Origin of the sequence: Streptomyces sp. CC224B (assembly GCF_030010595.1) — a bacterium.
Lineage (GTDB): Bacteria > Actinomycetota > Actinomycetes > Streptomycetales > Streptomycetaceae > Streptomyces > Streptomyces longispororuber.
This window is the reverse complement of record NZ_JASCXL010000041.1, coordinates 1-57671: the sequence shown is the minus strand read 5'-3', so window position 1 is coordinate 57671 and position 57671 is coordinate 1. Positions and strand designations below refer to the sequence as shown.

Here is a 57671-nt window from a genome sequence, read left to right as displayed (position 1 = left end):
GTACCGCGGCTTCGTCGTGGCCGCGCGCCGGTCGCGCAACGGCCTGCTGCTCTCGCCGCAGGGCTCCGCCGACGGCGAGATGTTCAACATCCGCCTGTCGTCGAACAGCGGCGGGGGCGGGCCGACCGGCCGCGGACTGTTCGTCCGCGGCGGGGAGGCCGTGCCCGCGCAGGCCGTCCTTCCGGATCCGGGCGGCGCCTGAGCCGCACGGCGGAGGGGCCGGGCAGCGTGAGTGCTGCCCGGCCCCTCCGCCGTGCGTGCGCGCGGACCGTGCCGCCGGACCGGTGCCGCCGGACACCGGCCGGTCCGTCCGGCCTGCGGGCGGCCGCGGCTAGTCGTTGATGCGGTCGTTGGCGTCGGCCGCGTCGCTGGTCTCCTTGCGCGCGTTCTCCAGCGAGGTGAGGAAGTTGGTGAGCTGCGGCTTCAGCTTCTCCCACTCGTCACGGAAGCGGTTGGCGCGCGGGCCCTTCCAGAACTCCTCGCTGTTGCTCGTCCCCGAGGAGATGGCACGGATCAGGGAGTCCAGGTTCCCGTGCTGGGTCTTGAACGTGGTGGAAAGAGTCCGGAGTCGAGTGGTGTCTGCGCCCTTGAGCGACATGACGAGCCTCCCCGTGTGTCGAAAGCCAGACGAACCTTTCGTTCGCCGCGGTCGATGCTATCGCAATGCCTTGAAGGCCGAAACCCGAAGTGGCGTATTTATTGCGGTGGTTGGGAATTCCGCAGCAAAAAAACCGGAAGTGCCGCACGGCGCGGTGCGGCGGCCGTGCGGGAGAAAAAGCGGAGGTGCCGTTATGCCGGGCGGCGCACGACGCGCAGCCCGACCGCGTCCTGCTGCTGTACGTCGCTGTCGGAGGCGACGTGCAGCGGGACGGCGACCACCGCCCAGTAGAAGCCGAAGACCCAGCGGCCGGTCAGCCGGGCGAGGCCGGGCCAGCCGCCGTCGGCCGCGCGGACCACGCGCAGCCCGGTGAGCAGCTTGCCGAGGCTCGCCCGGCATGCGGCGGTCAGCAGGACGTGGTTGACCAGGGAGAACGCGACGGCACCGGCGAGCGCCGCCGCCCCGGTGGCGGGGGCGAGGCGCAGCTCCGCCACGCCGTCGACGACCTTGATCCCCACGGCCGCCCCGGCCGCCGCCCCGCACACCAGGGCGAGCAGCGCGTCGATGACGGCGCCGGTGATCCGGCGCGGCGCGGACGGGGCCGGGCCGGGCGGCGGCGCGGCGGGGGCCTGGCCGGGAAGTGCCCGGGCGGCGGTGGACGCGGGCGTCGGCTGCTGTTTCGTCATGGCGCTGGAACCCCTACTTGTCCTTCCCTTCCTTCTTCTTTTCGGCCTCCTCGCGCTCCACCCGCTTCAACGCGTTGTCGATCGCAGTTCGCGCATTTGCGAGTGCGTCTTTGATCTGCTTCTTGTGGGTGCCGAATTCGCTGCGGAAGCGGTCGCTCTTGGGGCCTTTCCAGGTGTCGGTGCCGCTGAGCGTCTGGACGTTGTCCACCGAGCGCTCCAGCTCGTCCGCGTACCGCTTGAGTTTGCGTACGTCTTCCCGGCACTCGCTCTCTCGTGACATGGGTCGCCCCTCAGCTCGGCAGGATCAACTGGGTGATCATCTTGCGCAGCGTGTTCGTCCCGACGGCGCGGGCCGTGATGCCGGAGGCCGCCTGCGGCTTCTCGACGTACACCGTCCACACCGCCTCGCCGGTGGCGTACGTCGTCAGGAGCGGGCCCGGCGCGTCGGCCAGGACCACCAGCTGGCCCACCACCAGGGCGCCGTTGATCGCTTCGTTGAGCGGGCGGCCCACGTTCTGCGCGGCGATCTGCTCGGAGGTGAGCTGCTGGGGGCGGCCGTCCTGGTCGGCGACCTCGAACGGGTCGACGAAGAGCCGCACCACCTCGGCCGCGTCGGCGGCGGAGCTCGCCAGGCTGAACATGTGCAGCCCGCCGGCGGTGATCCGCTCCACCAGGAGCAGGTCGGCGGAGTGCGCGTACACCAGGGTGTGGGCGACGCCCCCGGACGTGTGCTGCTCGACCGCCAGCGCCCGGTCGGCGCTGCGCCGCAGGGTCAGGGCCAGGCTGACCTCCGGCGCGATCCGCATGTCGACGTCGACACCGGAGGGCTGCCCGGCCGTCTCGGGGTCGGCGTCGGCCGTGCGCAGCAGGGCGTCGAGCTCGTCGATGTTGCCGATCTCCACGGCCTCGCGGGACACCAGCGAGCGCAGGGCCGTGGCGTACGCCCACGCGCGCTCCTGCTCGCTCAACCGGCCGAGCCGGGGGGTGGGGGCGACGCAGTCGGTCAGCGAGTCGGGGTCGAGGACGGCTATCTCCTCGTCGGTGAGCCGCAGCAGGCGCTGCGAGCCGCCCTCCGCGAGGGCTTCGCCCAGGATTCCGCGGAACTCCTGGAGGTCCATGTCTATGTCGAGGTTCTGCATCTTCGGCGTCCGATGTTCGCGTGGCTCGCTTACCAAAACTTGTATTTCCTGACGGCGTTGGGCACGAGGTTCGTGACCGCGCTCTTGGCGCCGTCGACGATCTCCTTGCCCTTGTCCTTGACGTCCCCGGCCCACTCCTTGGTGTTCTTCCAGGCCGTCTTCGCCCCGGACTTGATGTCGTCGCCCCACTTGTCCCAGGCCCAGCTGCCGAGGAAGTAGGCGCCGGTGACACCGAGCGCGACCCAGCCGACGACCGGGACGGCCGCGGCGACGGTGGCGGAGGCGCCGAGGGCGGTGGCCATGCCCGCGCCGCCGAGCACGGCGCCCGCGCCCGCCGCCTGGAGGCCGCCCATGCCCCGGTCCACCCAGCCCTGGGCGCCGTCGTGGGTCGGGAAGACCATCTCCTTGACGCCGGAGACGATGTTCAGCGGCAGCAGCACGCGGGAGGCGAACTTGCCCATGCCCGGCGCGTTCTGGAACAGCTTCGACGCGCCGGGGATCCTGAGCCGCTCGGCGGTTCTGCGCACCGCCTGCTGCCACTTCCAGGGCTCCTTGTACCAGTTGCGGATCTTCTGGTCCTTGAGCAGCTCCCGCAGCAGCTCGCCGCGCTTGGCCTTGAGGCGGTCCGCCTCCACGCCGAAGTACTTGTTCAGCTCGTAGACGGCGCGGGCGCCGGCCACGTTCTGCCCCTGGGCCCAGCGGTTGTAGAGGTGGATGGACGCCTCGATGGCCGTGGGGATCGTCAGGATCTTCAGCGGCGTCTTGATGTCCTTGAGGGTGCCCTCCTTGAACTCCTTCCAGGTCTCCAGGGCGCCCGCGAGGCTCGCGAAGGTGAGCACCGCCTCGGGGTCGTCCTTGATGCCGAGCCGGCGCCGGATGTCCTTGGCCTCGTCCGTCGCCCAGCTCGCCTTCTTGGGGAAGTCGGAGACGCCCTCGGCCTTGGCCTCCCATTTCGCGAGGATTCCGCTGATCAGTCCGCCCTGGACGGAGAGCGTGCCGCTCATGACGTCGACGGCGGCCGCCAGTTTGGGCGCCTGAACGGGGTCCATCCCCTTGAAGCCCACGGTCATGCTCCTTGTTGGTGGTTCCGCGGCGCGATCCTCCCGCGCCTCACGCGTGTACGGGCGTACTGAGGGCCTTGCGGGACAAGGCCTCCCCGGGCGGCCGACGGTAGCCGCGGGGTAGTTGTTTCCGCCACCGAAGAAAACAGGACAACCCGCCAGGTCCCGGCAGCCTGTTGCGGGGTCGTGACGGACCTGTCGCACAGCGGCCGTAACCCCGCCCCCGGCGGGGATCCGCCACGCCACGCCCCCGGACTCATCGGTTGACGGCCTGGATCTCCTCGACGCGTACCGGCTGCTCAGCGCCGAACTCCCCGTCCGGGAGCCTGTCCCCGTCGGTGCCCGTGCCGTCCCAGGAGACGTTCCAGGTGACGGTGGCCCTGAGGTCGTACGTGCCCTCGCCGGAGGAGCGCAGGTAGGTCAGGCCGCACGGCGGTGTCCGGTCGCCCTTGCCCTTGGCGTACGGCTCGCCGACGGAGCCGTCGGCGTTCTTCGCGCAGGCGCCCGACGCGGGGTGCGTCCGCGCGTCCTCCGTGCCGGGGTCGAGCCGGAGGGAGCCGGGGCGCGCCGTGGTGGTGGCCGACAGGTTCAGGCCGGGCAGGTCGACCGAGGCGGTGGCCGACAGGGGCTTGAACCGGGCCTTGTCCAGCCACGCCCAGGTCGGCAGGTTCACCTTGGTGGTGCCCTCGGGGGCCAGCGAGACCTCGGTGTCGGGCAGCCTCAAGCGGGCGTAGGCGAGGTGGGCGAGGAGTTCGGGGGACAGGGCGTTCTCGACGGGGGGCCGGTCGCCGTTCTCGACCCAGAACGGCTCCTTGTCGCAGGCCTGCGCGGCGTCCTCGAACTGCCGGTCGGGGTCCCGGACGGCGACCCACCAGGCGCCCTTGTCCTTCTCCTTCAGGTTGTAGTCCTTGTACTCGCCGTCCTTGTACTTGTCGCGGAACATGCCCACGGCCCGCTTGGCGTAGCTGTGCTGCCCGGGCGTGTTCACGGTCTCCTCGTAGCTCCGCTCGACCTGGTCGCGGAACTGCTCGGCCGTGCGCGGCTCGTACCAGCAGGCGGGCGGCGTCCAGTCGCCGACGGGCTGCATCGCGCCGCCGCCCTTGCCGCCCTTGCCGCCGGCGATCGCGCCCGAGTAGCGGATGACGGAGGTGATCTCCTGGCCCTGCCGGCCGCCGCCGGCGGAGACGCTGCCCTGGGAGCCGGCCCCGGGGGACTTGTCCGCGTGCGCGGGGCCGGGTATCAGCAGCAGCGTGGCGGCGGCGGTGGCTCCGGCCGCGGCCCACGACCTGCGTGTGATCATGGCGTGCACTTCGCGTTCCCTCTCTCCGAGCTAAGCATGCTGGTCTGCCAGACGCCGTGCTTGTTCCTGTCGAGACGGGCGTTGTAGAGGACGTAGGAGTTGTCGGTGACAGGCGTCTTGTCGGGCTTTCCGGTCTTTCGGTTCTTGGTGTACGCCTTGCTTTCGTCCGCGCAGTAGAGAATGCCGACGGACGTCTTGCCGTGCTGGGTGACACGGGGCGCGTAATAGCGCGTCGTACCCGTGACGGACAGGTTCTGCTTGGTGAACAGGGAGATCCATCTGGCGGCGCCGGTGAGGGCTTCTCCCTTGTAGTAGAAGGGAATCACCTCCGATTCCCGCGCCGTCCTCGTGATGGCCGCGTCGGTCGCCTCGATACGCCGCCGCGCGTCGGCCAGCGCCGCGTCCTTGAGCGGGTCACCGGTCTTCCAGCTCTCGAAGACGTTCTTGACGTCGGCGGGCAGCTCCACCTCGGGGCGGTCGGCGGATTCCCCCGGTGCGGAGGTCGGCGCCGGGGAATTCCGCTCCTTGCCGTCCTTTCCGGCGCCCTGTTCGGCACCGTCGATCTTGTCGTTCCCGGTGTTCGCGGTGTTCCCGTCGTTCCCGCCGCCGCAGGCCGTCAGGAGAAGAGCCGCGGTCGCGGCGAATGCGGCGGCAACGGGCACGGTACGGCGCTTCACGGTCGACTCCCGGAATGAGACTGGGGTGCGGTCAAGGGGCATGACGCTAACGGCGGGGTGCGTGGTTTCGCCAGAGTGAACTGCGGTGCGGCCGGGCTGAATGAGGGGAAAAGGGGCGGAATTGCAGCTTCCCTCGGTGTATTCACGCCGTACGCCTCTCCGCCCCGGCGGCCCTCGCGGTGGCGGCGCCCACCGGCGCGCGGACGACTTCCGGCCGCGCCCGCACGGCGCCGGGCCCGGTGCGTGTCCGTGCTCTGGTGGGGGCGGTGGCGCCTCGGCATGATGGGGCGATGCCGAGTGATGACGGTCACACAGATGTCAGGGTCGATCCGCCCGGCGTGGCGGACGAGCGCACGCTGCTCAACGCCTTCCTCGACGCCCAGCGCGCGACGCTCGCGCGCAAGTGCGCGGGCCTGACGCCGAACCAGCTCCGGCGGTGGGCGGTGCCGCCCTCCTCGCTGAGCCTGCTGGGGCTCGTGCGGCACCTCGCCGAGGTCGAGCGTGGCTGGTTCCGGTGCGTCCTGCTCGGGGAGCCGGACAAGCCCCACTGGGTGGGGCGCCAGGGCGACGGGTCGGCGCAGTGGGACGTCGACGACGCCGACGTGGAGGAGGCGTTCCGCGTGTGGCGCGCCGAGTGCGAGCGCTCGCGCGCAGCGGTGGCCGCCGCCCGCGACCTCGACGTCACGGGCTCCCACGACGGCACCACGTACTCCCTGCGGCACATCCTCACGCACCTGATCGAGGAGTACGCCCGGCACAACGGCCACGCGGACCTGCTCCGGGAGCGGATCGACGGCGCCACGGGGGAGTGACGGGCCGCGGCGCCGCCTTGCGACCCGGCCTGGCCGTCACCTCGCTCTGGGACTTGGGCTTCGCCCCTCGGGGCCGGGTGCCTTGTGCTCGGCGTCCGGCATTGGGTCTGCGGCGCCCGGCCCTTGGCGCGCGGTGCCCGGCCCTTGGCGGAACAAGCGGGCCCGTGCCGGGAAGCGGCCGGGCCCGCCGTTCGCCGACGCGCGCCGAATGACAGGCCACGCCTGCCTGCCGGGCCGGGCGCCAAGCCCCGGCCCCGCCGGCGTCAGCCGCGTGCCAGTGCCCGCTTCACCCGCTTCGCCCCGGCCGAGTCCCCCAGCGTCTTCCACAGCTTCGCCGAGCTCGCCGACACGTAGACGCCGGGCGCGCCCTGGCCGCCGCAGCCCTCGCCGTACGAGACGACGCCGATCTGGAGGGGCGCCCCGCGGCCGGGCACGGTACGGAAGATGGGGCCGCCGCTGTCGCCCTGGCAGGAGTCCCTGTTCTCCACGCCCGCGCAGAAGTTGACCTTGGAGTCGTACTCGCCGTAGCTCGTCCGGCACTCGTCGTGGGACAGGATCGGCACGCGCACCTGGCGCAGCCGGTCGGGGAAGTGCTCCAGGTCGGTGTCCGTGTTGCCCCAGCCCGCCACCGTGGCCTTCTGGCCCGGGCGCAGCAGGGCGTCGGTGCCCTGGGTGGGCAGCTTGACCGGGCTGATGCCCCGCACCGGCCTGCTCAGTTGGATGAACGCCACGTCGTACGCGTCCTGCCCCTTGAGGTAGCGCGGGTGGACGACGATGCCGCCCCGGGCGACGTCGCGTATCTGGCCCTGCCCGGCGCGGGACAGGACCGTGCGGCCGACGGCCGTCTGGACGTGCTTCGGCTTCAGCGGCTCGCGGGCGTCGTCGACCAGGCAGTGCGCCGCCGTCATCACGGTGTCCGGCGCGACCAGGCTGCCGCCGCAGAACTGGCGGTCCTTGACGCTGCCGGGGCCCTTCTGGAGGACGGCCACCATGAACGGGTACGCGTCGTTGGGCACCTCGGTGCCGCCGATGACGGCCTGGGCCGCGGGCGCGCCGGTGGCGACCACCGCCAGGGCGGCGGCCCCGGCCAGGCCCGCGGCCGCCGCCCGCAGGCCGCGGCGGGAGGGGGCGGTGCGACGGGAGGGGGGAAGGAGGCGAAGGGGGGTGAGTCTCATGGGGGGTTTCTCTCTCGTGGAACTCTCGCTGGGCCGCTGGTCCTTGCACGGGCGTCCGGGCCCCGGGCCCAGCGGATCCGGGGGCCCGTCACCGGGCTGTGAGATGACGTAACGGATGCACGGGTTCCGCCCGGCTCCCGGCGTGGCCGCCGTCAACTGGACGTACAAGCGCGGCACTTCCGGCAAAGAGGGCAGGGGTGCGGTGGCGCCTCTTCCGGCACGCCGTCCCGCATCTGTGTGGGTTCTGCGAAGGAGCCGCGCCCATTCCGGGTGGCGGGTGCCGGGAAGTCGCCCCAGGGGGCGCGCATAAGCCCGCAAAGCGCGCGCAACACCACGCGTCCGCCGCGGGAACCGCCGCCCCGTCCGTCTGCGTCCCCTGGGGGGCCGACGGTTCGCGGGCCGACCGCCCGTTGGCGTGAACTCGCCGTTCCGCGTGGGCGGTTTTGGTTCGCATATGCACATTCGAGGCGTGCGTGATATCCGGCTCCAGCGCCTGGAACCGCGCGCCTCGTCCTGTGCGTGAAGACGGGTGGGACGCCTGAGGTTCGCTATCCGTAACGCACCTTGAGGGGCTTATGTGCTGCTGATACGGTGCGATGGCTTGACACAGCGCCTGGGGTTGACGGGCCGAGGGAGCCCCGGCCGAGGCCGGGAGCGACGCCTCAGAGGTGTCTCACATGACGGTTTTTTCTTGGGTGTACGGGGAGCGGTTGCGTGAAGATCCAAGAGCGTACGGGGGCGGGCGGAAACCGTTCCGGCACGGCGGTTCAGCCCGTGGCCGGTGAGCGACTTCCCACGGCTCCTCGCGAGCGCAAACCGGCGCTGGCCGCGCTGGCGGTGCTGCTGATCCTCGTGGGCGCGCTGGGCGCCACGGTGCTCGTCCTGCGGGCGGGCGACCGTATCGAGGTCGTGAAGGTCAAGGACGGCGCCTCGATCGCCGCGGGGGAGAGCATCACCCGCAGCAAGGTCGAGCCGGTGATGGTCGCCTCCGACACCTCCGTGAAGTACGTGAAGTGGAAGCAGCTCAAGGCGCTGCAGGAGCTCAAGGCGAAGAGCGCCATCCCCGGCGGCGCCGTCGTCGTCGGCCAGATGTTCGCGGCCAGGACCGGTCTGCCCGCCGGCAAGGCGTCCGTCGGCCTGTCCCTGAAGGAGGGCCAGTACCCGGCGGGGCTGAAGCAGGGCGACACCGTGGCCGCGTACCGCGTCGCCGCCAACGGCTCCGGCTCCGGCCGGGACAAGGACTCCGGCGGCGCGGGCGGCAGCACGCCCCTCGTCGCCGACGCCCGGGTCGACGCGATCGTGACCAAGGACGACTCCACCATCAGCACGGGCAACCGGAGCGTCACCCTGCTCGTCGACTCCGACGACGCCGCGGCCCTCACGAGCGCCGCGTCGGCCGGTGAAGTGGCGGTCGTCCTGGTGCCCGGCTCCGGCGACTAGAGGGCGAGGACACCAGCCATGGCCCTCATCGCCCTCGCCGCCGACAAGGGATCGCCCGGCGTCACCACCGCCGCCGTCGCGCTCGCCGCCGTCTGGCCGCGGCGCGTGCTCGTCGCGGAGACCGACCCCGCGGGCGGCGACCTGGTCTACCGCGGCGCCGCCGCGCACGGCGGCCCGCTCAACCCGAACACCGGCATGCTGTCGATCGCCGCGACCGCCCGCCGCGGCCTCGTACCGGACCAGCTCTGGGACCACGCCCAGCCGCTGTCCGGCGGCCTCGACGCGCTCGTCGGGCTCGGGATCGCCGAGCAGGCCGCCGGGCTCGCCGGGATCTGGCCGACGCTCGGCCGGGCCTTCGCGCGGCTCGCCGACTCCCCGCACGCGCCCGCCGACGTCATCGCCGACTGCGGCCGGATCGCCGGGGACAGCGCGGTGGTCGAGATGTTCCCGCAGGCCGCCCTGGTGCTGCTGGTGGCGCGCACCGAGCCCGAGTCCCTCGCGCGCGTCCGCGACCGCGCCGCCGCCCTGACGGCGAAGCTCCACGGCGGGCCGCGCGGCGCCGCCGCCCTCGCGACCCCGCTCATCGGCGTCGTGCTCGTCGCCGACCCCGCCCACTCCGCCAAACTCGCCCAGCAGGTCGACGAGATGCTCACGGCCGCGCGGACCGGCGCCCGCGTCGTGGGCACCCTCGCCGACGACCCCGCGGGCGCCGCGCAGCTCGCCGGACGCAAGCGCGGTCGGCTCGACAAGTCCCTGCTGATCCGCTCCGCCCGCAAGGTGGCGGCCGACCTGTACCAGAGCTACGGCGCCGCCTGGTCGGGACCGGCCGCCGGAGCCGTGGGCCACGCCGGGAGCGCGGGGGCCGGACGATGAGCGCCGTCGACCACCAGCTGGTCAAGCGGTTCCGGCAGGACGCCGGCGACCGCATCGCCGAGCAGCGGCGCCTGGACCAGATATCCGGCGTCACACCGATGACGAGCGAGGACGAGCGCCAGTACGCCCGCGCCGTCATCGCCCAGATCCTGGAGGAGTACGCCCGCCAGGAGATCAACGCCGGGCGCACCCCGCTGGACGCGGAGACCGAGGAGCAGTACGCCGCCGCCGTGCACGCCGCGCTCTTCGGCGTCGGCCGGCTCCAGCCGCTGCTCGACGACCCCGAGGTCGAGAACATCGACATCAACGGCTGCGACCAGGTCTTCATCGGCTACGCCGACGGCCGCGAGGTCCGCGGCGAGCCGGTCGCCGAGACCGACGAGGAGCTGATCGAGCTCATCCAGGTGCTCGGCGCCTACTCGGGCCTCTCCTCGCGCCCCTTCGACTCCGCCAACCCGCAGCTCGACCTGCGGCTCCCGGACGGGTCGCGGCTCTCGGCCGTCATGGACGTGGCCCGGCGCCCGGCCCTGTCCATCCGCCGCGCCCGCATGGGCAAGGTGTTCCTGACCGACCTCGTCGGCAACGGCACCCTCACGCCCGAGGTCGCGCACTTCCTCGCCTGCGCGGTCCGCGCCCGCAAGAACATCATGATCGCGGGTGCCACCAACGCCGGGAAGACGACGCTGCTGCGCGCCCTCGCCAACGAGATCCCGCCGCACGAGCGCCTCATCACCGTCGAACGCGCCCTGGAGCTGGGCCTCGACACCTTCCCCGACCTGCACCCGAACGTCGTGGCGTTCGAGGAGCGGCTGCCCAACTCCGAGGGGCAGGGCGCCATCGGCATGGCCGAGCTGGTGCGGCGCTCGCTGCGCATGAACCCCTCGCGCGTCATCGTCGGCGAGGTCCTCGGCGACGAGATCGTCACCATGCTCAACGCCATGTCGCAGGGGAACGACGGCTCGCTGTCCACGATCCACGCCAACAGCTCCAGCGAGGTCTTCAACAGGATCTCCACGTACGCGCTCCAGGCCGCCGAGCGGCTGCCGATCGAGGCGAGCCAGATGCTCGTCGCGGGCGCGGTGAACTTCGTCGTCTTCATCCAGCGGCGCAACGACTACCAGTCCGGCGGCAGGCTCCAGCGCGTGGTGACCTCCGTCCGCGAGGTCAACGGCGTCGACGGCCGCGTCCTGTCCAGCGAGGTCTTCGCGCAGACCCCGGACGGGCGCGTCGTCCCGCACGCCCCGGTCGCGTGCCTGGACGACCTGGTCGCCCACGGCTACCGGCCCGCCGGACAGTGGGGGTGAGCACATGAACGCGCTCGGATCCATGGGCGGTCTGTTCTCGCTGACCGTCCTCTACGCGCTGGGCTGCGGCGTGGCCGTCGGCGGCGGGCTCGCCCTGTTCGCCGTCGCGCTGCGCGGCCTGCCCGCCAAGCCCGAGCACGAGAAGCGGGCGGCCGGGGAGCGGATGAGTGAGCTGGTCCGGTTCGTCGGGCGGCGCGGCTCGCTCGCCATCGGCGTCGGCCTCGTCGTCCTGCTCCTGACGCGGTGGGCGGTGGCGGGCATCGCCTCCGGCGTCCTCGTCTTCTTCTGGGACAAGCTGTTCGGCGGGGCCGCCGAGGAGCGGGCGCAGATGAAACGGGTCGAGGCGCTCGCCGCCTGGACCGAGTCGCTGCGCGACACCATCGCGGGCGCGGTCGGCCTGGAGCAGGCCATCCCGGCCTCCGCGCGGGCCGCGGCGCCGGTGCTCAGGCCGCACCTGGACGCGCTGGTGGACCGGTTGCGCGCGCGGACGCCGCTGCCCGACGCCCTGCAGACGCTCGCCGACGAGATCGACGACGCCTCCGCCGACATCATCGTCGCGGCGCTGATCCTCAACGCCCGGCTGCGCGGCCCGGGGCTCCGCCAGGTCCTCGGCGCGCTCGCCAAGTCGGCGCGAGAGGAGGTCGACATGCGCCAGCGCGTGATGGCGCAGCGCGCCTCCACGCGCCGCTCCGTCCAGATCGTCGTGGCCGTCTCGGTCGCCTTCGTGCTCGGCCTGTCCGTCTTCAACCGCGAGTTCGTGTCGCCGTACGGAACCCCCGTCGGCCAGCTCGTCCTCGCCTGCGTCTGCGGCCTGTTCGCCCTCGGCTTCTGGTGGCTGCGCAAGCTGTCGACGGTCGAGACGCCGGACCGTTTCCTCGTACGGGACGAGCCGGGGGTGCGGTTCGTACGGCCGCGGGGCGCGGGCCTGGGTCCGGGCGCGGGCGTGGGTACCGGTCCGGGCGCCGGCGCGGCCGGGGGCGTGGGCACCGGCGCGGGTGCGGGCGCGAGCGCCGGTGCGGGGGCGCCCGGTGAGGGCGCCGGGCGCCCCGGGCAGCCGCTGCCGCCGTATACGAACCCGTCCTCCGAGGGGGTACGCCGATGAGCCTGACCCTGCCGATCCTCATCGGCGCCACGCTCGGCCTCGGCATCTACGCCCTGGTCCGCGCGGTGGTGCCGACCAGGCGCAGCGCCGTCGCCACCGTCGCCCGGATCGACGCGATGCGGGCGCGCGGCGCGGCGTACGAGTCCGCGCACCGGGCACCGGACACCACCGGCTCGGGGCGCTTCGGGGCGCTCCGTGCGCGGGTGGGCGCCCGCGTCGCCGAGTTCTACCTCCAGCAGGGCTGGGAACAGCGGTCCCTGCGGGCCGACCTGGCGGTGCTCGACCGCAGCTGGGAGAAGTTCCTCGCGACGAAGGTGCTGCTCGGGGTCGCGGGCGTGTTCTTCGGCCCGTTCCTGTTCGCCGTCGTCTGGACGATGGGCTTCGGCCGCAGCCCGGTCGTGCCGGTCTGGCTCGCCCTGATGTTCGGCGTGCTCTTCTTCTTCCTGCCGGACCTGGAGGCGCGGCGGGACGCGCAGGAGAAGCGGCGCGACCTGCGCCGGGTCATCGGCGCCTATCTGGACCTGGTCTCCATGAGCCTCGCGGGCGGCCGCGGTCTGCCCGAGGCGCTCATGGCGGCGGCGGAGGTCTCCGACGGCTGGGCGACGCAGCGCATCAGGAACGCCCTGGCGGACGCCCGCATCACCGGCGTCAGCCAGTGGCAGGCGCTCGGCTCCCTGGGCGAGGAACTGGGCGTCGAGGAGCTGAAGGACCTCTCCGCCTCCCTGGCGCTCGTCGCGGACGACGGCGCCAAGGTGCGCGAGTCGCTCGCCTCGCGCGCCGAGACGATGCGGCACCGCGAACTCGCCGAGATCGAGGGCAGCGCGGGCGAGAAGTCGCAGTCGATGCTCGTGGCCCAGCTCCTGCTGTGCGCGGGGTTCCTGGTCTTCCTCATCTTCCCGGCGGCGATGCGCGTGTTCCAGGTCTGACCCCCGCCCGCCCTCCGCGCGCCGGTGGCGCACACGTCCGCGCATGCGTCCACGCGTCGTCCGCGTACCGGCTTCGCACCCACCAAGCACCGACCGCGTACCGACCGCGTACCGACCGCACACCGCGCCTGTGTCCCACCCGTCCCATCGTCCGCTTCATCCGTTCCCTACGACCTCACGGGCCCCACGGGTCCCCCCACCATCCTGCTTTTCGAGAGGACAACGCACCATGAACCGACGGAACGTCAGCACCGGCATCCCGGCGATCGACTTTCTCGTGACCTTCCTGCGGGGCCGGGTCCAGCGCGCCCGCTCCGGCGAGCTCGACCGCGGCGCGTCCGCGGTCGAGTGGGTGATCATCTCGGCGGTCGTCGTGGCGATCGTCGGCGTGGTCGCCGCGATCATCAACAGCGCCCTCAAGGGCGGCGCCGACAAGGTCGGCGACTGCATCGAGGGCGCCGACGCGGGCAAGACCTGCTGAGCGTCGGGCCACTGACGAGCATGCGGAGCGACGGGGGCCGGAGAGTCGGGAACCGGGGCGACCGGGGCCGGAGCGACGGTGGCCGGGGCGACCGGGGCCGGGGTGACGGTGGCCGGGGCGCGGCCGCACCGAGCCGTGACCGGATGCCGGGGTTCGTCCGCCGACGCGTGGAGGCCGTCTCCGCCCGCGGCGAGTCCGGCATGACCGCGATCGAGTTCGTGCTGCTCACCCCGGTGCTGTTCTTCATGATCTTCGCGACGGTGCAGTTCGCGCTGTACTTCTTCGCCGACCACGTGGCGCAGGCCGCGGCCCAGGCGGGCGCGCGCAAGGCACGTGCCACGGCCGACGAGAACCCGGGCGGCTGGCGCGGCGAGGCGGGTGACGTGGTGGACGCGTACATCCGCCAGCTCGGCCCCGAGCTGGTGCTCGGCCCGGACGTGAAGACGATCCAGCCCGAGCGGAACACCGTCGGCGTGGAGATCACGGCCAAGGTGCCGTCGGTCTTCCCCGGCCTGGACCTGACGGTGCACGCGCGGTCGGCGGGGCCGGTGGAGCGGTTCGTGGAGGAGGGCGGATGAGACACGGGGAGGCGCGGCGCCACCGGTTCGGCCGGTTCGGGGCCGGGGCGGGCCGGTTCGGGCGGCGTACGGCAGGCGCGGTCCGGTCCTGGCGGCGTACGGCAGGCGCGGCGGACCAGGGTCTTTCGACCGTCGAGGTCGTCATCCTCGCGCCCGTGATGATCCTGTTCATCCTGGTTTTGGTGGCCTTCGGGCAGCTCGTGGACGGCCGCGGCGCGATCGACGGCGCGGCCAGGGACGCGGCCCGCGCGGGCTCCATCCAGAAGGACCAGGGCACGGCGATGATCGAGGCCCGCAAGGCGGCGCGGGCGAACCTGGAGGACGTCTGCTCGGGCCCCGTGGAGGTCCGGCAGACGAGCCCGGGCTTCGCTCCCGACACCCTCTACACCGTCGAGGTGAGCTGCCAGGTCAGGGGCCTGGCGATGCTGGGCCTGGACGTCCCGACGACCCTGAAGGCCAGCTTCAGCTCGCCGCTCGACCCGTACCGGAGGTCGGCGTGAGACGAGTCCGGCAGGCGGTACGCGGCTTCGTCGCGGCCCGCCGCGCGCGCCTGGACGACCGGGGCTCGGGCGCGGGCGCCGTCATCGTCTTCGCGCTCGTGTTCCTGACGCTCGCCGCCTTCGTGATCGACGGCGGCCTGTCCATCTCCAAGCGCGAACGCGCCGCGGACATCGCGGAGCAGGCCGCCCGCTACGCCGCCCAGGACCTCGACACGGAGGGCCTGTACGAGGGCCAGGAGGCACCCATCAACTACGAGAACTGCGGCGCCCGGGTGCGGAAGTTCGCCCGCGAGATGGGCCTGAGCGGCCCCGACGTCGCGGCCACGCACTGCGTGTCGGCCAACGCCCAGCAGGTCGAGGTGGAGGTGCGCATGACGTACAGCCTCGTCTTCACCGGGATGGTCTTCGGCGGCGACGTGACGGTACGCGGGCGCGCGGTGGCGGAGAACCAGGTGGGGTGAGAGGGCGTGTACGAGTCGGGAGGGGTGTTGGCCGAGAGGGACGGGGTGCAGGTGTGAACGCAGCGGGAGAGGCGCGGGCCAGATCGCGCAGGGGCGCGAACGAGACGGTCGAACCACCGAGTTGTCCACAGGCCCGGGTTTGTCCACAGCCTCGGACCGGGCTCCGGCCGCCTCCGTAACATCGCAATCACCCGCCCGCAACAAGCCGCAAGCCACAGACCGCAGACCGCAAGCCACACGACCAGGACCAGGACACCCGCCATGGCGCGACGCAACACCCGCTCCCCGAACGGCCCGTCGGGCACCCCGGCGGTGCCGCGGAACCGGACGCCGCAGCCGTTGCCGACGCGGCGGCGCTCGGCCGGGGACTTCGTCAAGGCGTTCCTCGCCTTCGTGGCCCTCGCCGCGCTGCTCGTCGGCGTGCCCGGGGCGCTCGCGTACTTCGTCGGCTGGCCGCTGCCCGACGGGGCGCCGTCCCTGGACTGGCTCCAGGAGGAGATCACGGTCAGCACGTTCGTCAACGTGCTGACGGTGGTGGTGTGGCTCGCCTGGGCCCAGTTCACCGCCTGTGTGCTCGTCGAGGTGAAGGCCGCGCTGTCCGGTGTCGGCATGCCGGGCCGGGTGCCCGGGGCCGGGCCGAGCCAGGTGCTCGCGCGCCAGCTCGTCGCCGCGCTGCTGCTCCTCGGCGCCACGGCCGCGAGCTTCGCGCCGGCGCTGCAGTTCGGGCAGGCCGGTGAGGGGAACCAGAAGCCCGCCGCCGCGGCGGCCGAGCGGACGCCGGGGCTGTTCGGGCAGGAGCGGCAGGACGCGGCGGCCGCGGCGAGCGCCGTCGCGGACCAGGCGGCGCAGGCGGCCGAGAGCGCGGGCACCGGCAAGGAGGACGGCACGAAGTTCTACCGCATCCAGCCCCCCGAGGGCCGCCACCACGACTCCCTGTGGGAGATAGCGGAGCGGCACCTGGGCGACGGCCGCCGGTACAAGGAGATCTACCAGCTCAACAAGGACCGCGAGCAGCCCGACGGCTCACGGCTGTCCGAGGCCAGCCTGATCCGGCCAGGCTGGATCATGGAGATGCCCGCCGACGCCCGCGGCGGCGAACTCGTCGAGATGCCCGACGAGGCGCCCGAGGTGTCCAAGGAGGTGCGCGAGCAGATCTCCGACTACGCGAGGACCGGGGACCGGCGCGAGGGCGGTGGCGCGCAGGAGAGCGGCGACCGGCAGGGCGGCCGCGGTCCCGTCGACCAGGACACGGCGCACATCACGCTCCCCGAGCAGCGGCCGGGCGGCGGCGGGCGCGGGGACGAGCGCGGCGGCGAGCGGGACGGCGCGGAGCGCGGCGGCGAGAAGGGCGGCGCGCCCGCGCGCGAGGTGGACGGGACGCATGACGGGAAGCGCGACGGTACGCGTGACGGGGCGCATGACGGCACGCGTGACGGGACGGGTGACGCGGCGGACTCCTCCTTCGGCCTGCCCGAGGCGCTCATCGGGGCGCCGCTGCTCGCGGCCGGGCTGCTCGGCGCGCTCGGCAGGCGCCGGCGGCAGGCGCTGTGGCAGTCGGCCATGGGCGCGGTGGGCGCGCGCCGCGGCATGGAGCCGCCGACGCCGAGCGGCAGCGCCGCCGACGCGCGGGACGCGCTGCTCGTGGGCGCCGACCCGGAGGGCGTGCGGCTGCTCGACCGTTCGCTGCGCGGCCTCGCCGCCGCGCTCACCGAGGAGTCACGCCCCCTGCCGACGGTGTACGCGGCCTGGCTGACGAACGGCGACCTGCACCTCCAGCTCGCCCAGGCCGAGGGCCGGCCGCCCGCGCCCTGGCGGCTCGGGCAGGACGAGACGTTCTGGGTGCTCGCGCGCACCCACGCCGAGCAGTACGGCGACGTGGACGCGGCGGCGCCCTACCCGGGCCTGGTCTGCCTCGGCACGATGGACGACTCGCGGCTGCTGCTCAACCTGGAGGCGGTGCCGGGCATCGTCTCGCTGAGCGGAGCCCCGGCCGACCGGGCCGCCGTGTTCGCGTCGGTCGCCGCCGAACTGGCCACCAACGGCTGGTCGGACCGCATGACGATCACGCTCGTCGGCTTCGGCCGCGACCTCACGCCCCTGGCACCGAACCGGCTGCGGCACCTCGACGACGTCGAGGCGCTCATCGAGACCATGGAGGCCGAGACGCGCCAGCGGCGCGGGGCGCTCGGCGCCGCCGGACACGACTCGGTCCTCACCGGCCGCACCGGCCCCGCCCGGCACACCCGCTGGGCGCCGCACCTGGTGCTGCTCGCGGCCCAGCCCGACGCGGCCGAGGCCCTCAAGCTCGCCGAGCTGGCCGCGGACGCCGGGCGGCTCGGCATCGGCTACCTCGTCGGCACCGACTCCGGCCGGCTGCCGGGCGCCGCCTGGGAGATGGAGGTCACCGCCGAGGGCAAGCTGCTGGCCCCGCTCCTCGGCCTGGAGCTGACCGCGCAGTCGCTGCCGGACGCGCTCCAGCAGGCGGTGGTCGAGCTGTTCGGCGCCGTGGACCCGGAGGACGGCGGTGGCGGCGACGGCGGCCCGTCCGCGCCCCCGTTCCTCGTCGACGTCAGCGAACAGGGCCGGCCCGCGGTGTACGCCCGCCTGGTCGGCTCGTACGAGATCATCGGCCTGGAGACGCCCGACGCCGGGCGCAGCGCGCTCATGCACGAGGCGCTCGCGCTGCTGCTGCTCCACCGCGAGGGGGTGCACCCGCGTGTCCTGTCCTCCGCGCTGTGGCCGCGCGGCGTCACCGAGGACGTACGGGACGCGCTCGTCGACCGCGTCCGCGAGTGGCTGGGCAGCGACCCGGACGGCACACCGCGGCTGGGCACCGACGAGACCGGGCGGCTCAAGCTCGCCAGGTCCGTCGTCTCCGACCTGGACGTCCTGCGTTCGCTGTACCACGAGGCGACGCAGGGGCGCGGCGCGGAGAACCGCGCGGTGCGCGGGCGCATGCTCACGGACGCCCTGGTCCTGGTCCGCGGCCCGCTCCTGGCGGACCGCCCGCAGGGCCGCTACGGCTGGCTGACGCACGAGATAGTCGACGCCCAACTGCCGCTGCTGGTGGCGGACATCGGGCTCGCGCTCAGCGAGTTCCACCTGGAGAAGGGGCGGGCGGAGCAGGCCGTCGAGGCGCTGACCGCGGCGCGCGCGTCGGCCCCCGACGACGAGCGCCTGTGGAACGAGCTGCTGCGCGCCACACACGCGACGCAGGACCCCGCCCGGCTCCGCGCCCTGGCCGCGGACCTCCTCACCCACAGCGGCACCCGCGGCCTCCCCCCACGCACGGAGGCCCTGCTCGACGAACTCCTCCCCACCTGGCGCACCACCCTCCCCACGGCGAGCTAGCCCCGCCCACACGGGCCTTCGATGGCCGGGCGGGCGAAGCCGGGGAGAGACGGGTGGGTGGGTGGGAGAGATTCCGCCGCGGCAGCGGCGGAGCAGTGAAGGACCGTGGAGCCAGGACAACGACGACCGCAAGAGAAACCGGCAGGCAACGGCGGGAAAGCGCTCCGCGCCGGGGCCGGCCGGGCACCGCCGGGAGCCACGGGTGGGCGGGTGGGAGAAAAACCCGCCGCGGTAGCGGTGGGCCCCCAACCGCCCGGCGCAGCCGACACGCAACGGAGACCGATGACCTTGCCGCACACGCTGATCACCGCGCTTGCCGCCCTGTGGGGCGCGACAGCGGGCACCCTGCTGCCCCGCGCCGTGTACCGGCTCTCCGTCCCGCCCGGCGAGCCCTGGCGCACCCACTGCCCGAGCGGCGACCACGAGCTCACCGGCTGGCTGGGCGGAAGCGGCGGTGGCGCCTGCGGCTGCGCGGGGGAGGACGGGGCGGCCCGGGCTCCCCGCGCCACCACCCTCGCCGTGCTCACGGCCCTGATCACCACCGCCCTCGCCGCCGCCACCGGCCCCCGGCCCGAACTCGCGGTGTGGCTGCTGCTCGCGCCGCCCGCGCTGGTGCTCGCCTGCGTGGACCGCGCGGTCATGCGGCTCCCGGACGTCCTGACCCTGCCGCTCGCGGCGGCCGCCCTCGCGCTGCTCGGCGCGGCGGCCGCGCTGCCCGGGCACGGCGGCTCCTGGACGACGGCGGCCCTGGGCTCGCTCACGCTGAGCGGCGGCTACTTCGTCCTGTTCCTGATCAACCCGAACGGCATGGCCTTCGGCGACGTCAAGCTGGCCCTCGCGCTGGGCGCGGCGCTCGGCTGGTACGGCTGGGGCACGCTGCTGCTCGGCACGTTCGCCGGCTTCGTGTGCGCGGCGCTGTACGGCGGCTGGCTCGTGGTCGCGCGCGGGGCGGGCCGCAGGACGGCGATAGCGTTCGGCCCGTTCCTGCTGGCGGGGGCGCTGGCCGGAGTGCTCCTGGGCGCGCACGCGGCCTGACCGGCGCCCGGACCCGCCCCGGGCCCGCCCTGGGCGCCCCCGAGCCACTCGCCGGCCGCCCCGCCCGCTCCCCACGGCGGACCGCCCAGAACCCTGGCGTACGCTGAAGAAGATCTGTCAACCCTTACGAACCTTACGAAAGGGACGCCCCGGTGACCGAGAAGGCCGACCTCCAGTCCGTGCTCGACCGTGCCGCCACGGGTGGGCGGATCACCCCCGAAGAAGCCCTCGACCTGTACCGCGACGCCCCGCTGCACGCGCTCGGCGCGGCCGCGGACGCCGTCCGCCGCCGCCGCTACGCGGGCACCGAGCACATCGCGACGTACATCATCGAGCGGAACATCAACTACACGAACGTCTGTGTGACGGCGTGCAAGTTCTGCGCCTTCTACGCCGCCCCGAAGGACACCAAGAAGGGCTGGACCCGGGACCTCGACGACATCCTGCGCCGCTGCGCGGAGACCGTGGAGCTGGGCGGCACCCAGATCATGTTCCAGGGCGGGCACCACCCGGACTTCGGCGTGGAGTACTACGAGAAGCACTTCGCGGCCATCAAGAAGGAGTTCCCGCAGCTCGTCATCCACAGCCTGGGGGCGAGCGAGGTCGAGCACATGGCCCGTATCTCCAAGGTCTCCGTCGAGGAGGCCATCCAGCGGATCAACGCCGCCGGCCTGGACTCCTTCGCGGGCGCCGGCGCGGAGCTGCTGCCGGAGCGCCCCCGCAAGGCCATCGCCCCGCTGAAGGAGTCCGGCGAGCGCTGGCTGGAGATCATGGAGACCGCCCACAACCTGGGCGTGGAGTCCACCTCCACCATGCTGATGGGCACGGGCGAGACCAATGCCGAGCGCATCGAGCACCTGCGGATGATCCGCGACGTACAGGACCGGACGGGCGGCTTCCGGGCCTTCATCCCGTACACGTACCAGCCCGAGAACAACCACCTCAAGGGCCGCACCCAGGCGTCGGTCTTCGAGTACCTGCGGATGATCGCCATCGCGCGGATCTTCCTGGACAACGTCGCGCACATCCAGGGCTCCTGGCTGACCACCGGCAAGGAGGCCGGCCAGCTCACGCTGCACTACGGCGCGGACGACCTCGGCTCGGTGATGCTGGAGGAGAACGTGGTCTCCTCCGCGGGCGCCAAGCACCGCTCCAACCTGCGCGAGATGATCGACATGATCCGCACGGCCGACCGCGTGCCCGCGCAGCGCGCCACGACGTACGAGCACCTCGTGGTGCACGACGACCCGGCGAACGATCCGGTCGACGAGCGGGTCGCCTCGCACATCTCCTCCACCGCCATCGAGGGCGGCACGGCCCACCCGGAGCTGAAGCTCCTCGCCGCCAACTGAGGCCCGGCGAGAGCCCGTTGCTGACGCTGCACCACGTACGCGCGGTCCGGCCCGGACCCGCCGGGGCGGACGCCGTCGTCGTCGACGGCGCCCGGATCGCGGCCGTCGGCCGGTACGAGGACCTGTCCGCGGCGTATGGCGGGCGCGCCCGGGTCCGGCACTGGGACGGGGTCCTGACCCCCGGCCGGTACGAGCCGGACGCGGTCGCCCTCCTGGAGTCCGCGTACTGGCCCGACCCGCGCGAGGCCGACGAGCTCGGCACGGAGCGCCTGACCGGCGCCGCCCTGGCCGCCCTGGACATGACCGACACCCGCTGGGGCGCCAGCGCCCGCCGTGGCGTACAACGCCTCCTGGCCACCGGCACCACGGCGTTGGCGGGCCCCTTCACCCGCCCCGCGGTCCGCACGGCGGTCACCCGTTCAGGCATCACGGTCACGACCACGGCCCCACCGACGGGTGACCTCACACCCCCCGCCCCGGCGAACTTCGCCATCCAGGCAGAAGACCAAACTTGCCTGGCCACAGCGGTAAACGGCCGCCTCCTCTACCGCACCCGCTGACACCCATACCGCCCCACAGAAAAGCGCCCCGCAAGGGGCGCGGGGAACTGCGCGAGCAACCACATACAACGGCACGGGGCAGACCAGCCGCACAGCCCCGTAAGGGGCGCGGGGAACTGCGCGAGCAACCAGCCCCAACCCGCACCCGCCGACAAAGCGAACACGGCAGACGCCAAGGCGCAGCCCGCCGCAGGCGAACAACCCGCCGCAGGCGCAGAGGCCCCGCCCGAGGGAGAAGCCCGGCCTGACACAATAGGCCGGGTGACCCGCGCATCCCTGGACAAGCAGCCGCACGAAGTCGCCTCGATGTTCGACGACGTAGCGGAACGGTACGACCTCACGAACGACGTGATCTCGCTCGGACAGGCCCGGCAGTGGCGCAAGGCGGTCGCCGCCGCGGTCGACGCGCGCCCCGCGCAGAAGGTCCTCGACCTCGCCGCCGGGACCGCCACCTCCTCACAGCCCTTCGCGCGGGCAGGCGCGTACGTCGTGCCGTGCGACTTCTCCCTCGGCATGCTGCGGGTCGGCAAGCAGCGGCACCCGTGGATGCCGTTCACGGCCGGGGACGCCACGAAGCTGCCGTTCAAGGACGACACCTTCGACGCCGTCACCATCTCCTTCGGCCTGCGCAACGTCCAGGACACCGACGCCGCGCTCCGCGAGATGCTGCGCGTGACGAGGCCCGGCGGCCGCGTGGTGATCTGCGAGTTCTCCGAGCCGACGTGGGAGCCGTTCCGGAAGGTCTACGTCGAGTACCTGATGCGGGCCCTGCCCCCGGTGGCCCGCACAGTGTGCTCGAACCCGGACGCGTACGTGTACCTCGCCGAGTCCATCCGCTCCTGGCCCAACCAGCCCGAGCTGGCCGCGCGCCTCACCGGCGCGGGCTGGACGAAGGTGGCGTACCGGAACCTTACAGGCGGCGTGGTGGCGCTGCACCGGGGCTTCAAGCAGAGCTGAACGCCCGTTTCGGACAGGGCGGTTGACGGGAACCGCGCGCCAGGGAAGATGTGTCAGTTGATATGTCCCGGCCACGTGGTGTGATCGGGGCACAACGGTCGGCGCTCACCGACCCGTTCCCTGATGATCCTTCCAAGACGGAGCGTTCCGATGTCGTCGTACTGCCCGCACTGCGGGGCGCCATCCCTGGACGAGGCCCGCTTCTGCATGAAGTGCGGACGGGAACGCCTTCCGGAGCCGACGGAGGAAGCTCCGACAGGCACGCCCGAAAACCCACCGGCCGCCGCGCCCAAGGACGCCTCCGCCGCGGCCAAGGACGCCCCCGCCGCGCCGAAGGACGCCCCCAGCGCGGCCAAGGACACCCCCGCCGAGCCCACGGCCACCTCCGGCGCGCCCGAGGACGCCCCCGGCACACCCAAGGCCGCGCCCGAGGCCCCCGACGCGCCCGAGCAAGCCCCCGAGAGCCCCTCCAAGGACACCGGCCACCCCGCGACCCTGGTGGTCCCGCCCTCCCCGGCCGCCCCTCCCGCTCCGGCCGCCCCGCCTGCCACAGCCGCCACGGCCGCCATGCCCACCCAGACAGCCGTGCCCTCCTCGGCAGCCGCGCCCACCCCGGCCGCCCCGGCGTACCCGGCGACCCCGGCGGCCCCTGGCCCTCCGCCCCCGCCCGTCCACGCCCCGCCCCCGGCGGGCCCCTCCCCGCTCGGCGCCTTCTTCGGGCGGACGCTGCGCGGCGACTGGGCCGGGTCGGTGTGGGCGGCGCTGGGGCCGGTGGCGGTGCTGCTGCTCACCGCCGTGGCGTGCGCCGTGCCCACGTACGGGCAGGAGGAGGGCGAGGACTTCGTCGGGTTCACCGACCGCCTGCGCCTCGCCCTCGCCTTCGTCCTCCAGGCCGTCGGCGGCCAGGTGGAACTCTCGCGCAGCGAGGAACGCGGCGGCTTCGGCGACTCCTCCTCGGGCTCCGTGGTCGACGGCACCTTCGCCGTCGACCTGGTGCCGCTCACGGTGACGGCGCTGTTCATCGGGGCGCTCGTGCTCGGGGCCCGCGCGCTCAGGAACGGCATGCGGCTGCGCGGGCAGAGCGGGCCGGGGAGCACGGCGGGACTCGAAGCGGCCGTCCGCGTCGCGGTCGTCACCGCGCTCGGCGTCCTCGTCCTCGCCCTCTTCGCCCAGCCCGACGTCCAGGACGCGGAGGTGTCGTCGGGACCGGTCCTGGCGACCCTCGGCGCCCTCGGGCTCGCCCTCGCGGCCTCCGCCGCCGTCCTGCACCGCGACGGCTCGGCGCCGTGGCTGGCCGCGCGCCCCGGCGCGCAGGCCTTCACGCGCGCGGCCGGTGCGTGCCTGCGCGCCCTGACGGTCGTGCTCGTCCTCGCCTCGGTCACCGCGTACCTCGGTGTCACGCAGATCGACGCCTTCAGCGGCGACTCCGACACACCGGCCGCGGACCTCGGCGACGCGGTCTCGCCATACCTCGCGCTGCTCCTCGTACTGCCGAACCTCGGCATCAGCGCGCTCGGCCTCGGCTGGGGCGCGCCGCTGGAGTCCGAGGTGAACGGCGGATCGCGCTACGGCGACGACTACGAGCGCGAGGCCCTCGGCCTGTCGAAACTCGCGGACCTGGTGAACTCGTGGGCCATGGTGGGCGCGTTGGCGCTCGGCCTGGCGTGCGCCCTCACCATCGCCCTGGTGGCCGCGCGCCGCTGCCCGCGCCGCGGGGAGCAGATCCTGGCCGCGGGCCTCTCCTTCGGCCTCGTCCTGCTGCTCGCGGCGGTGGGCGGCTTCAGCGTCGAGACCTCGGCGAAGGAGCGCGGGTTCGGCGGCAACAGCGCGAGCGGCTCGGTGGACGCGGGCGTGAGCCTGCCCGACCTGCTGCTGTTCGGCCTGCTGTGGGTGGCGGGGGCGGTGCTCGTGGTGGCGCTGTTCACGGCGCGCGGCGGCGTGCCGCCGGTTCCGCCGGGACCGCCGCTGCCCCCGCCGCCGCAGGGCTTCCCCGCGGGCACGACGGGCACACCCGGCGCGCCCCACAGCCCCGGCACTCCCGGCGCGTCCGGCACCCCCCGGGCGCCCGGTACGCCAGGAGCGCCCCCCGCATACGCCGTCCCGGCCCCGCACGCACCGTACGCCCCCGACCCCGCCGCCCCCACCCAGGAGGTCCTGATGGCACGGCCCGCCCCGGCGCGGCCCCGCGGCCGCGTCGGCGTCTGGGTGGCCACGCTGTCCGCCGCCCTGCTCGTCGGCGGCGGCGCCACGGCCGGTGTCCTCGTCTGGCAGGACAACGACCAGGACTCCTCCGACAGCAGCGGCAAGAACGACGGCCCCGCCGTCACCCGCACCGAGGACCCGCGGGACCCGCGTGACCCGGCCCAGGACCAGTCGTCCGGCGCCACCGGAGCCACCGAGCCCACGCCCCCGTCCGACCCGTACGCCTCGGACGGCCCGGACACCCCCGACGACGCGAACGGCACGAACGGCTCGGACGGCTCGGACGGCGACGAGACCGTAGGGAGCGACGACAGCGTGCCCGCCGGATCGGAGCGCGTCACCGACCCGAAGGGGTTCTCGTTCGCGGCGCCCGAGGGCTGGAGCCGGGAAGTCGGCGACAACCCCACGCAGTCCACCTTCGCCGGTCCGACCGGGCCCGAGAACTTCCAGGTCGGCGTCATCCCGAACGCCGACTACACCTCGTACGAGAACCTCGCGAAGATGGAGCGGTTCGCCGAGAAGGACCCCGACAAGTCCGCCTACCGGCGCATCCGCCTGGAGCGGAACACCTTCCAGGGGCGCGCGGGCGCGGTGTGGGAGTACACGTACACCGACAAGGCGGACCGTACGATCCACGCCGTCAACCAGAGTTACGTCGCCGACGACGGCACCGAGTACGCGATCCAGCTCTCCTGGCGCGAGGACGTCTGGCCCGCCGGACACGGCGTGCGCACGCACCGGACGGCCCTGGAAACCTGGCGCGTCACGGACTGACGGCCCGCCCCGGACACCCGGCGGGTCCTGTTCCGGACACCCGGCGGGTCACAGACTGACGGCCCGCCCCGGCTACCCGCCGACCCCGGCCTCCGTCTGCCCCGGCTCGTCCAGCTCGCGGCGGAGGCCGCCGTCCGACGGTTCGGGCAGCCGGGGCTCGCGCACCCCCGCGCCGCCCCCGCCGTCGCCCGGCCCGGCGTCGAACCACACGGTCACGGCGGCGTCGCGCGGGACCTCCGTGCCCGGCGCGGGGTACTGGCGCACGACGTAGTCCACGACCAGCTCGTGGAACCGCGGCCGGTCGCCCGCCACCAGCCGCACGCCGTACCCGGCGGCCCTCGAGCGGGCGTCGGCCGCCATCAGCCCCACGAGGCGCGGTACGCGCACCTCCGGCGGCCCGGCGGATTCCGGTGTCATCGGTACGCTCACAGGCGTCACCCCCCAGCGGTAGGGGAAGGGTAGCTCCGCCGGGGCGGACTACAACCCCATGCGGTAGCAGTGCGCGCGCTGTCCCGTGCGCGGCGCGACGTACGACTCCGCGCGCTCCATGCCGAGGCGCTCGGCCACGGCCGAGGAGCGCGCGTTGCGGACGTCGACCATCGCGACCACCGCGCCCACGCCGGCCGCGCGCAGCCGCTCCAGGGTCTGCCGGGCGGCCGCGGTCGCGTAGCCGCGGCCCCACGCCGGGCGGGCGAGCCGCCAGCCGATCTCGATCTCACCCGTGGGACCCCACGGCCGCCCCCACGGCTGGGCGCCCGCGAAGCCGACGGGCGCCCCCTCGGGGTCCAGCAACGTCCACAGGCAGAAGCCCAGTTCCGCGTCGTGGCGGCGCTGGCGCGCGGTCAGCTCCTCGTACACCGACGGCTCGGCCGGGGCGCCGCCGACGTACGCCATGACCTCGGGGTCGGCGAAGAGCCGGTGCCAGACGAAGGCGTCCTCGTCGGTCGGCACGCGCAGGCGGACGGCGGGGGCGGTGCGGATGCGGTGGGGCGCGGTGCCCACCTCGCTCACGTCGCTCACAAGTGGCCCTTCGGGTGGTTGATCGGTACCGCCTCATAGACTGCCCTTATCCCGTGCCCGTCGGCACACTGATTTCGAGCCTTGGGGAGAACCCGCCGTGACCGAGCCGCTCTCCGACACCTCCGCCACCACCGCCGACGTCATCGTCGTCGGCGCCGGTCCGGCGGGATCGACGACGGCGTACTACCTGGCCAAGGCCGGCCTCGACGTGCTCCTGCTGGAGAAGACGGCGTTTCCGCGGGAGAAGGTCTGCGGCGACGGCCTGACGCCGCGCGCCACCAAGCAGTTGGTGGCCATGGGCATCGACATCTCCGAGGAGGCCGGCTGGCTGCGGAACAAGGGCCTGCGGATCATCGGCGGCGGCGTACGGCTCCAGCTCGACTGGCCGGATCTCGCCTCCTTCCCCGACTACGGCCTCGTCCGCAAGCGTGACGACTTCGACGAGCAGCTCGCCCGCCAGGCCCAGAAGGCGGGCGCGCGGCTGTACGAGCGGTGCAACGTGGGCGCGCCGGTCATCGACGACCGCACCGGCCGCATCACCGGCGTCGAGGCCCGGCTCGGCGAGGAGAAGACGCCGGTCACCTTCCACGCGCCCCTCGTGGTCGCCGCGGACGGCAACTCCTCGCGCCTGTCCCTCGCCATGGGCCTGCACCGCCGCGAGGACCGCCCGATGGGCGTCGCCGTGCGGACGTACTTCACCTCGCCGCGCCACGACGACGACTACCTGGAGTCCTGGCTGGAGCTGTGGGACCGCCGCGGCGCCCAGGACCGGCTGCTGCCCGGCTACGGCTGGATCTTCGGCATGGGCGACGGCACGTCCAACGTCGGCCTCGGCGTCCTGAACACCTCCGCCGCCTTCAAGGAGCTCGACTGGCGCGAGATCCTCAAGGCCTGGTGCGCCTCCATGCCCGAGGACTGGGGCTACACCCCGGAGAACATGACGGGCCCGATCCGCGGCGCCGCCCTGCCCATGGCCTTCAACCGTCAGCCGCACTACACGCGCGGCCTGCTGCTCGTCGGCGACGCGGGCGGCCTGGTCAACCCGTTCAACGGCGAGGGCATCGCCTACGCCATGGAGTCCGGGCAGATCGCCGCGGACGTCATCGTCCAGGCCGTCGCCCGCGCCACGCCCGCCCAGCGCGAACTGGCGCTGCGCAACTACCCGAAGGTCCTCAAGGACACCTACGGCGGCTACTACACGCTCGGCCGCGCCTTCGTGAAGCTCATCGGCAACCCGAAGGTCATGCAGATCGCCACCCAGCGCGGCCTGACGCACCCCCTGCTGATGAAGTTCACCCTGAAGATGCTCGCCAACCTGACGGACCCGACGGGCGGCGACGCGATGGACCGCATCATCAACGGCCTCAGCAAGGTGGCCCCGAAGGCCTGACCGGGCCCCTGGGCCCGCGGGTCCCCGGGCCCGCAGGCCCCCGGGCCCACGCCGAAGGGCCGGAACCCCACCCGGGGTTCCGGCCCTTCGGCGTACGTACGGAAAAGACCGTCAGAGGACGCGCACGGCGCCCGAGGCCGGGTAGCCCGACAGGTCCTGGATCACGACGCCCTTGCTGGGGTTCGCGGCGTCCAGGTACTGGCCGCCGCCGATGTACACACCGACGTGGTACGCGGAGCCCGCGCCGCCCCAGTACAGGATGTCGCCCACCTGGAGGTTGGACAGGGAGACCGGGGTGCCCGCGGTCGACTGCGCCTGCGAGGTGCGCGGCAGGTTGATGTTGGCCTGCTTGAACGCGGCCTGGACGAGACCCGAGCAGTCCCACGAGTTCGGGCCCGTGCCGCCCATGACGTACGCGTCGCCGACCTGGGCGCGCAGGAAGCTGATGACGGCGCTGACGCTGCCGCTCGACGGCGTCGAGACGCTGTTGTCGGACGCCGAGGAGCCCGACGAGGAGGACGAGCCGCCGGTGGCGCCGCCCGACGGGGCGGAGGAGGTGCTGAGCTGCGTGCGCTCGGTGGTCCGCGCGGCGCGCTCCTTCGCGGCGGCCTTGCGCTTGGCCTCGGCCTCGGCCTTGGCCTTCTGCTCGGCCTCCGCCTTCTTCTCCGCGGCCTTCTGGTCCTTGGCGGCCTGCTTGGCGGCCTTGACGGCGGCGGCCTCCTGCTGGGCGCGCGCCTCGTAGCTGTCGGCCGTCTGCTGCGTGGCGTCCGCCGACTGGGCGATCTGGGCGGACAGATCGGCCGTGAGGGTCGGCAGCTCGATCGTCTCGGTCACCGGCTCGGCGGCGTTCGCCGTACCAGCGGCGCCGGCCACTGCCAGGGTGCTGAGGACGCCACCGGCAACTCCGGCGCGCAGAGCCATCTTCGACGCACTGCGACGGGGCTTCCGGTGGCTGGGTATGTGAGCGGTGTGGGACATGAGAACAACCGCTATCAAGGAGTAGGGGTTCCCTTCAAGAAACGTGTGCTGCGCCACAGTTGCCGTACACGCGGCTGAATCCCGGGCGTGTCGCTCCTTATTGACGCCGTAACGGGCATTGCGGACAGTGGTGATCACGCCTGTGATCATGGGTTTTCCGAGTTACGTCCGAATTGCCCGTGGACTAGCACGCGTTGAGGCAGTTGGCCAAGCCCGGTTGTTCGGCCATGGGTTCGGGTGTGGCGCAGGTCACCTCCGGGTACCCGTGGTGGTCGCCTCGAGACCTGGACGAGACCCTTCCGAGATCTACCGCACCGCCGGGCCACTCGCGGTGCCGCTTCCCCGCGCAGGGCGGTGCCCGGGGTGCTGTCCGTGGTGCTGTCCGCGGGCGGTGCCCGTGGTGCTGTCCGTGGCGCTGCCCGCGACTGTGCCGTCGGCCGTGGCGCTGTCCGCGACGGTCCCGTCGGCCGGGTCGGCGCCCGGGCCGTGCGGCCGCGCCGCCCTCGGGCCGTGGCCGAGCCGCCACCCCTGCCCCGCTCGCGCGCACGCGTCCACCCGCGCGCACGCGCGCGGCCCCGCGCTCGCACGCGGTTCTTGCGGAGGGCTGCCACGGAGGGTCCGGGCGAGAAGTGGAGAGCCGCCGCGGAGGGCCCGGGCAGAGAAGCGGAGAACGCGCGCGGAGAAGCGGAGAACGCGTGCGGAGAACTCGTGAACGCGTGCACACGGCCGCCCCCGCGCCCGCACCCCTCGGCGCGCCCGGGAAAAATCCGTCCACTCCCGTCCGCCCCTGCCGCCCGCATGTGAACGAGCCCCTTTATCAAGCGATCACGCCCGGCGCCAATTTGCTTGTAGTGGCCATCTCTTGATAATGCAACCCCGCCCCGACCAGCGCTGACGCGCCAAGATGTCACCTCTGGTGATCACTCAGGTGCTTCGCGTACGAAGAGCGCCGCTCATCCGACTTCATGATCCTTCGTCAGGTGGTGGAGATCACAAAGGCGTTGTCGTACCCCGTGTCGCAGATCACAGACCGGCAGGCATAAGATGCGGGGCAGTTGGGCTTGTGACCTGCTTCACATGTAAGCGATCTTCGGGGTGCTCCGGGGGCCGGGGATCGCGCGCGAGCGGGGCGGTGAGCGGGTCCGACGCAACCGCCAGCAGTCAGTGCCGACTGAGAGGAGCGAGGAGCGGTGAACGCGTATGCGCCCATCCTCGTACTGGGAGCCCTCGGGGCAGGCTTTGCGATTTTCTCCGTGGTCATGGCCACGCTTGTCGGCCCCAAGCGGTACAACCGCGCGAAGCTCGAGGCCTACGAGTGCGGCATCGAGCCGACCCCCACGCCGGCCGGCGGCGGGCGCTTCCCCATCAAGTACTACCTGACGGCGATGCTCTTCATCGTCTTCGACATCGAGATCGTCTTCCTCTACCCCTGGGCCGTCACCTTCGACGCCCTGGGGATTTTCGGGCTCGTGGAGATGCTGCTCTTCGTGCTCACCGTCTTCGTCGCCTACGCGTACGTATGGCGGCGCGGCGGCCTGGAATGGGACTGACCCCCGGAAGGGGACAGAGGAGCCACTGAAACATGGGACTCGAAGAGAAACTGCCGAGTGGATTCCTGCTGACCACCGTCGAGCAGGCCGCCGGCTGGGTGCGCAAGGCATCCGTCTTTCCCGCCACGTTCGGCCTTGCCTGCTGCGCCATCGAGATGATGACGACCGGCGCCGGACGGTACGACCTGGCGCGCTTCGGGATGGAGGTCTTCCGCGGCTCGCCGCGGCAGGCGGACCTGATGATCGTGGCCGGGCGGGTGAGCCAGAAGATGGCGCCGGTCCTGCGGCAGGTCTACGACCAGATGCCCAACCCCAAGTGGGTGATCTCCATGGGGGTTTGCGCGTCGTCAGGCGGAATGTTCAACAATTACGCGATTGTCCAGGGCGTCGACCACGTCGTCCCGGTCGACATCTATCTGCCCGGCTGTCCGCCCCGGCCCGAAATGCTGATGGACGCGATCCTCAAGCTGCACCAGAAGATCCAGAACACCAAGCTCGGCGTGAACGCGGAAGAAGCGGCCCGCGAGGCGGAGGAGGCGGCCCTCAAGGCGCTCCCCCTCATCGAGATGAAGGGGCTGCTGCGGTGACCGACGCGAACGGCGACGCCACGAACGGCGTCAACCCCGAGAAGGACCTCGGCGCCTCCAACCTCCCCGGCCAGCGCGGCGACGGCGGCGAGGAGATCCGCGTCCAGCGCGGCATGTTCGGCGCGGACAACGGCGGCGACACCTCCGGCTACGGCGGCCTGATCCGCTCCATCCGGCTCCCCGGCCCGGCCACCCGCCCCTACGGCGGCTGGTTCGACGAGGTCGCCGACGAGCTGGAGGGCGCCCTGGAGGAACAGGGCCTGCTGCCCGAGAACGCCATCGAGAAGACGGTCGTCGACCGCGGCGAGCTGACCTTCCACATCGCGCGCGAGCACCTCGTCCGGGTGGCCCAGACCCTGCGGGACGACCCCGCGCTCCGCTTCGAGCTCTGCACCGGCGTGTCCGGCGTGCACTACCCCGGCGACAAGGGCCGGGAGCTGCACGCCGTCTACCACCTGCGCTCGCTCACCCACGGCCGACTCATCCGGCTGGAGGTCAGCGCCCCGGACGCCGACCCGCACGTGCCGTCCCTCGTCGCCGTCTACCCGACGAACGACTGGCACGAGCGCGAGACGTACGACTTCTTCGGCCTGGTCTTCGACGGCCACCCCGCCCTGACGCGGATCATGATGCCGGACGACTGGCAGGGCTTCCCGCAGCGCAAGGACTACCCCCTCGGCGGCATCCCCGTCGAGTACAAGGGCGCCCAGATCCCGGCTCCGGACCAGCGGAGGTCGTACAGCTGATGAGCACTCCCTTCACTTCCGGCACCTCCGCCGCCTCCGGCTCGGCGTCCGCGCGCGAGACCACCGAAGGCACCGTCTACACCGTCACCGGCGGCGACTGGGACGAGGTCGCCAAGTCCGCGGTCGCGGCCGACGACGAGCGCATCGTCGTGAACATGGGCCCCCAGCACCCCTCCACGCACGGCGTGCTGCGGCTCATCCTGGAGATCGAGGGCGAGACGGTCTCCGAGGCCCGCTGCGGCATCGGCTATCTGCACACGGGCATCGAGAAGAACCTGGAGTACCGCACCTGGACCCAGGGCACCACGTTCGTCACCCGCATGGACTACCTGACGCCGTTCTTCAACGAGACGGCGTACTGCCTGGCCGTGGAGAAGCTGCTCGGCATCGAGGACCAGATCCCCGACCGCGCCACCGTCCTGCGCGTGCTCCTGATGGAGCTGAACCGGATGTCCTCGCACCTGGTGTGCATCGCCACCGGCGGCATGGAGCTGGGCGCCACCACGATCATGATCTACGGATTCCGCGATCGTGAACTCATTCTCGACATCTACGAACTCATCACCGGCCTGCGCATGAACCACGCGTACATCCGGCCGGGCGGACTCGCCCAGGACCTGCCGCCCGGCGCGGTGGACCAGATCCGCGAGTTCGTGAAGAAGATGAAGAAGAACCTCCCGGAGTACGACAAGCTCGCCACCGGGAACCCCATCTTCAAGGCCCGCATGCAGGACGTCGGCTACCTCGACCTGACCGGCTGCATGGCCCTCGGCGCCACCGGCCCCGTCCTGCGCTCCGCGGGGCTGCCGCACGACCTGCGCAAGACCGACCCGTACTGCGGCTACGAGACGTACGAGTTCGACGTCCCCACCGCCGACACGTGCGACTCCTACGGGCGGTTCCTGATCCGCCTGGAGGAGATGCGCCAGTCGCTGCGCATCATCGAGCAGTGCCTGGACCGGCTGCGGCCCGGCCCGGTCATGGTCGCCGACAAGAAGATCGCCTGGCCCGCCCAGCTCGCGCTCGGCCCGGACGGCCTCGGCAACTCCCTCGACCACATCAAGAAGATCATGGGCACCTCCATGGAGGCCCTGATCCACCACTTCAAGCTGGTGACGGAGGGCTTCCGGGTACCCCCGGGGCAGGCCTACGCCGCCGTGGAGTCCCCCAAGGGCGAACTCGGCGTGCACGCCGTCTCCGACGGCGGCACCCGCCCCTACCGGGTCCACTTCCGCGACCCGTCCTTCACCAACCTTCAGGCCATGGCGGCGATGTGCGAGGGCGGCCAGGTCGCCGACGTCATCGTCGCCGTCGCGTCCATCGACCCCGTGATGGGAGGCGTCGACCGGTGACCACCACCGAATCCGAGGGCGTCAGCCTGGGCATGCCCCAACTGCCCCCTCCGGACTACCCGGCCGACGTCCGCGCCCGCCTGGAGGCGGACGCGCGCGAGGTCATCGCCCGCTACCCCGACTCCCGCTCGGCGCTCCTGCCCCTGCTGCACCTCGTGCAGTCGGAGGAGGGGTACGTGACCCGCACCGGGATGCGGTTCTGCGCGGAGCAGCTCGGCCTGACCACCGCCGAGGTCACGGCCGTCGCCACCTTCTACACCATGTACCGCCGCAAGCCCTCCGGCGACTACCAGGTCGGCGTCTGCACCAACACCCTGTGCGCGGTCATGGGCGGCGACGCCATCTTCGAGGCCCTCCAGGAGCACCTCGGCGTCGCCAACGGCGGCACCACCGAGGACGGCAAGGTGACGCTGGAGCACATCGAGTGCAACGCCGCCTGCGACTACGCGCCCGTGGTGATGGTCAACTGGGAGTTCTTCGACAACCAGACCCCCACCAGCGCCAAGCGCCTCGTCGACGACCTGCGCGCGGGCGCCCGGGTCGAGCCCACCCGCGGCGCCCCCCTGTGCACCTTCAAGGAGACGGCCCGCATCCTCGCGGGCTTCCCCGACGAGCGCCCCGGAGCCGTCGAGGCCACCGGCGGCGCGGGCCCGGCCTCGCTCATCGGGCTGCGCCTGGCCAGGGGCGAGACGCCCCCCGCGCGCGTGGTCCACCCGCGCGCCGGCGGCCCCGAGGGCGCCCAGCCGCACGAGCCGTCACCCGGCGAGCACCTGAGCTCGCACGACGCGCCGCAGAAGACCTCGGCGTCCGACCCCGCGAACCCCGCGGGCCCGGTCGGCGAGGCCCGCGAGGAGGGGGAGTGACGACCTTGGCAGCCGAGATCGACGAGACCAGCCCGGAGAAGCTGCTCGCACCGGTCCTCTCCGCCTTCTGGGACGAGGAGAAGTCCTGGACGCTGGACGTCTACCGCAGGCACGACGGCTACGAGGGACTCCGCAAGGCCCTCGCGATGGCGCCGGACGACCTCATCGCCTACGTGAAGGACTCCGGCCTGCGCGGCCGCGGCGGCGCGGGCTTCCCCACCGGGATGAAGTGGCAGTTCATCCCGCAGGGCGACGGCAAGCCGCACTATCTAGTTGTCAACGCCGACGAGTCGGAGCCCGGGACCTGCAAGGACATCCCGCTCCTCTTCGCGAACCCGCATTCCCTCATCGAGGGCATCGTCATCGCCTGTTACGCGATCCGTTCGTCGCATGCCTTCATCTACGTGCGCGGCGAGGTCGTCCCCGTGCTGCGGCGGCTGCACGAGGCCGTGCGCGAGGCCTACGCGGCGGGCTACCTCGGCGAGAACATCCTGGGCAGCGGACTCGACCTCGAACTCACCGTGCACGCGGGCGCGGGCGCGTACATCTGCGGTGAGGAGACCGCACTGCTCGACTCCCTCGAAGGCCGCCGCGGCCAGCCGCGGCTCCGTCCCCCTTTCCCCGCGGTCGCGGGGCTCTACGCGTGCCCCACTGTCGTCAACAACGTCGAATCCATCGCGTCGGTTCCCGCGATCCTGAACCGGGGCAAGGACTGGTTCAAGTCGATGGGCAGCGAGAAGTCCCCGGGCTTCACGCTGTACTCGCTCAGCGGGCACGTCGCCTCGCCCGGCCAGTACGAGGCGCCGCTCGGCATCACGCTGCGCCAGCTGCTCGACATGAGCGGCGGGATGCGCCCCGGCCACCGGCTCAAGTTCTGGACGCCGGGCGGCTCCTCGACGCCGATGTTCACCGACGAGCACCTGGACGTCCCGCTGGACTACGAGGGCGTCGGCGCCGCCGGGTCCATGCTCGGCACCAAGGCGCTCCAGTGCTTCGACGAGACCACCTGCGTGGTGCGGGCCGTCACCCGCTGGACCGAGTTCTACGCCCACGAGTCCTGCGGCAAGTGCACGCCCTGCCGCGAAGGCACGTACTGGCTCGTGCAGTTGCTCCGCGACATCGAGGCGGGCAAGGGCGTCATGGCCGACCTCGACAAGCTGAACGACATCGCCGACAACATCAACGGCAAGTCCTTCTGCGCCCTCGGCGATGGCGCCGCCTCGCCGATCTTCTCCTCCCTGAAGTACTTCCGCGAGGAGTACGAGCAGCACATCACCGGCAGGGGCTGCCCCTTCGACCCGGCCAGGTCGACGCTCTGGAGCGACCGGACCGGACGGCTCCACGACACCGACGACAGCACGGAGGTGAACGCATGACAGTGACCACCAGCGCTCCCTCCGGGGGCGGCGAGGCGGCGGTACCGCCGGAAGACCTGGTCACGCTGACCATCGACGGCATCGAGATCAGCGTCCCCAAGGGCACCCTGGTCATCCGAGCCGCCGAACTCCTCGGCATCGAGATCCCGCGCTTCTGCGACCACCCGCTGCTCGACCCCGCGGGCGCCTGCCGCCAGTGCATCGTCGAGGTCGAGGGCCAGCGCAAGCCGATGGCGTCCTGCACCATCACCTGCACCGACGGCATGGTCGTCAAGAGCCACCTCACCTCCCCGGTCGCGGAGAAGGCGCAGAAGGGGGTGATGGAGCTCCTGCTCATCAACCACCCCCTGGACTGCCCGGTCTGCGACAAGGGCGGCGAGTGCCCGCTGCAGAACCAGGCCATGTCGCACGGCAACGCCGAGTCCCGCTTCGAGGGCAGCAAGCGCACCTACGAGAAGCCGGTGCCCGTCTCCACCCAGGTGCTGCTCGACCGCGAGCGGTGCGTGCTGTGCGCCCGCTGCACCCGCTTCTCGAACCAGATCGCGGGCGACCCGATGATCGAGCTCCTCGAACGCGGCGCCCTCCAGCAGGTCGGCACCGGCGAGGGCGACCCCTTCGAGTCGTACTTCTCCGGCAACACCATCCAGATCTGCCCCGTCGGGGCGCTCACGTCGCACGCCTACCGCTTCCGGTCGCGCCCCTTCGACCTGGTGTCGTCGCCCTCGGTGTGCGAGCACTGCGCGGGCGGCTGCGCCACCCGCACCGACCACCGGCGCGGCAAGGTCATGCGCCGCCTCGCCCAGGACGACCCCGAGGTCAACGAGGAGTGGATCTGCGACAAGGGGCGCTTCGCGTTCCGGTACGCGCAGAAGGCGGACCGCCTGACCACGCCGCTCGTACGGAACGCCGCCACGGGCGCCCTCGAACCGGCCGCCTGGCCCGAGGCGCTGGAGGCGGCCGCCAAGGGCCTCGCCGCCGCGCGCGGGCGCGCCGGTGTCCTCACCGGCGGGCGCCTCACCCTGGAGGACGCGTACGCGTACAGCAAGTACGCGCGCGTGGTGCTCGGCACCAACGACATCGACTTCCGCGCGCGGACGCACTCCAGCGAGGAGGCCGACTTCCTCGCCGCCCGGGTCGCCGGGCGCGGCCGGGACCTCGACGGGACCGGTGTCACGTACACCGCGCTGGAGAAGGCGCCCGCCGTCCTGCTCGTCGGCATCGAGGCCGAGGAGGAGGCGCCCGGCGTCTTCCTGCGGCTGCGCAAGGCCTGGCGCAAGCACGGACAGCGCACCTTCGCCGTCGCCACGCACGCCACGCGCGGCCTGGAGAAGGCCGGCGGGACGCTGCTCGCCGCGGCGCCCGGCACGGAGACCGAGTGGCTGGACGCGCTCGCCGCCGGGGTCGGCCTGGAGGCCGACGGCACCGGGGCCGCCGAGGCGCTGCGCGCCCCGGGCGCGGTCATCGTCGTCGGCGAGCGGCTCGCGGCCGTACCGGGCGGGCTCACCGCCGCCGTCCGGGCCGCCACGGCGACCGGCGCCGCGCTGGTGTGGATCCCGCGCCGCGCGGGCGAACGCGGGGCCGTGGAGGCCGGCGCCCTGCCGTCGCTGCTCCCCGGCGGCCGGCCGGCCACCGACCCGCGCGCGCGGGACGAGGTCGCGGCCGCCTGGCACGTGGCCGGGCTGCCGCACCGCTACGGCCGCGACACCGGCCAGATCATCGAGGCCGCGGCGACCGGCGAGCTGAGCGCCCTGCTGGTGGCGGGCGTCGAGGTCGCCGACCTGCCCGACCCGGCACGCGCGCGTGCGGCGCTCGACGAGGTCGGCTTCCTGGTCTCGCTCGAACTGCGGCCGAGCGAGGTGACCGAGCGCGCCGACGTGGTGCTCCCGGGCGCCGCGGTCGCCGAGAAGCCGGGCACCTTCCTCAACTGGGAAGGCAGGGCCCGGCTCTTCCAGGCGGCGCTCAAGCCGGACCAGATGACGCGCCGGCTGGCCCCCACCGACGCGCGCGTGCTGCACATGCTGGCCGACGCGGGCGACGTCCACCTGGGCCTGCCGGACCTGGTCTCCATCCGGCGCGAGCTGGACCGGCTCGGCGGCTGGGCGGGACCGCGCGCCACCGAGCCGCTGGACACCGGGGCCGCCCCGCCGAAGCCCGCCGCCGGCGAGGCCGTGCTGGCCGGACACCGGCTCCTGCTCGACCAGGGCCTCCTCCAGGAGGGCGACGACGCGCTCGCCGGGACGCGGCACGCGGCGCTGGCCCGGCTCTCGGCCGCCACCGCCGCCGAGGTGGGCGTCAGGGACGGCGACACGCTCGCCGTCACCGGCCCCGCCGGGACCACCGCGCTCCCGCTGCGGGTCACGCCGATGCCGGACCGCGTGGTGTGGCTGCCGCTGAACTCGGTGGGCGGCGGCGTCGCCTCCGACACCGGGGCGCGCCCGGGCCAGCTGGTCAGGATCGGCCCCGCCGTCCGCGTCGAGCCCGCCCAGGGCGCCCAGGAGGTGCAGTCATGAGCCCCATGACCCGGCTCGCCGCCGAGGACCTCTCCATGTTCGGCCGCGACCCGTGGTGGCTGGTCGGCGTCAAGGCGGTCTTCTGCTTCGCGTTCCTGATGCTGACCGTGCTGTTCTCCATCGTGTGGGAGCGCAAGGTCGTCGCCTGGATGCAGTTGCGCATCGGCCCCAACCGCAACGGCCCCTGGGGCCTCCTCCAGTCCCTCGCGGACGGCGTCAAGCTGATGCTCAAGGAGGACCTGACCGTCAAGCGCGCGGACAAGGTGGTCTACGTCCTCGCGCCGATCGTCGCCGCGATCCCCGCCTTCATGGCGATCGCGGTCATCCCCTTCGGGCCCGCGGGCAACGAGGTCTCGATCTTCGGCCACCGCACCACGATGCAGCTCACCGATCTGCCGATCGCGATGCTCTACATCCTCGCGGTCGCCTCGGTCGGCATCTACGGCATCGTCCTCGCGGGCTGGAGCTCCGGCTCGACGTACCCGCTCCTGGGCGGCCTGCGCTCCTGCGCGCAGATGATCTCGTACGAGATCGCGATGGGCGCCGCGTTCGCCTCGGTCTTCCTGTACTCCGGGTCGATGTCCACCTCGGCGATCGTGGAGGCCCAGCAGGAGCGCTGGTACATCGTGCTCCTGCCGGTGTCGTTCCTGATCTACATCGTGACGATGGTCGGCGAGACCAACCGCGCGCCGTTCGACATGCCGGAGTCCGAGGGCGACCTCGTCGGCGGCTTCAACACCGAGTACTCGTCGATCAAGTTCGCGATGTTCATGCTCGCCGAGTACGTCAACATGGTGACCGTCTCAGCGGTGTCCGCGACGCTCTTCCTCGGCGGCTGGCGGGCCCCCTGGCCCATCAGCGGCTTCTGGGAGGGCGCGAACCACGGCTGGTGGCCGCTGGCCTGGTTCACGCTCAAGGTGCAGCTCCTGCTGTTCTTCTTCATCTGGCTGCGCGGCACGCTGCCCCGCGTCCGCTACGACCAGCTGATGAAGCTCGGCTGGAAGGTCCTCATCCCGGTCTCCGTGGTCTGGCTGATGCTCGTCGCCACCGTCCGCGCACTGCGCAACGAGGACTACGACTTCAGCGAGATCGCCCTCTACGTGGGCGGCGGAGTCATCGCGCTGCTGCTGCTCTCGGTCCTGGTGGACGTGTTCCGGGACCGGCGCGAGAAGGAGGCCGCGGCCGCCGCGCCCGCGGAACCCGCGGCCTTCGACCCGATGGCCGGCGGATTCCCGGTGCCCCCGCTGCCCGGACAGACCCTGCCGCCCGTGCCGCGCCGGCGCCCGCGCCACGAGCGGGAGCTGATTGTCAGTGGTGGCCCGGATACTCAAAGTGACGGAAAGGAGGCGTCCGATGGCTGAGCAGTCGAACACGCCGGACCGGCGGCACGGCGGGCAGTTGCCCGAGCAGCCGCAGGACGCGGGACCGCAGGCGAACCAGTCGGACCAGGGGTTCCAGAATCCCGTCGCGGGCTTCGGCGTGACCTTCAAGGCCATGTTCAAGAAGCGGCTGACCGAGCAGTATCCGGAGCAGCAGAAGACCACCGCTCCGCGCTTCCACGGCCGGCACCAGCTCAACCGCCACCCGGACGGCCTGGAGAAGTGCATCGGCTGCGAGTTGTGCGCCTGGGCCTGCCCCGCGGACGCCATCTACGTGGAGGGCGCGGACAACACCGACGAGGAGCGCTACTCCCCGGGTGAGCGCTACGGCCGGGTGTACCAGATCAACTACGCCCGCTGCATCCTCTGCGGCCTGTGCATCGAGGCGTGCCCCACGCGCGCGCTGACGATGACGAACGAGTTCGAGCTCGCCGACAGCAGCCGCGCCGACCTCATCTACACCAAGGAGCAGTTGCTCGCGGGCCTCGACGAGGGCATGGTCGAGGCGCCGCACGCGCTGTACCCCGGTACCGACGAGGGGGACTACTACCGCGGTCTGGTCACGCAAGCCGCGCCCGGTACCGAGCGCCAGGCCCCCCTCTCCAAGGGCGAGAAGCGCGCCGATTCGGTGGAGGTCACGCGGGAGCCCCGGTCCGAGGGGGTGGAAGCGTGACCTCCGTCGCGGCCTACACCACCTCCACGGGCGAGGCCTTCCAGTTCTGGGTGCTCGGCACGGTCGCCGTGATCGGCGCGCTGAGCACGATCCTCATGAGGCGGGCGGTCCACAGCGCGCTGTGCCTGGCCGGCACCATGATCGTCCTGGCGGTCTTCTACCTGGCCAACGGCGCGTACTTCCTCGGCATCGTCCAGGTCGTCGTCTACACCGGCGCGATCATGATGCTGTTCCTGTTCGTGGTCATGCTCGTCGGCGTCACCGCCGCCGACTCCCTGAAGGAGACCCTCAGGGGCCAGCGCTGGCTGGCCGCCCTGTGCGGACTCGGCTTCGCCGTCCTGCTGTTCGCGGGCATCGGCAACGCCGCGGTGACGGACTTCAACGGCCTGGCCAAGGCCAACGAGGGCGGCAACGTCGAGGGCCTGGCGGCCCTCATCTTCACGAAGTACGTCTTCGCCTTCGAGATCACCGGCGCCCTGCTGATCACGGCGACCGTCGGCGCGATGGTGCTCACCCACCGCGAGCGCACGGAGCGCGCCACGACCCAGCGCGAGCGCGCCGAGCAGCGGGTGCGCGAGGGCAAGCACCTCCCGCCGCTCCCGGCCCCGGGCGTCTACGCCCGGCACAACGCCGTGGACATCGCGGGCCTGCTCCCGGACGGCACGCCGTCGGAGCTCACGGTCAACAGGACGCTGCGCGAGCGCGGCCAGATCCGTGACGTGTCCCACCAGGCCCTGGAGGACCTGCGCGCCCTGGAGCAGCGCTCCGCCGACCGCCTGGAGCGGCCGGACCTGCGCCGCACCGACATCGGGCGCGAGGGCGACGGCACCGGCGAGCGGGCCGGGCGGACCGAGGAGGCGTCGAAGTGAATCCGGTGAACTACCTCTACCTGGCGGCCCTGCTGTTCGCCATCGGCGCCACCGGCGTGCTGATCCGGCGGAACATGATCGTGGTCTTCATGTGCGTCGAGCTGATGCTCAACGCCTGCAACCTGGCGTTCGTCGCGTTCTCCCGGCTGCACGGCAACCTGGACGGCCAGATCATCGCCTTCTTCACGATGGTCGTCGCCGCGGCCGAGGTCGTGGTCGGCCTCGCGATCATCGTGTCGCTGTTCCGCTCCCGCCATTCGGCCTCGGTCGACGACGCCAGTCTGATGAAGCTCTGAGGGGTCGCTGAATCGTGGAGAAACTGATTGCGCTGCTCGTCGCGGCGCCTCTGCTCGGAGCGGCCGTCCTGCTGTGCGGCGGGCGCCTGCTCGACCGTGTCGGCCACTGGCTCGGCACGCTGCTCGCCGCCGTCTCCTTCGCCGTGGCGGTGGTGCTCTTCACCGACATGCTCGGCAAGGACGCCGAGGACCGGGGGCTGCACCAGCACCTGTTCCGCTGGATCCCGGTCGAGGGCTTCCAGGCGGACGTCGCCTTCCAGCTCGACCAGTTGTCGATGACGTTCGTGCTGCTGATCACCAGCGTCGGCACGCTGATCCACCTGTACTCGGTCGGGTACATGGAGCACGACGAGCGGCGCCGCCGCTTCTTCGGCTATCTGAACCTGTTCCTGGCGGCGATGCTGCTGCTCGTCCTCGCCGACAACTACCTGCTCCTGTACGTCGGCTGGGAGGGCGTCGGCCTCGCCTCGTACCTCCTGATCGGGTTCTGGCAGCACAAGCCCAGCGCGGCCACCGCGGCGAAGAAGGCCTTCCTGGTCAACCGCGTCGGCGACGTGGGCCTGTCGATCGCGATCATGCTGATGTTCACCACCTTCGGGACGTTCGCCTTCGGGCCCGTCCTGGGGGCCACGGAGGAGACGGGCGAGGGCAAGCTGACGGCCATCGGCCTGATGCTGCTGCTCGCGGCGTGCGGCAAGTCCGCGCAGGTGCCGCTGCAGTCCTGGCTCGGCGACGCGATGGAGGGCCCGACCCCGGTCTCGGCCCTGATCCACGCGGCGACGATGGTGACCGCGGGCGTGTACCTGATCGTGCGCTCCGGGGAGATCTTCAACGCCGCGCCGGACGCGCAGCTCGCGGTCACGGTGGTCGGCGCGGTCACGCTGCTCTTCGGTGCGATCGTCGGTTGCGCGAAGGACGACATCAAGAAGGCCCTCGCCGGGTCCACGATGTCCCAGATCGGCTACATGATCCTGGCCGCGGGCCTCGGCCCGATCGGCTACGTCTTCGCGATCATGCACCTGGTGACGCACGGCTTCTTCAAGGCCGGGCTCTTCCTCGGCGCCGGTTCGGTCATGCACGGCATGAACGACGAGGTCGACATGCGCAAGTACGGCGGCCTGCGGAAGTACATGCCGGTGACGTTCGTGACCTTCGGGCTCGGCTATCTGGCCATCATCGGCTTCCCCGGCCTGTCCGGCTTCTTCTCCAAGGACAAGATCATCGAGGCGGCCTTCGCCAAGGGCGGCGCGGAGGGCTGGATCCTCGGCTCGGTGGCGCTGCTCGGCGCGGCCATCACGGCGTACTACATGACGCGCGTGATGCTGCTGACCTTCTTCGGCGAGGAGCGGTGGCGCCACCGCGCGACGGCCTCCCCCGAGGAGCCGAGCGCGGAGCCCGCCGCCGAGACCCATGGCGGGCACGGCGGGCACGCGGAGCCGCACCCGCACGAGTCCCCGGCGTCCATGACGATCCCGATGATCCTGCTGGCGTTCGGCTCGGTGTTCGCCGGCGGCTTCTTCAGCCTCGGCGACCGGTTCGTGCACTGGCTGGAGCCCGTCACGCACCACGACCACGGCGACTCCCCGCTGAGCGCCGCCACGGTCACCGGCGCCACCGTGGTGGTCCTGGTCGTCGGCGTGACCCTGGCCTGGTTGCAGTACGGGCGCCGGCCGGTGCCGGTCGTCGCCCCGCGCGGCTCGCTGCTCACCCGCGCGGCCCGCCGCGACCTGCTCCAGGACGACTTCAACCACGTGGTCCTGGTGCGCGGCGGCGAGCACCTCACGCGCTCCCTGGTGTACGTCGACCACACCCTGGTCGACGGCGTGGTCAACGGCACGGCGGCCTCCGTCGGCGGGCTCTCCGGACGCCTGCGCAAGCTCCAGAACGGCTACGCCCGTTCGTACGCGGTCTCGATGTTCGGCGGCGCGGCGGTCCTCATCGCCGCGACCCTGCTGATGAGGGCGGTCTGATACCGATGTCCTTTCCTCTGCTGACAGCGACGGCCGTGGTGCCCGCGGTGGGCGCGATCGCCACGGCGGCCGTCCCGGCCGCCCGGCGCACGGCCGCCAAGTGGCTCGCGCTGCTCTTCTCGCTGGCCACGCTGGCCCTGGCCGTCGCGGTGCTCGTCCGGTTCGACCCGGACGGCGACCGCTACCAGCTCACCGAGTCGCACTCCTGGATCGCCGACTTCGGGGTGCGGTACGAACTGGGCGTGGACGGCATCGCGGTCTCCCTGATCGCGCTGACCGCCCTGCTGATGCCCTTCATCATCCTGGCGGGCTGGCACGACGCCGACCCCCTGGAGACGAAGTCGTCGCGGTGGCGGCCGACCCAGGGCTTCTTCGCCCTGATCCTGGCCGTCGAGGCGATGGTGATCATCTCCTTCGAGGCCACCGACGTCTTCCTGTTCTACATCTTCTTCGAAGCCATGCTGATCCCGATGTACTTCCTCATCGGCGGCTTCGGGGACCGCGCCCACGCGGGCAGCGACGAGCACGCCACCGCGCAGCGCTCGTACGCGGCCGTGAAGTTCCTGCTCTACAACCTGGCCGGCGGGCTGATCATGCTCGCCGCGGTGATCGGGCTCTACGTGGTCGCCGGGAACTTCTCGCTCCAGGAGATCGCCCAGGCGCGGGCCGACGGCTCGCTCGACATGGCGACCAACACCGAGCGGCTGCTGTTCCTCGGCTTCTTCTTCGCCTTCGCGGTGAAGGCCCCGCTGTGGCCGCTGCACACCTGGCTGCCGAACGCGATGGGGGAGGCCACGGCGCCGATCGCCGTCCTGATCACGGCCGTGGTCGACAAGGTCGGCACGTTCGCGATGCTGCGCTTCTGTCTCCAGCTCTTCCCGGAGGCCTCGAAGTGGGCGACGCCCGTCATCGTCGTCCTGGCCCTGGTCAGCATCGTCTACGGCGCGCTGCTCGCCGTGGGCCAGCGCGACATCAAGCGCCTGGTGGCGTACGCGTCGATCTCGCACTTCGGGTTCATCGTCCTCGGCATCTTCGCGATGACGTCCCAGGGCCAGTCCGGCGCGACGCTCTACATGGTCAACCACGGCCTGTCGACGGCCGCCCTGATGCTGGTCGCGGGCTTCCTCATCTCGCGCCGCGGCTCGCGTCTGATCGCGGACTACGGAGGCGTGCAGAAGGTCGCCCCGGTACTCGCGGGCACCTTCCTGGTCGGCGGTCTGGCCACGCTGTCGCTGCCGGGGCTCGCGCCGTTCGTCAGTGAGTTCCTGGTCCTGGTCGGCGCGTTCGCGCGCTACCCGGTGGCCGGGGTGGTCGCGACGCTCGGCATCGTGCTGGCCGCCCTCTACACCCTGGTGCTCTACCAGCGGACGATGACGGGCCCGGTGAAGCCCGAGCTCGCGAAGATGCCCGACCTGCGGGTGCGCGAACTGGCCGTGGTGGCCCCGCTGATCGCGCTCCTCATCGGCCTGGGCGTCTACCCGAAGCCCGTGGCCGACCTGGTGAACCCCGCGGTCGAGCACACCATGTCCGACGTACAGAAGACAGACCCCGAGCCCGAGGTGGAGGCCGCCAAGTGAGTGCGACAGCCGTCCACAGCCTGTGGACAATGGCGGCCGAGCCGGTCGACAAGATCGACGCGCCGAAGATCGAGTACGGCCAGCTCGCGCCGACCCTCATCGTCATCGGCGCGGCCGTCATCGGAGTGCTCATCGAAGCCTTCGTGCCGCGCAAGTCCCGCTACCACGCCCAGCTCTTCGTCTCGGTCGTCGCCCTGGCCGCCGCCTTCGCCGCGGTCGTGGCGCTCGCGGCGGGCGACTACGGCACCACGAAGGCCCGCGTCGCCGCCATGGGCGCCATCGCGGTCGACGGGCCCGCGCTGTTCCTGCAGGGCACCATTCTCCTCGTCGCCCTGGTCTCGGTCTTCACGTTCGCGGAGCGGCGCCTGGACCCCGCGGCACACGGCAAGCGCGTCGACTCCTTCGTGGCGCAGGCCGGTGCCGTGCCCGGCGGCGCGGGCGAACAGGCCGCCGTGAAGGCCGGGTTCACCACCACCGAGGTGTTCCCGCTCGTGCTCTTCGCGGTCGGCGGCATGCTCGTCTTCCCCTCGGCGAACGACCTCCTGACGCTCTTCATCGCCCTGGAGGTCTTCTCGCTCCCGCTCTACCTGCTGTGCGCGCTCGCCCGCCGCAAGCGCCTCATGTCGCAGGAAGCGGCCGTGAAGTACTTCCTGCTCGGCGCCTTCGCGTCCGCGTTCACGCTCTTCGGCATCGCGCTCCTGTACGGCTACGCGGGCTCGGTGTCGTACGGCACCATCGCCGACGTCGTCGACGGCACGGTCCAGACGGTCGACCCGGCGCTCGCGGACACCATGGGCAACGACGCGCTGCTCCTGATCGGCGCCGCGATGCTCGTGACGGGCCTGCTGTTCAAGGTCGGCGCGGTGCCGTTCCACATGTGGACGCCGGACGTCTACCAGGGCGCGCCGACGCCGGTCACGGGCTTCATGGCGGCGGCGACGAAGGTGGCCGCGTTCGGCGCGCTGCTGCGCCTGCTGTACGTGGTGCTGCCGGGCCTGCGCTGGGACTGGCGGCCGGTGATGTGGGGCATCGCGATCGTCACGATGCTGGGCGGCGCGATCGTCGCGATCACCCAGACCGACATCAAGCGGCTGCTCGCGTACTCGTCGATCGCGCACGCGGGCTTCATCCTCGCCGGTGTGATCGCCACCTCGGAGGACGGCATCTCGTCGGTGCTCTTCTACCTGGGCGCGTACTCGTTCGTGACCGTCGGCGCCTTCGCGGTGGTGACGCTGGTGCGGGACGCGGGCGGCGAGGCGACGCACCTGTCGAAGTGGGCGGGGCTCGGCCGCCGCTCGCCGCTGGTCGCGGCCGTCTTCGCGGTGTTCCTGCTCGCCTTCGCGGGCATCCCGCTGACGTCCGGGTTCACCGGGAAGTTCGCCGTGTTCAAGGCGGCGGCGGAGGGCGGCGCGGGCCCGCTCGTCGTGGTCGGCGTGGTCTCGTCGGCGATCGCGGCGTTCTTCTACATCCGGGTGATCGTGCTGATGTTCTTCAGCGAGCCGAAGGCGGACGGCCCCTCGGTCGCCGTGCCCTCGCCGCTGACGACGGCGGCGATCGGGGTGGGCGTCGCGGTGACGCTGGTGCTGGGTGTGGCGCCCCAGTACTTCCTGGACCTGGCGGGGCAGGCGGGCGTCTTCGTCCGCTGACCCCGGCGCCGTCGCCACCCGTACGCGGTACAGGGCCCCGGCTCCCCTTGCGAGGGGAGCCGGGGCCCTGCGCGTGCCGCCGGAGCCCGCGCGGGCCCGGCCCGGCCGCCCCGGCCGGAAGAAGCCTGTGGATAACTTCCCGGCCTGTCGGCGCGGACCCCTATCGTGGAGGCAGTGGTCGAGGTGCGACAGGCGGGGGCACGGCGATGAGCGGGATCAGTGGGGTCGGCATGGCAGAGGTGGTGGAGAGCGACGCGCTGCGGACGCTCCACCGGGTGTTCGGGTACGACGCATTCCGGGGTGAGCAAGAGGCGATCATCGAGCACGTGGTGGCGGGCGGCGACGCGGTCGTCCTCATGCCGACCGGCGGCGGCAAGTCGCTGTGCTACCAGATCCCGGCCCTGGTCAGACCCGGTACGGGCGTCGTCGTCTCGCCGCTGATCGCGCTCATGCAGGACCAGGTCGACGCGTTGCGCGCCCTGGGCGTCAGGGCCGGTTTCATGAACTCGACGCAGGACTTCGACGAGCGCCGCGTGGTCGAGGCCGAGCTGCTCGCGGGCGAGCTGGACGTGCTGTACCTGGCGCCGGAGCGGCTGCGCCTGGACACCACGCTCCATCTGCTCTCCCGGGCCGAGATCTCCGTCTTCGCGATCGACGAGGCGCACTGCGTGGCCCAGTGGGGCCACGACTTCCGGCCCGACTACCTGGCGCTGTCCGTCCTCGGGGAGCGCTGGCCCGACGTCCCCCGGATCGCGCTGACGGCCACGGCGACGGACGCCACGCACCGGGAGATCACGCAGCGCCTGGCGATGCAGGACGCCAAGCACTTCGTGGCCAGCTTCGACCGGCCGAACATCCAGTACCGGATCGTGCCGAAGTCCGACCCGAAGAAGCAGCTCCTCACCTTCCTGAAGGAGGAGCACGACGGCGACGCGGGCATCGTCTACTGCCTGTCCCGCAGGTCGGTCGAGCAGATCGCCGAGTTCCTGTCCGCCCACGGCGTCGAGGCCGTGCCGTACCACGCGGGGCTCGACGCCGGCACCCGCGCCCGCAACCAGGCCCGCTTCCTGCGCGAGGAGGGCCTGGTCGTGGTCGCCACGATCGCCTTCGGCATGGGCATCGACAAGCCCGACGTCCGCTTCGTGGCCCACCTGGACCTGCCCAAGTCGGTGGAGGGGTACTACCAGGAGACGGGCCGGGCGGGCCGCGACGGCCTGCCCTCGACGGCCTGGATGGCGTACGGCCTCCAGGACGTCGTGCAGCAGCGCAAGCTGATCCAGTCCAGCGAGGGCGACGAGGCGTTCCGGCGCCGCTCCGCGGCCCATCTGGACGCGATGCTCGCGCTGTGCGAGACCGTCCAGTGCCGCCGCGCCCAGCTCCTGCGGTACTTCGGCCAGGACCCGACGGACGCCTCCTGCGGGAACTGCGACACGTGCCTGACGCCCCCGGAGACCTGGGACGGCACGATCGCCGCGCAGAAGGTCCTCTCCACGGTGGTGCGGCTGAAGCGGGAGCGCGGCCAGAAATTCGGCACGGGCCAGATCGTCGACATCCTGCTCGGCCGCAAGACCGCCAAGGTGATCCAGTTCGACCACGACCAGCTCTCCGTCTTCGGCATCGGCGAGGAGCTCGGCGAGCCCGAGTGGCGGGGCGTGATCCGCCAGCTCCTCGCCCAGGACCTCCTCGCGGTCGAGGGGGAGTACGGCACGCTGGTGCTGACCGAGGCGAGCGCCGCGGTGCTCGGCCGCCAGCGGGACGTGCCGCTGCGCAAGGAGCCGAAGAAGCCGGCGGGCTCGGCGCGGTCCACCCCGCGCGGCGAGCGCAAGGCCAAGGCCGTGGCCGCCGCGGCGGACCTGCCCGAGGAGGCGACACCGCTCTTCGAGGCGCTGCGCGCCTGGCGTGCGGAGCAGGCCAGGGAGCAGGGCGTACCGGCCTACGTGATCTTCCACGACGCCACGCTCCGCGAGATCGCGGTGGCCCGGCCCGCGACGGTCGCGGAGCTCGGCGGCATCAGCGGGGTCGGAGAGAAGAAGCTGGTGACCTATGGGGAAGGCGTCCTGGAGGTGGTGGCGGGGCAGGGCTGATATCCGACGGGCCGGGATCGCCCGCTGCGCGCCGTCGTCGGCCGGCGGGCACCCGACGACGGCGAAGGGAGGGCAGCTCAGCCCGTCCGGCGTTTGAGGACGAGGCGCGGAGCGCCGACAAGGGGGAGAGGGGCGGAGCCCCAGACGGGAAGGGCGGGGGCCCGGGGTGGCAGCCCCCGGTTCGGGGAGGGGTGGGCCCGGGGCGCCCCGCGCGGGCCCCGGCCCCGGCAAGCCCCTCCCGGCCCGGCGCCGCCTCAGCGCGCCGAGGCGATCCGGCCCGTCACCTCGCCGAGACCCACCCGCGTGCCCCCCGGCCCCGGGGCCCACGCCGACAGCGTGACCACGTCCCCGTCCTCCAGGAACGTCCGCTTGCCCGAGGGCAGTTCGAGGGGGTCGCGGCCGTTCCAGGTGAGCTCGATGAGCGAGCCGAACTGGTCGGGGGAGGGCCCGCTGACGGTGCCGGAGCCGTAGAGGTCGCCGGTGCGCAGGGACGCGCCGTTGACCGTCATGTGGGCGAGCTGCTGGGCGGCGGTCCAGTAGACGGTGGAAAAGGGAGGGCTGGAGACGACCTCGCCGTTGAGGGTGACGGTGATGCGCAGGTCGTAGCCGCCGGGCTCGTCGGAGGCGGTCTCGGCGGAGTCGTCCAGGTACGGCAGCAGGGGCTCGGTGCGCTCCGGCGGGGCGACCCGGGCCGCGTCCAGGGCCTCCAGCGGAGTGACCCACGCCGAGACGGAGGTGGCGAAGGACTTGCCGAGGAACGGCCCGAGGGGCACGTACTCCCAGGCCTGGATGTCCCGGGCCGACCAGTCGTTGAGGAGGCACAGGCCGAAGACGTGCTCGCGGAAGTCCGCGAGCGGCACCGGGGTGCCGGGCGTGGAGGGCTTGCCGACGACGAAGCCCACCTCCGCCTCGATGTCGAGCTTGACGGACGGGCCGAAGACGGGCGCGGTGTCGGCGGGTGTCTTGCGCTGGCCGGTGGGGCGCACCACGTCCGTCCCGGAGACCACGACGGTGCCGGAGCGGCCGTGGTAACCGATGGGCAGGTGCTTCCAGTTGGGGGTGAGCGGCGTCGGGGAGTCCGGGCGGAACATCCGGCCCAGGTTCGACGCGTGGTGCTCGGAGGCGTAGAAGTCGACGTAGTCGGCGACGTCGAACGGCAGGTGCAGCGTGACGTCGGAGAGGGGGTGCAGCAGCGGGCGGATCACGTCGCGGTGGGCGGGCACCGTCACCCAGGCGGTCAGGGCGCGGCGCGCGTCGCTCCACGTCCGGCGGCCCGCGGCGAGCAGCGGGTTCAGCGTGGGCTGGGCGAGCAGGGACACGTACGGCGAGCCGAGGGCAGCGGCGGCGGCACCCGCGTCGAGGACGTACGACCCGATCCGGACACCGACGCGCCGCCCGTCGGCGGTGCCCGCGCCCCCGGCTCCGCCCGCGACCCCCGCTCCGGCCGGGGCCCCGGACGCGGCCGCCGGGGCGGAAGCGGAACCGGGTGCCGGCGCGCCGGGCCCGCTCGTGGAGCCGGCCGGGGTGAAGACGCCGTACGGAAGATTGTGCGGGCCGAAGGGGTCGCCCTCGGGGAGGTCGAGCGGGTTCTGCTCGGACATGCGTTCCTGCCTCGCTTTCCAATCCGGGTGCCCCACACGTTACGTGGAAGGACCGATTTAGGGCAGTGCCTAAAGAGTTAGCAATGTCCCTATAAAGCGCGCATGGAGTGGTCAATTCCGGCTCAGGTTCCTCGGGGGGACGACGCGGACGGCTCGCGTCCGGGTCGCGGCAGAGGGAACGGGTGGGGGACCCTTGACCATGGCGAGCTGCGGCGGGCTGCTGACGCCCGACCGCGAAGTGCCCGGACTCATCGTGAAGTTCGGCGACTATCCACTGCACCACGGCGGCGTCGGGGCGATCCGGAGCCTCGGCCGTATCGGCGTACCGATGTACGCCATCACCGAGGACCGGCGCACGCCGGCGGCCGTTTCCCGATATCTCACCGGAGCTTTTCCCTGGCGCACCACCGGGGCCGAGGAGCCGGGATATCTGGTCGAGGGGCTGCTGCGGATCGGGCGGCGCATCGGCAGACCGACGGTGCTCATCCCGACCGACGAGGAAGCGGCCGTACTGATCGCCGAGCACCAGCGGGAGCTCGGCGAAACGGAATTCGGCGGCTTCCTGTTCCCGCGCGTCGCGAGCGCGCTGCCGCGCCGCGTCGCCAGCAAACAGGGCCTGCACGAGCTGTGCTCGGCGTACGGCCTCAGCTCACCGGTGACCGCGTGCCCGCGCAGCCAGGCCGACATCGAGGAGTTCGCCACCACCGCCCGCTTCCCGGTGGTGGCGAAGAACAGGGAGGCGTTCCAGCGCCGCGAACAGCCCGCGGTGCACGGCACGACGCGCATCAACAGCGCCCCGGGCCTGCGGGCGCTGGCCCGGAGCTGGGGTGAGCGGCCCGGCGTGGTCCTCCAGGAGTACCTGCCGCGCGAGCAGGCCGAGGACTGGGTCGTGCACGCGTACTTCGACGGCAACTCCGCGCCCCTGGCCCTGTTCACCGGGGTGAAGGTGCGTTCCTGGCCGCCGCACGCCGGTATGACGGCGCACGCGTACGTCGTCGACAACCCGGAACTCGCGGACCTCGCCGCGCGTTTCGTCAAAGAGATCGGCTTCACCGGCATCATCGACCTCGACCTGCGCTTCGACCGCCGCGACGGCAAGTACAAACTGCTCGACTTCAACCCCCGCATGGGCGCCCAGTTCCGTCTCTTCGAGAGCGAGACGGGCATCGACGTCGTGCGGGCCATGCACCTGCACCTCACCGGCCGCGAGGTCCCGGAGGGCGACCAGCGCGCCGGCCGCCGCTACGTGGTGGAGAACATCGACCTGCCCGCCCTCGTCGCCTACCGCCGCAGCGGCTATCTGACCCCGCACGCTCCCGCCCGCGCGAGCGGCACGGAGCTGGCGTGGCTCGCCGCCGACGACATGAAGCCGTTCTTCACGATGCTGGCGCGCTTCCTGCGGCCGGGGGCGAAGCACCTGTACGAGCTGTGGCGGACATCCCGCCGGGGCGCCCCGGCGGGATAGCCGCCCCGCGAGCCGGGGGGCGGGGCCCCGGGCAGGAAACCGCCGGAGGAAGCCGCACGAAGCGAGCCATGCGAAGCAAGCCGTACGAAGCGAGGCGTACGAAGCAAGCCGTGCGAAGGAAGCCGCACGAAGGAAGACAGCAGTGCGCGCCGTGCGTGCCGCGGTGCGTGCGATGTCCTGGGGAGGGACTTCGTGAAGGAACCAGTGGCAGTCATCGGGGCAGGGCCCTACGGCCTGTCCACCGCGGCCCACCTGCGGGCCCGCGGCATACCCGTCCGCGTCTTCGGCGACCCCATGGTGAGCTGGCGCTCCCACATGCCCGCGGGCATGCTCCTGAAGTCCACCCCGGCGGCGTCGGCCATCGACGCGCCCCAGCCCGGCCACACCCTCGCCGACTACTGCGCGGACGCGGGCATCCCGCGCCTGGTCAGGGACGAGGACATCGTCCCTGTCGAGACGTTCGTCGCGTACGGCCGGTGGTTCCAGGAGCGGCTCGTGCCCGGCCTGGAGCGGGTCGGGGTGGTGTCCGTGGACCGCGGTGAGGCGGGCGGCTTCGAGCTGAAGCTGGACTCGGGGGAGCAGTTCACCGCCCGCGCGGTCGTGGTCGCCAGCGGTCTGACGGGCCTGGCCCGGGTCCCGCCCGTGCTGGCGGCCGCGGTGCCCGAGGGCCCCTCGCCCGCCGGGCCGCTCTCGCACAGCGCCCAGCACCACGACCTCACGCGGTACGCGGACACCGACCTGATCGTCGTCGGCGCGGGCCAGTCCGCCCTGGAGACGGCCGTGCTCGCCGCCGAGGCGGGCGCCCGGGTCCGGGTCGTGGCGCGCGGCCGGGGCGCCGTCGGCTTCGGCGCGCCCCCGTGGCGGCAGCCCCGGCTGCGTCCGGAGTCCCCCTTCGGCCGCGCCTGGTCGCTGTACGCGCTGAGCTACCACGCCGACCTGTACCGCCACCTGCCGCCGGCCACCCGCCACCACCTCACCCGCCACGTCCTCGGCCCGCTCGGCGCCTGGTGGCTGCGCGAGCGGTTCGGCCGCGCGGTCGAGGCGTACGAGGTGCGGCGCTTCGTGCGGGCCCGGACCGAGGACGGGCGTCCGGTCCTGACCGTGGAGACCCTCGGCGGCCGGACACGGGAGCTCGTCGCCGACCACGTTGTCGCCGCCACGGGCTACCGCGTCGACCTCGCCGCCCTGAGCTTCCTCGGCCACGGCCTGCGCGCCCGCATGGCGGTCAGCCGGGGCACGCCCCGGCTCGGCGCGGGGTACGCCTCCTCGGTGCCGGGGCTGTACTTCACGGGCATGCTGGCCGGGTCGTCGTACGGGCCGCTGATGCGGTTCGTGTGCGGCACGGAGTTCGCCTCGCCGCGCCTGGCGCGGCACCTGGCGGCGGCCCACGGCTGAGCGGGCCGCCGACGGCTCACGGCACCCGGAGCCCGCGGCCCGGGGCGGTCACGTCCCGGGCAGCACCGGCATGGGGGCGGGCTCGGCGGAGCGCATGCGCTCCGGCGTCCAGTGGTCCCCGGCCGCGCCCGGGGCGTGCTCGACGCGCTCGCCGCTCACGGTGTCGGACACCGTGCCCTTCCCGCCGGAGCCCGGGCGTCCGCTCCCGTCCCCGCTGCCGCCGCCGCTGCCGTCCGCGGCCGAGGCCTGCCAGGCGAGGCCCGCGGTGAGCAGCGCGAGGGCGGTCGCGGTGGCGAGGGCGAGCTTGCGGGTCTGCGGGAGTGCCATGTCGTTCCTTGTCGTCGTCTCGGGGGCGTACCGAACGGCACGGATCGCCCCTGGTCTTGCCTGGTGCACCGGATGCACCAGGTGCACCAGGTGTGCCGGGTGCACCAGGTGTGCCGGGTGACCGGTTTCCGGGTGCGCCGGTACTTCTGTGACGTGGCCGGGCGCCGGGAGGTTCCGGCCACGGGCGGCTGCGGCTCCACGTGCCGGGGTATCGGAGGGCGGGATCGGGGGGCTTGGTCGTGCGGGGCAGCGGAATCCAAGGCCTGGGCGTGCGGGGCAGCGGCGGCGAGGGCTTGGTCGTGCGGGGCGCCGGGACCGAGAGGCTGGTCGTGCGGGACGCCGGGGAGCAAAGCCCGGGCGGGCGGGGCCCGGTGGCCCGAGCTCGGCCTCCGGGGTCCGGGAAGCCGGGCCTTCGGGCGCGGAGGGGACAAATCCGGACGAGCCCGGAGGCGTCCCGTCGCCGTCGCGTTGCGGCGCGCCCCGTTCCGGTGAACCCGGGGCGGGCGGTCACGCTCGGCGCGCCTTGGCGCCCCCGGCGTGCGCGAGCTGGGGGTTGCCCGCGCGCCACCAGGTGTCTGCCGGGAGTGCGCCCGGCGCATCCGAACCGTCACAGCTCCTGCCACGCGGCTTACCGGCCGGGCTCGGATCCGTATTCTTCGGATCATGGCCGCTCCCCTCGCGTATTCCCTCATCGCCACCGACCTGGACGGAACGCTGCTCCGCGGCGACGACACGGTCTCCGACCGCTCGCGCCGGGCGCTGGCCGCCGCGAGCGAGGGCGGAGCGCGGCACCTCGTCGTCACCGGCCGCCCCGCGCCCCGCGTGCGCCCGCTCTTCGACGACCTCGGCTACGACGGGCTCGCCGTGTGCGGCCAAGGCGCGCAGCTCTACGACGCCGGGGCCGACCGCATGGTGTGGTCGGTGACGCTCGACCGGGAGCTCGCGGAGGTGGCGCTCGGGAAGATCGAGGCGGAGGTCGGCGAGGTCTTCGCCGCGGTCGACCAGGACGGCGTCGAGGGCCTGACGCTGATCGAGCCCGGCTACGAGATGCCGCACCCGACGCTGCCCGCAGTCCGGGTGCCCGGCCGGGACGTGCTGTGGGAGGAGCCGATCAGCAAGGTGCTGCTGCGCCACCCCACCCTGGCCGACGACGAGTTGGCGGGCGTCGCCCGGGCCGTCGTCGGCTCGCTCGCCACGGTGACGATGTCCGGCCCCGGCACGGTGGAGCTCCAGCCCTGCGGCGTCACCAAGGCGACCGGTCTCGCCCTGGCGGCGGAGCGGCTCGGGCTGTGCGCGGCCGACACGATCGCCTTCGGTGACATGCCGAACGACATCCCCATGTTCGCGTGGGCGGCCCACGGCGTGGCGATGGCCAACGCCCACCACGAACTGAAGCGGCGGGCGGACGAATTGACCCTCTCCAACGAGGAGGACGGGATCGCCGTCGTCCTGGAGCGGATGCTCCGCGCCGCCGATGGCCGGAAATCGGTGGGTGGGAGGCAGCTCGCGTGAGGGCACTCGGCACGGTGCGGTGTGGCCGCGGGATCACTCGGCGTGGTCTGCTGGGGCGCGCCGCGGCACCCGCCTGTGCCGGGAAGCCGTACGGGAAGCCGTACCGGAGGCCCGGCGGGGCGGTCGGCGGAGCGACCGGGAGACGATCGACATGTGGGGCAGCTCGCCCGACGGGTGATGAAACGGTCATTTCCTGTGTGTCGGGGCAGGCCGGTTCCCGCTGGCCGGGCAGGTGCTGGCTGTGATCGAAAGGCGACCGGATACGCTGACTTGAGTGATGGCAGCGACACATCGACAAACCGTGTCATCGACGAATGATCGACCGAGTGATCGACTTGTGATCGTCAGCAGACAGGAGAACCCCTCGTGACCGTCGTCGGGCCCTTCGGGCTGAGCGTGCGGGACCAGGCTCTCGAAGCCGATGTCCAGGCAGGATTGGCGGCTGTCGAGGAGGGCCTGCTCGAGGCCACCAAGAGCGAAGTGCCCTTCATCACCGAGGCCGCGCAGCACCTCGTGCGCGCGGGAGGCAAACGTTTTCGGCCACTCCTGGTGATGCTCGCGGCGCAGTTCGGTGACCCGTACGCCCCGGGGATCGTGCCGTCCGCCGTGGTCGTCGAGCTGACGCACCTCGCGACGCTCTACCACGACGACGTGATGGACGAGGCCGATGTGCGCCGTGGCGTGCCCAGCGCCAACCAGCGCTGGGGCAACTCCGTGGCCGTCCTCACCGGCGACTTCCTGTTCGCGCGCGCCTCGCACATCCTGGCCGACCTCGGCCCCGAGGCCGTCCGCATCCAGGCCGAGGCCTTCGAGCGCCTGGTCACCGGGCAGATCCTGGAGACCGCGGGGCCGCGCGACGGGCGCGACCCGGTCGAGCACTACCTGGACGTCATCGGCGGCAAGACCGGCTCGCTGATCGCCGTGGCGGGCCGCTTCGGCGCGATGATGTCCGGCGCGGACGAGACGGTCGTGGACGTCCTGACCCAGTACGGGGAGCGGCTCGGGGTCGCCTTCCAGCTCGCCGACGACGTCCTCGACATCGCCTCCGAGTCCACCGAGTCAGGGAAGACGCCGGGGACCGACCTGCGCGAGGGCATCCCCACGCTGCCGGTGCTGCGGCTGCGCGAGCGGGTGGCGCGGCTCGGCCTCCCGGAGGACGTCGCGCTCAGCGAACTGCTCGACTCCGACCTCACGGACGACGCCCGGCACGCCGAGGCGCTCACGCTGCTGCGCGCCCACCCCGCGCTGGAGCAGGCCCGGCGGGACACGGTGCGGTACGCGCAGGAGGCGCGCGCCACGCTGGCCCCGCTGCCGGAGGGCAAGGCCAAGGGCGCCCTCGTCGAGCTCTGCGACCTGGTGGTGCACCGGGCCGGGTGAGCCACCCGGCGCGCCCGCGGCCCGGCGTGGCTGCTCGCGGGGTTCCCCGCGCCCCCGTCGGGGCGCCGCGAGCCCCGGTCAACCGCCGTGCCCCCGGAGGGCCATGGTGTCCGGTCGTCTCCCCCAGGGCGGCGCCTCCCCTTACGGGACGGGGGAGGTGCGGCCCCTCCGTGTCATCCCCGAGCAGTACGCGGAGTTGCACCCGGGGTCTGACGCTTCCCGCTGGCTGATTTGGTCGGATAGGGGCAGCCGAAAGGCAGGCACGGACCACCACTCCTGACCAATTCGGGTGAGAATGGCGGCGCGGGGTGGACGAGTGCGCGTACGAAATCGGAAAGCCGCCGCCGACCACGGAGGTAAGGCACACAATGGCACCGTACGAATCGGAGCAGGACACCACCGAGGCCGAGGAGCGGAGCGCCGGCCGGCGCAAGGCGGCGCGTTACCTCGTGCCCGTCGCGGTGGCGGGGGTGGCGGCGGCGACCATCGGGCTGGTCCCGGCGCTCGCCTCGGGGGACGACCCGGACCTGCCGAAGCTCACCGCACAGGAACTCATCGAGAAGATCGCCGCGTCGGACACCGAGCGGCTGTCCGGCACCGTGAAGATCAACACGGATCTGGGTCTGCCCTCGCTCGGCGGCGCCGGCGCCGGTGCCTTCGCGCCGGGCGGCTCCGGCGGTGGCGACGGCGAGGACGGTGACGGCAAGGGCTCGGCCGCCGACCCCGGCGCCAAGCTGATGGAGCTGGCGTCCGGCTCGCACACGCTGCGCGTCGCGGCGGACGGCCCGGAGAAGCAGAAGATATCCGTCCTGGACGACGCCGCCGAGTACAGCGTGATCCACAACGGCGACGACGTATGGGCGTACGACAGCGCGTCCAACGAGGCGTACCACGCGAAGGACGCCGGGCGGAAGGCGCGGGGCGGCGAGAAGGGCGAGCTGCCGAAGGAGGTCCCGGCGACGCCCAAGGAGTTCGCCGAGCAGGCCCTGGAGGCGGCCGACAAGACGACGTCGGTGACGGTCGACGGCAGCGCCAAGGTCGCGGGCCGCGACGCCTACCGCCTGGTGCTCACGCCCAAGGACTCCGGCACCACGGTCGGCCGGATCGCCATCGCGGTGGACGCGAAGACGGGGACGCCGCTGAAGTTCACGCTGACCCCGGCGGGCGGCGGCGCGGCCGTCGTCGACGCGGGCTTCACCAAGGTCGACTTCGGCAGGCCGGCCGCGGACACCTTCGACTTCACGCCGCCCAAGGGTACGAAGGTCACCGAGGAGGGCAGCGGCCCCGGTGAGCACCGGGGCGGCGACGGCAAGGACGTCGGGGAGCCCGGCGTCGAGGTCATCGGCGAGGGCTGGACGTCGGTCGCGAAGATCAAGCTGCCGGGCGGCCAGGGCCTGCCCGCCCCGGGCTCGACGGACATGCCGGCGGACGCCCAGCGCTTCCTCGACTCCCTCGGCGACAAGGTCGACGGCGCCTTCGGCTCGGGCACGGTCTTCAAGACCCGCCTGGTCAACGCGCTGGTCACCGACGACGGAACGGTGTACGCGGGCGCGGTGACGAAGGACGCCCTCGTCAAGGCGGCCGAGTCCGACCGCTAGCCGACGTCGCCACGGGCCCACGGCATCACGGGCCCACAGCGGTAGGGGCCCCGAATCCACGGGGCCCCGAACGTACGGGGTCACGACAGCACGGGGTCACGACAGCACAGGGCGAGGAAGCGCTGGGCGTCCGCCGGCATGTCCGTCGAGCCCGGGGCGGGCAGGCCCTGGCCGCCCGGAAGCTTG

The 57671-nt window shown here is 72.6% G+C and carries 51 protein-coding genes (1 of these 51 running past the window's edge); 38 read left to right on the top strand and 13 right to left on the bottom strand.

The window, feature by feature from the left end; all coding sequences use genetic code 11:
• Positions 1-202: the 3' end of an FtsK/SpoIIIE domain-containing protein gene (locus tag QK440_RS18235; RefSeq protein ID WP_282794180.1), read on the top strand. Its footprint begins 4256 nt before the window's first position; 202 of the gene's 4458 nt are visible here — the last part of the coding sequence; the start codon falls outside the window, past its left edge; it ends in the stop codon at positions 200-202.
• A 129-nt stretch (positions 203-331) separates the two neighbouring features.
• Here the strand turns inward: QK440_RS18235 and QK440_RS18230 are convergent, their stop codons facing one another.
• The 7 genes from QK440_RS18230 to QK440_RS18200 all read right to left on the bottom strand — a co-directional run bounded on the left by QK440_RS18230 (position 332) and on the right by QK440_RS18200 (position 5461).
• Complete coding sequence (locus QK440_RS18230) at positions 332-598, bottom strand: WXG100 family type VII secretion target (RefSeq protein ID WP_190136665.1); 267 nt, start codon at positions 596-598, stop codon at positions 332-334.
• A 191-nt stretch (positions 599-789) separates the two neighbouring features.
• On the bottom strand, positions 790-1284 hold the full coding sequence (locus QK440_RS18225; RefSeq protein ID WP_282794179.1) for an RDD family protein: 495 nt from the start codon (positions 1282-1284) through the stop codon (positions 790-792).
• A 13-nt stretch (positions 1285-1297) separates the two neighbouring features.
• Positions 1298-1564 (bottom strand): hypothetical protein, encoded by a 267-nt coding sequence (locus tag QK440_RS18220; RefSeq protein ID WP_190136667.1) that lies wholly within the window; start codon positions 1562-1564, stop codon positions 1298-1300.
• Between the two features lie 10 nt (positions 1565-1574).
• Positions 1575-2423, bottom strand: a complete 849-nt coding sequence (locus tag QK440_RS18215) for a hypothetical protein (RefSeq protein ID WP_282794178.1) — start codon at positions 2421-2423, stop codon at positions 1575-1577.
• Positions 2424-2452: 29 nt separating this feature from the next.
• Positions 2453-3493, bottom strand: coding sequence for a hypothetical protein (locus tag QK440_RS18210; protein WP_282794177.1), 1041 nt, complete (start codon positions 3491-3493; stop codon positions 2453-2455).
• A gap of 247 nt (positions 3494-3740) precedes the next feature.
• Complete coding sequence (locus tag QK440_RS18205; protein WP_282794176.1) at positions 3741-4784, bottom strand: hypothetical protein; 1044 nt, start codon at positions 4782-4784, stop codon at positions 3741-3743.
• On the bottom strand, positions 4781-5461 hold the full coding sequence (locus QK440_RS18200) for a hypothetical protein (protein WP_282794175.1): 681 nt from the start codon (positions 5459-5461) through the stop codon (positions 4781-4783). Before QK440_RS18200 ends, QK440_RS18205 begins: the two co-directional genes overlap by 4 nt.
• 290 nt (positions 5462-5751) lie before the next feature.
• Here QK440_RS18200 and QK440_RS18195 point away from each other — a divergent pair, with 290 nt between their 5' ends.
• Positions 5752-6273, top strand: coding sequence for a DinB family protein (locus tag QK440_RS18195; RefSeq protein WP_282794174.1), 522 nt, complete (start codon positions 5752-5754; stop codon positions 6271-6273).
• 263 nt (positions 6274-6536) lie between these two features.
• On the opposite strand, the gene QK440_RS18190 is transcribed toward QK440_RS18195, so the two are convergent.
• Positions 6537-7448, bottom strand: a complete 912-nt coding sequence (locus QK440_RS18190; RefSeq protein ID WP_282794173.1) for a serine protease — start codon at positions 7446-7448, stop codon at positions 6537-6539.
• A 714-nt stretch (positions 7449-8162) separates the two neighbouring features.
• On the opposite strand from QK440_RS18190, the gene QK440_RS18185 reads away from it, so the two are divergent.
• The 15 genes from QK440_RS18185 (at position 8163) to QK440_RS18115 (ending at position 25344) form a co-directional block, all read left to right on the top strand.
• Positions 8163-8888: a hypothetical protein gene (locus QK440_RS18185; RefSeq protein ID WP_282794172.1), complete on the top strand. Its 726-nt coding sequence runs from the start codon at positions 8163-8165 to the stop codon at positions 8886-8888.
• A gap of 18 nt (positions 8889-8906) precedes the next feature.
• A complete protein-coding gene (locus tag QK440_RS18180; RefSeq protein WP_282794171.1) occupies positions 8907-9761 on the top strand; it encodes a hypothetical protein in 855 nt (284 codons plus the stop codon).
• Positions 9758-11065: an ATPase, T2SS/T4P/T4SS family gene (locus QK440_RS18175; protein ID WP_282794170.1), complete on the top strand. Its 1308-nt coding sequence runs from the start codon at positions 9758-9760 to the stop codon at positions 11063-11065. The genes QK440_RS18180 and QK440_RS18175 overlap by 4 nt, the downstream gene beginning before the upstream one ends.
• A 4-nt stretch (positions 11066-11069) precedes the next feature.
• The gene (locus QK440_RS18170) at positions 11070-12167 is read left to right on the top strand and encodes a type II secretion system F family protein (protein ID WP_282794169.1); all 1098 of its coding nucleotides are present in this window, start codon (positions 11070-11072) and stop codon (positions 12165-12167) included.
• A complete protein-coding gene (locus QK440_RS18165; protein WP_282794168.1) occupies positions 12164-13093 on the top strand; it encodes a type II secretion system F family protein in 930 nt (309 codons plus the stop codon). The genes QK440_RS18170 and QK440_RS18165 overlap by 4 nt, the downstream gene beginning before the upstream one ends.
• A gap of 229 nt (positions 13094-13322) precedes the next feature.
• Positions 13323-13574, top strand: a complete 252-nt coding sequence (locus QK440_RS18160) for a hypothetical protein (protein WP_190138676.1) — start codon at positions 13323-13325, stop codon at positions 13572-13574.
• 143 nt (positions 13575-13717) lie between these two features.
• Positions 13718-14152, top strand: a complete 435-nt coding sequence (locus QK440_RS18155) for a TadE family protein (RefSeq protein ID WP_282794167.1) — start codon at positions 13718-13720, stop codon at positions 14150-14152.
• The gene (locus QK440_RS18150; protein WP_282794166.1) at positions 14149-14652 is read left to right on the top strand and encodes a TadE/TadG family type IV pilus assembly protein; all 504 of its coding nucleotides are present in this window, start codon (positions 14149-14151) and stop codon (positions 14650-14652) included. Before QK440_RS18155 ends, QK440_RS18150 begins: the two co-directional genes overlap by 4 nt.
• The gene (locus QK440_RS18145; RefSeq protein ID WP_282794165.1) at positions 14649-15113 is read left to right on the top strand and encodes a pilus assembly protein TadG-related protein; all 465 of its coding nucleotides are present in this window, start codon (positions 14649-14651) and stop codon (positions 15111-15113) included. Before QK440_RS18150 ends, QK440_RS18145 begins: the two co-directional genes overlap by 4 nt.
• Before the next feature lie 261 nt (positions 15114-15374).
• Entirely contained in the window at positions 15375-18464 is a 3090-nt protein-coding gene (locus QK440_RS18140) for a BTAD domain-containing putative transcriptional regulator (protein ID WP_282794164.1), read from the top strand.
• Between the two features lie 282 nt (positions 18465-18746).
• Positions 18747-19499: an A24 family peptidase gene (locus QK440_RS18135; RefSeq protein ID WP_282794163.1), complete on the top strand. Its 753-nt coding sequence runs from the start codon at positions 18747-18749 to the stop codon at positions 19497-19499.
• A 152-nt stretch (positions 19500-19651) separates the two neighbouring features.
• Positions 19652-20851 (top strand): cyclic dehypoxanthinyl futalosine synthase, encoded by a 1200-nt coding sequence (gene mqnC, locus QK440_RS18130; RefSeq protein WP_282794162.1) that lies wholly within the window; start codon positions 19652-19654, stop codon positions 20849-20851.
• 17 nt (positions 20852-20868) lie between these two features.
• The gene (locus QK440_RS18125; RefSeq protein WP_282794161.1) at positions 20869-21411 is read left to right on the top strand and encodes a hypothetical protein; all 543 of its coding nucleotides are present in this window, start codon (positions 20869-20871) and stop codon (positions 21409-21411) included.
• Positions 21412-21672: 261 nt separating this feature from the next.
• Positions 21673-22368, top strand: coding sequence for a demethylmenaquinone methyltransferase (locus QK440_RS18120; RefSeq protein WP_282794160.1), 696 nt, complete (start codon positions 21673-21675; stop codon positions 22366-22368).
• A 150-nt stretch (positions 22369-22518) separates the two neighbouring features.
• Positions 22519-25344, top strand: a complete 2826-nt coding sequence (locus tag QK440_RS18115; RefSeq protein WP_282794159.1) for a zinc-ribbon domain-containing protein — start codon at positions 22519-22521, stop codon at positions 25342-25344.
• A gap of 72 nt (positions 25345-25416) precedes the next feature.
• On the opposite strand, the gene QK440_RS18110 is transcribed toward QK440_RS18115, so the two are convergent.
• Both QK440_RS18110 and QK440_RS18105 read right to left on the bottom strand, forming a co-directional pair.
• Positions 25417-25761 (bottom strand): PASTA domain-containing protein, encoded by a 345-nt coding sequence (locus QK440_RS18110; RefSeq protein WP_282794191.1) that lies wholly within the window; start codon positions 25759-25761, stop codon positions 25417-25419.
• 60 nt (positions 25762-25821) lie between these two features.
• A complete protein-coding gene (locus QK440_RS18105; protein WP_282794158.1) occupies positions 25822-26364 on the bottom strand; it encodes a GNAT family N-acetyltransferase in 543 nt (180 codons plus the stop codon).
• A gap of 97 nt (positions 26365-26461) precedes the next feature.
• Here QK440_RS18105 and QK440_RS18100 point away from each other — a divergent pair, with 97 nt between their 5' ends.
• Positions 26462-27754 carry a geranylgeranyl reductase family protein gene (locus QK440_RS18100; RefSeq protein ID WP_282794157.1) on the top strand — a complete coding sequence of 431 codons (1293 nt, stop codon included), beginning with the start codon at positions 26462-26464 and terminating at the stop codon, positions 27752-27754.
• Between the two features lie 111 nt (positions 27755-27865).
• Here QK440_RS18100 and QK440_RS18095 read toward each other — a convergent pair whose 3' ends face one another.
• The gene (locus QK440_RS18095) at positions 27866-28732 is read right to left on the bottom strand and encodes a C40 family peptidase (protein ID WP_282794156.1); all 867 of its coding nucleotides are present in this window, start codon (positions 28730-28732) and stop codon (positions 27866-27868) included.
• Positions 28733-29922: 1190 nt separating this feature from the next.
• Here QK440_RS18095 and QK440_RS18090 point away from each other — a divergent pair.
• The 15 genes from QK440_RS18090 to recQ all read left to right on the top strand — a co-directional run bounded on the left by QK440_RS18090 (position 29923) and on the right by recQ (position 48210).
• Positions 29923-30282 carry an NADH-quinone oxidoreductase subunit A gene (locus QK440_RS18090; protein ID WP_030678082.1) on the top strand — a complete coding sequence of 120 codons (360 nt, stop codon included), beginning with the start codon at positions 29923-29925 and terminating at the stop codon, positions 30280-30282.
• A 32-nt stretch (positions 30283-30314) separates the two neighbouring features.
• Positions 30315-30869 carry an NADH-quinone oxidoreductase subunit B gene (locus QK440_RS18085; RefSeq protein WP_282794155.1) on the top strand — a complete coding sequence of 185 codons (555 nt, stop codon included), beginning with the start codon at positions 30315-30317 and terminating at the stop codon, positions 30867-30869.
• Positions 30866-31615 carry an NADH-quinone oxidoreductase subunit C gene (locus QK440_RS18080; protein WP_282794154.1) on the top strand — a complete coding sequence of 250 codons (750 nt, stop codon included), beginning with the start codon at positions 30866-30868 and terminating at the stop codon, positions 31613-31615. Before QK440_RS18085 ends, QK440_RS18080 begins: the two co-directional genes overlap by 4 nt.
• The gene (locus QK440_RS18075) at positions 31615-32967 is read left to right on the top strand and encodes an NADH-quinone oxidoreductase subunit D (protein ID WP_282794153.1); all 1353 of its coding nucleotides are present in this window, start codon (positions 31615-31617) and stop codon (positions 32965-32967) included. Before QK440_RS18080 ends, QK440_RS18075 begins: the two co-directional genes overlap by 1 nt.
• Positions 32964-33830: an NADH-quinone oxidoreductase subunit NuoE gene (gene nuoE / locus QK440_RS18070; RefSeq protein WP_282794152.1), complete on the top strand. Its 867-nt coding sequence runs from the start codon at positions 32964-32966 to the stop codon at positions 33828-33830. The genes QK440_RS18075 and nuoE overlap by 4 nt, the downstream gene beginning before the upstream one ends.
• A complete protein-coding gene (gene nuoF / locus QK440_RS18065; RefSeq protein WP_282794151.1) occupies positions 33827-35206 on the top strand; it encodes an NADH-quinone oxidoreductase subunit NuoF in 1380 nt (459 codons plus the stop codon). Before nuoE ends, nuoF begins: the two co-directional genes overlap by 4 nt.
• The gene (locus tag QK440_RS18060) at positions 35203-37716 is read left to right on the top strand and encodes an NADH-quinone oxidoreductase subunit G (protein WP_282794150.1); all 2514 of its coding nucleotides are present in this window, start codon (positions 35203-35205) and stop codon (positions 37714-37716) included. Before nuoF ends, QK440_RS18060 begins: the two co-directional genes overlap by 4 nt.
• Complete coding sequence (gene nuoH / locus QK440_RS18055) at positions 37713-39077, top strand: NADH-quinone oxidoreductase subunit NuoH (protein WP_282794149.1); 1365 nt, start codon at positions 37713-37715, stop codon at positions 39075-39077. Before QK440_RS18060 ends, nuoH begins: the two co-directional genes overlap by 4 nt.
• Complete coding sequence (gene nuoI, locus QK440_RS18050; RefSeq protein ID WP_282794148.1) at positions 39070-39768, top strand: NADH-quinone oxidoreductase subunit NuoI; 699 nt, start codon at positions 39070-39072, stop codon at positions 39766-39768. The genes nuoH and nuoI overlap by 8 nt, the downstream gene beginning before the upstream one ends.
• Entirely contained in the window at positions 39765-40637 is an 873-nt protein-coding gene (locus QK440_RS18045) for an NADH-quinone oxidoreductase subunit J (RefSeq protein ID WP_282794147.1), read from the top strand. Before nuoI ends, QK440_RS18045 begins: the two co-directional genes overlap by 4 nt.
• Positions 40634-40933, top strand: coding sequence for an NADH-quinone oxidoreductase subunit NuoK (gene nuoK / locus QK440_RS18040; RefSeq protein ID WP_282794146.1), 300 nt, complete (start codon positions 40634-40636; stop codon positions 40931-40933). Before QK440_RS18045 ends, nuoK begins: the two co-directional genes overlap by 4 nt.
• 14 nt (positions 40934-40947) lie before the next feature.
• The gene (nuoL, locus tag QK440_RS18035; protein WP_282794145.1) at positions 40948-42903 is read left to right on the top strand and encodes an NADH-quinone oxidoreductase subunit L; all 1956 of its coding nucleotides are present in this window, start codon (positions 40948-40950) and stop codon (positions 42901-42903) included.
• 5 nt (positions 42904-42908) lie between these two features.
• Entirely contained in the window at positions 42909-44480 is a 1572-nt protein-coding gene (locus tag QK440_RS18030) for an NADH-quinone oxidoreductase subunit M (RefSeq protein WP_282794144.1), read from the top strand.
• Positions 44477-46126, top strand: coding sequence for an NADH-quinone oxidoreductase subunit NuoN (gene nuoN / locus QK440_RS18025; protein ID WP_282794143.1), 1650 nt, complete (start codon positions 44477-44479; stop codon positions 46124-46126). Before QK440_RS18030 ends, nuoN begins: the two co-directional genes overlap by 4 nt.
• A gap of 230 nt (positions 46127-46356) precedes the next feature.
• Positions 46357-48210 (top strand): DNA helicase RecQ, encoded by a 1854-nt coding sequence (gene recQ / locus QK440_RS18020; RefSeq protein WP_282794142.1) that lies wholly within the window; start codon positions 46357-46359, stop codon positions 48208-48210.
• A 254-nt stretch (positions 48211-48464) separates the two neighbouring features.
• Here the strand turns inward: recQ and fahA are convergent, their stop codons facing one another.
• Complete coding sequence (fahA, locus tag QK440_RS18015; protein WP_282794141.1) at positions 48465-49811, bottom strand: fumarylacetoacetase; 1347 nt, start codon at positions 49809-49811, stop codon at positions 48465-48467.
• Between the two features lie 199 nt (positions 49812-50010).
• Here fahA and QK440_RS18010 point away from each other — a divergent pair, with 199 nt between their 5' ends.
• Together QK440_RS18010 and QK440_RS18005 are read left to right on the top strand one after the other, a co-directional pair.
• On the top strand, positions 50011-51276 hold the full coding sequence (locus QK440_RS18010; RefSeq protein ID WP_282794190.1) for an ATP-grasp domain-containing protein: 1266 nt from the start codon (positions 50011-50013) through the stop codon (positions 51274-51276).
• Positions 51277-51468: 192 nt separating this feature from the next.
• Positions 51469-52671, top strand: coding sequence for an FAD-dependent oxidoreductase (locus QK440_RS18005; protein ID WP_282794140.1), 1203 nt, complete (start codon positions 51469-51471; stop codon positions 52669-52671).
• Between the two features lie 48 nt (positions 52672-52719).
• On the opposite strand, the gene QK440_RS18000 is transcribed toward QK440_RS18005, so the two are convergent.
• Positions 52720-52998: a hypothetical protein gene (locus tag QK440_RS18000; RefSeq protein ID WP_282794139.1), complete on the bottom strand. Its 279-nt coding sequence runs from the start codon at positions 52996-52998 to the stop codon at positions 52720-52722.
• 663 nt (positions 52999-53661) lie between these two features.
• Between QK440_RS18000 and QK440_RS17995 the strand changes: the two genes are divergently transcribed.
• The 3 genes from QK440_RS17995 to QK440_RS17985 all read left to right on the top strand — a co-directional run bounded on the left by QK440_RS17995 (position 53662) and on the right by QK440_RS17985 (position 57485).
• Complete coding sequence (locus tag QK440_RS17995; protein ID WP_282794138.1) at positions 53662-54510, top strand: HAD family hydrolase; 849 nt, start codon at positions 53662-53664, stop codon at positions 54508-54510.
• A 366-nt stretch (positions 54511-54876) separates the two neighbouring features.
• Positions 54877-55887 (top strand): polyprenyl synthetase family protein, encoded by a 1011-nt coding sequence (locus QK440_RS17990; RefSeq protein ID WP_282794137.1) that lies wholly within the window; start codon positions 54877-54879, stop codon positions 55885-55887.
• Between the two features lie 368 nt (positions 55888-56255).
• Complete coding sequence (locus tag QK440_RS17985) at positions 56256-57485, top strand: sigma-E factor regulatory protein RseB domain-containing protein (protein ID WP_282794136.1); 1230 nt, start codon at positions 56256-56258, stop codon at positions 57483-57485.
• The last annotated feature ends 186 nt before the right edge of the window (positions 57486-57671 follow it).

Coding starts and splice junctions, on each gene's coding strand:
- QK440_RS18085 (WP_282794155.1), top strand. CDS start 30,315: ATGGGACTCGAAGAGAAACTGCCGAGTGGATTCCTGCTGACCACCGTC.
- fahA (WP_282794141.1), bottom strand. CDS start 49,811: ATGTCCGAGCAGAACCCGCTCGACCTCCCCGAGGGCGACCCCTTCGGC.
- QK440_RS18225 (WP_282794179.1), bottom strand. CDS start 1,284: ATGACGAAACAGCAGCCGACGCCCGCGTCCACCGCCGCCCGGGCACTT.
- QK440_RS18210 (WP_282794177.1), bottom strand. CDS start 3,493: ATGACCGTGGGCTTCAAGGGGATGGACCCCGTTCAGGCGCCCAAACTG.
- QK440_RS18140 (WP_282794164.1), top strand. CDS start 15,375: ATGGCGCGACGCAACACCCGCTCCCCGAACGGCCCGTCGGGCACCCCG.
- QK440_RS18095 (WP_282794156.1), bottom strand. CDS start 28,732: ATGTCCCACACCGCTCACATACCCAGCCACCGGAAGCCCCGTCGCAGT.
- QK440_RS18115 (WP_282794159.1), top strand. CDS start 22,519: ATGTCGTCGTACTGCCCGCACTGCGGGGCGCCATCCCTGGACGAGGCC.
- QK440_RS18175 (WP_282794170.1), top strand. CDS start 9,758: ATGAGCGCCGTCGACCACCAGCTGGTCAAGCGGTTCCGGCAGGACGCC.
- QK440_RS18030 (WP_282794144.1), top strand. CDS start 42,909: ATGTCCTTTCCTCTGCTGACAGCGACGGCCGTGGTGCCCGCGGTGGGC.
- QK440_RS18230 (WP_190136665.1), bottom strand. CDS start 598: ATGTCGCTCAAGGGCGCAGACACCACTCGACTCCGGACTCTTTCCACC.
- QK440_RS18220 (WP_190136667.1), bottom strand. CDS start 1,564: ATGTCACGAGAGAGCGAGTGCCGGGAAGACGTACGCAAACTCAAGCGG.
- nuoH (WP_282794149.1), top strand. CDS start 37,713: ATGAGCCCCATGACCCGGCTCGCCGCCGAGGACCTCTCCATGTTCGGC.
- QK440_RS18165 (WP_282794168.1), top strand. CDS start 12,164: ATGAGCCTGACCCTGCCGATCCTCATCGGCGCCACGCTCGGCCTCGGC.
- nuoI (WP_282794148.1), top strand. CDS start 39,070: ATGGCTGAGCAGTCGAACACGCCGGACCGGCGGCACGGCGGGCAGTTG.
- QK440_RS18075 (WP_282794153.1), top strand. CDS start 31,615: ATGAGCACTCCCTTCACTTCCGGCACCTCCGCCGCCTCCGGCTCGGCG.
- recQ (WP_282794142.1), top strand. CDS start 46,357: ATGGCAGAGGTGGTGGAGAGCGACGCGCTGCGGACGCTCCACCGGGTG.
- QK440_RS18215 (WP_282794178.1), bottom strand. CDS start 2,423: ATGCAGAACCTCGACATAGACATGGACCTCCAGGAGTTCCGCGGAATC.
- QK440_RS17985 (WP_282794136.1), top strand. CDS start 56,256: ATGGCACCGTACGAATCGGAGCAGGACACCACCGAGGCCGAGGAGCGG.
- QK440_RS18000 (WP_282794139.1), bottom strand. CDS start 52,998: ATGGCACTCCCGCAGACCCGCAAGCTCGCCCTCGCCACCGCGACCGCC.
- QK440_RS18150 (WP_282794166.1), top strand. CDS start 14,149: ATGAGACACGGGGAGGCGCGGCGCCACCGGTTCGGCCGGTTCGGGGCC.
- QK440_RS18110 (WP_282794191.1), bottom strand. CDS start 25,761: ATGACACCGGAATCCGCCGGGCCGCCGGAGGTGCGCGTACCGCGCCTC.
- QK440_RS18180 (WP_282794171.1), top strand. CDS start 8,907: ATGGCCCTCATCGCCCTCGCCGCCGACAAGGGATCGCCCGGCGTCACC.
- QK440_RS18190 (WP_282794173.1), bottom strand. CDS start 7,448: ATGAGACTCACCCCCCTTCGCCTCCTTCCCCCCTCCCGTCGCACCGCC.
- QK440_RS18205 (WP_282794176.1), bottom strand. CDS start 4,784: ATGATCACACGCAGGTCGTGGGCCGCGGCCGGAGCCACCGCCGCCGCC.
- QK440_RS18195 (WP_282794174.1), top strand. CDS start 5,752: ATGCCGAGTGATGACGGTCACACAGATGTCAGGGTCGATCCGCCCGGC.
- QK440_RS18155 (WP_282794167.1), top strand. CDS start 13,718: ATGCCGGGGTTCGTCCGCCGACGCGTGGAGGCCGTCTCCGCCCGCGGC.
- QK440_RS18170 (WP_282794169.1), top strand. CDS start 11,070: ATGAACGCGCTCGGATCCATGGGCGGTCTGTTCTCGCTGACCGTCCTC.
- QK440_RS18135 (WP_282794163.1), top strand. CDS start 18,747: ATGACCTTGCCGCACACGCTGATCACCGCGCTTGCCGCCCTGTGGGGC.
- QK440_RS18010 (WP_282794190.1), top strand. CDS start 50,011: ATGGCGAGCTGCGGCGGGCTGCTGACGCCCGACCGCGAAGTGCCCGGA.
- QK440_RS18160 (WP_190138676.1), top strand. CDS start 13,323: ATGAACCGACGGAACGTCAGCACCGGCATCCCGGCGATCGACTTTCTC.
- QK440_RS17995 (WP_282794138.1), top strand. CDS start 53,662: ATGGCCGCTCCCCTCGCGTATTCCCTCATCGCCACCGACCTGGACGGA.
- QK440_RS18060 (WP_282794150.1), top strand. CDS start 35,203: ATGACAGTGACCACCAGCGCTCCCTCCGGGGGCGGCGAGGCGGCGGTA.